At 56.7% G+C, this 57,671-nt stretch carries 48 protein-coding genes, 5 tRNA genes, 2 pseudogenes and 1 riboswitch (1 of these 56 running past the window's edge); of the genes and pseudogenes, 36 read left to right on the top strand and 19 right to left on the bottom strand.

Translation table 11 applies throughout. The features are described from left to right. Positions 1–897: the 3' portion of a LysR family transcriptional regulator gene (locus AK821_RS00285; RefSeq protein ID WP_082355397.1), read on the top strand. Its footprint begins 45 nt before the window's first position; 897 of the gene's 942 nt are visible here — the last part of the coding sequence; the start codon falls outside the window, past its left edge; the stop codon is at positions 895–897. On the opposite strand, the gene AK821_RS00280 is transcribed toward AK821_RS00285, so the two are convergent. From AK821_RS00280 to AK821_RS00265, 5 genes and pseudogenes are all read right to left on the bottom strand, one after another. Next, positions 898–1,431 (bottom strand): DUF1003 domain-containing protein, encoded by a 534-nt coding sequence (locus AK821_RS00280; RefSeq protein ID WP_064387605.1) that lies wholly within the window; start codon positions 1,429–1,431, stop codon positions 898–900. A 187-nt stretch (positions 1,432–1,618) separates the two neighbouring features. Continuing rightward, positions 1,619–2,056: pseudogene (locus AK821_RS31225) on the bottom strand (methyl-accepting chemotaxis protein); the annotation flags it as partial. Between the two features lie 108 nt (positions 2,057–2,164). Further along, positions 2,165–2,848: pseudogene (locus AK821_RS31220) on the bottom strand (PAS domain-containing protein); the annotation flags it as partial. A 280-nt stretch (positions 2,849–3,128) separates the two neighbouring features. Beyond that, the gene (locus tag AK821_RS00270) at positions 3,129–4,196 is read right to left on the bottom strand and encodes a diguanylate cyclase (RefSeq protein WP_064387621.1); all 1,068 of its coding nucleotides are present in this window, start codon (positions 4,194–4,196) and stop codon (positions 3,129–3,131) included. A gap of 156 nt (positions 4,197–4,352) precedes the next feature. Then, on the bottom strand, positions 4,353–4,961 hold the full coding sequence (locus AK821_RS00265) for a TetR/AcrR family transcriptional regulator (RefSeq protein ID WP_064387603.1): 609 nt from the start codon (positions 4,959–4,961) through the stop codon (positions 4,353–4,355). Positions 4,962–5,177: 216 nt separating this feature from the next. Here AK821_RS00265 and AK821_RS00260 point away from each other — a divergent pair, with 216 nt between their 5' ends. Then, positions 5,178–6,233 (top strand): MBL fold metallo-hydrolase, encoded by a 1,056-nt coding sequence (locus AK821_RS00260; RefSeq protein WP_064387602.1) that lies wholly within the window; start codon positions 5,178–5,180, stop codon positions 6,231–6,233. Between the two features lie 21 nt (positions 6,234–6,254). Here AK821_RS00260 and AK821_RS00255 read toward each other — a convergent pair whose 3' ends face one another. The 3 genes from AK821_RS00255 to AK821_RS00245 all read right to left on the bottom strand — a co-directional run bounded on the left by AK821_RS00255 (position 6,255) and on the right by AK821_RS00245 (position 7,725). Then, positions 6,255–6,536, bottom strand: coding sequence for a helix-turn-helix domain-containing protein (locus AK821_RS00255; RefSeq protein WP_064387601.1), 282 nt, complete (start codon positions 6,534–6,536; stop codon positions 6,255–6,257). Between the two features lie 10 nt (positions 6,537–6,546). Further along, positions 6,547–6,864 (bottom strand): hypothetical protein, encoded by a 318-nt coding sequence (locus AK821_RS00250; protein ID WP_064387600.1) that lies wholly within the window; start codon positions 6,862–6,864, stop codon positions 6,547–6,549. 93 nt (positions 6,865–6,957) lie between these two features. After that, positions 6,958–7,725 (bottom strand): AraC family transcriptional regulator, encoded by a 768-nt coding sequence (locus AK821_RS00245; RefSeq protein WP_064387599.1) that lies wholly within the window; start codon positions 7,723–7,725, stop codon positions 6,958–6,960. Between the two features lie 112 nt (positions 7,726–7,837). Between AK821_RS00245 and AK821_RS00240 the strand changes: the two genes are divergently transcribed. The 3 genes from AK821_RS00240 to AK821_RS00230 all read left to right on the top strand — a co-directional run bounded on the left by AK821_RS00240 (position 7,838) and on the right by AK821_RS00230 (position 10,726). After that, the gene (locus tag AK821_RS00240; protein WP_064387598.1) at positions 7,838–8,653 is read left to right on the top strand and encodes a sulfite exporter TauE/SafE family protein; all 816 of its coding nucleotides are present in this window, start codon (positions 7,838–7,840) and stop codon (positions 8,651–8,653) included. Positions 8,654–8,730: 77 nt separating this feature from the next. Continuing rightward, positions 8,731–9,450 carry a DUF6933 domain-containing protein gene (locus AK821_RS00235; RefSeq protein ID WP_064387597.1) on the top strand — a complete coding sequence of 240 codons (720 nt, stop codon included), beginning with the start codon at positions 8,731–8,733 and terminating at the stop codon, positions 9,448–9,450. A gap of 85 nt (positions 9,451–9,535) precedes the next feature. Beyond that, the gene (locus AK821_RS00230; RefSeq protein WP_064387596.1) at positions 9,536–10,726 is read left to right on the top strand and encodes a hypothetical protein; all 1,191 of its coding nucleotides are present in this window, start codon (positions 9,536–9,538) and stop codon (positions 10,724–10,726) included. 3 nt (positions 10,727–10,729) lie between these two features. Here AK821_RS00230 and AK821_RS00225 read toward each other — a convergent pair whose 3' ends face one another. After that, positions 10,730–11,716, bottom strand: coding sequence for a hypothetical protein (locus AK821_RS00225; RefSeq protein WP_064387595.1), 987 nt, complete (start codon positions 11,714–11,716; stop codon positions 10,730–10,732). A 274-nt stretch (positions 11,717–11,990) separates the two neighbouring features. Then, on the bottom strand, positions 11,991–12,500 hold the full coding sequence (locus AK821_RS00220; protein ID WP_064387594.1) for a BRO-N domain-containing protein: 510 nt from the start codon (positions 12,498–12,500) through the stop codon (positions 11,991–11,993). Between the two features lie 573 nt (positions 12,501–13,073). On the opposite strand from AK821_RS00220, the gene dcm reads away from it, so the two are divergent. From dcm to AK821_RS00190, 6 genes are all read left to right on the top strand, one after another. Then, positions 13,074–14,510, top strand: coding sequence for a DNA (cytosine-5-)-methyltransferase (dcm, locus tag AK821_RS00215; RefSeq protein ID WP_064387593.1), 1,437 nt, complete (start codon positions 13,074–13,076; stop codon positions 14,508–14,510). Positions 14,511–14,702: 192 nt separating this feature from the next. Next, positions 14,703–15,137: a very short patch repair endonuclease gene (locus AK821_RS00210; RefSeq protein WP_442965565.1), complete on the top strand. Its 435-nt coding sequence runs from the start codon at positions 14,703–14,705 to the stop codon at positions 15,135–15,137. A gap of 265 nt (positions 15,138–15,402) precedes the next feature. Then, positions 15,403–17,334 carry a DEAD/DEAH box helicase gene (locus AK821_RS00205; protein ID WP_236708288.1) on the top strand — a complete coding sequence of 644 codons (1,932 nt, stop codon included), beginning with the start codon at positions 15,403–15,405 and terminating at the stop codon, positions 17,332–17,334. A gap of 3 nt (positions 17,335–17,337) precedes the next feature. Continuing rightward, positions 17,338–17,751: an EcoRII N-terminal effector-binding domain-containing protein gene (locus AK821_RS00200; RefSeq protein ID WP_064387591.1), complete on the top strand. Its 414-nt coding sequence runs from the start codon at positions 17,338–17,340 to the stop codon at positions 17,749–17,751. A 12-nt stretch (positions 17,752–17,763) separates the two neighbouring features. Beyond that, positions 17,764–19,380, top strand: coding sequence for an ATP-binding protein (locus tag AK821_RS00195; protein ID WP_064387619.1), 1,617 nt, complete (start codon positions 17,764–17,766; stop codon positions 19,378–19,380). Continuing rightward, positions 19,370–20,230, top strand: coding sequence for an HNH endonuclease (locus tag AK821_RS00190; protein ID WP_064387590.1), 861 nt, complete (start codon positions 19,370–19,372; stop codon positions 20,228–20,230). Before AK821_RS00195 ends, AK821_RS00190 begins: the two co-directional genes overlap by 11 nt. Positions 20,231–20,249: 19 nt before the next feature. Here the strand turns inward: AK821_RS00190 and AK821_RS00185 are convergent, their stop codons facing one another. From AK821_RS00185 to AK821_RS00175, 3 genes are all read right to left on the bottom strand, one after another. After that, positions 20,250–21,458 (bottom strand): type II restriction endonuclease, encoded by a 1,209-nt coding sequence (locus AK821_RS00185; RefSeq protein WP_064387589.1) that lies wholly within the window; start codon positions 21,456–21,458, stop codon positions 20,250–20,252. 199 nt (positions 21,459–21,657) lie between these two features. After that, on the bottom strand, positions 21,658–22,908 hold the full coding sequence (locus AK821_RS00180; RefSeq protein ID WP_064387588.1) for a ribonucleotide-diphosphate reductase subunit beta: 1,251 nt from the start codon (positions 22,906–22,908) through the stop codon (positions 21,658–21,660). A 565-nt stretch (positions 22,909–23,473) separates the two neighbouring features. Further along, entirely contained in the window at positions 23,474–23,734 is a 261-nt protein-coding gene (locus AK821_RS00175) for a DUF2790 domain-containing protein (protein ID WP_008084846.1), read from the bottom strand. Positions 23,735–24,209: 475 nt separating this feature from the next. Between AK821_RS00175 and acs the strand changes: the two genes are divergently transcribed. The 7 genes from acs (at position 24,210) to argR (ending at position 32,300) form a co-directional block, all read left to right on the top strand. Then, entirely contained in the window at positions 24,210–26,165 is a 1,956-nt protein-coding gene (acs, locus tag AK821_RS00170) for an acetate--CoA ligase (RefSeq protein WP_034153332.1), read from the top strand. Between the two features lie 727 nt (positions 26,166–26,892). Continuing rightward, complete coding sequence (locus AK821_RS00165; RefSeq protein ID WP_038366516.1) at positions 26,893–27,666, top strand: ABC transporter substrate-binding protein; 774 nt, start codon at positions 26,893–26,895, stop codon at positions 27,664–27,666. Between the two features lie 91 nt (positions 27,667–27,757). Next, positions 27,758–28,447 (top strand): ABC transporter permease, encoded by a 690-nt coding sequence (locus tag AK821_RS00160; protein WP_016773583.1) that lies wholly within the window; start codon positions 27,758–27,760, stop codon positions 28,445–28,447. After that, a complete protein-coding gene (locus AK821_RS00155) occupies positions 28,444–29,142 on the top strand; it encodes an ABC transporter permease (protein ID WP_064387587.1) in 699 nt (232 codons plus the stop codon). Before AK821_RS00160 ends, AK821_RS00155 begins: the two co-directional genes overlap by 4 nt. Before the next feature lies 1 nt (position 29,143). Further along, the gene (locus AK821_RS00150; RefSeq protein WP_064387586.1) at positions 29,144–30,256 is read left to right on the top strand and encodes a M14 family metallopeptidase; all 1,113 of its coding nucleotides are present in this window, start codon (positions 29,144–29,146) and stop codon (positions 30,254–30,256) included. A 27-nt stretch (positions 30,257–30,283) separates the two neighbouring features. Then, entirely contained in the window at positions 30,284–31,048 is a 765-nt protein-coding gene (locus AK821_RS00145) for an ABC transporter ATP-binding protein (RefSeq protein ID WP_003227281.1), read from the top strand. Between the two features lie 271 nt (positions 31,049–31,319). Further along, entirely contained in the window at positions 31,320–32,300 is a 981-nt protein-coding gene (gene argR, locus AK821_RS00140) for a transcriptional regulator ArgR (protein ID WP_064387585.1), read from the top strand. A gap of 26 nt (positions 32,301–32,326) precedes the next feature. On the opposite strand, the gene AK821_RS00135 is transcribed toward argR, so the two are convergent. Beyond that, positions 32,327–37,543: a dermonecrotic toxin domain-containing protein gene (locus tag AK821_RS00135; protein ID WP_236708287.1), complete on the bottom strand. Its 5,217-nt coding sequence runs from the start codon at positions 37,541–37,543 to the stop codon at positions 32,327–32,329. A gap of 137 nt (positions 37,544–37,680) precedes the next feature. On the opposite strand from AK821_RS00135, the gene AK821_RS00130 reads away from it, so the two are divergent. From AK821_RS00130 to astE, 7 genes are all read left to right on the top strand, one after another. Next, positions 37,681–38,901, top strand: a complete 1,221-nt coding sequence (locus tag AK821_RS00130; RefSeq protein ID WP_064387583.1) for an aspartate aminotransferase family protein — start codon at positions 37,681–37,683, stop codon at positions 38,899–38,901. Between the two features lie 213 nt (positions 38,902–39,114). Beyond that, positions 39,115–40,134, top strand: a complete 1,020-nt coding sequence (gene aruF / locus AK821_RS00125; RefSeq protein ID WP_016983955.1) for an arginine/ornithine succinyltransferase subunit alpha — start codon at positions 39,115–39,117, stop codon at positions 40,132–40,134. Between the two features lie 51 nt (positions 40,135–40,185). After that, positions 40,186–41,211 carry an arginine N-succinyltransferase gene (gene astA / locus AK821_RS00120; RefSeq protein WP_064387582.1) on the top strand — a complete coding sequence of 342 codons (1,026 nt, stop codon included), beginning with the start codon at positions 40,186–40,188 and terminating at the stop codon, positions 41,209–41,211. Next, on the top strand, positions 41,208–42,677 hold the full coding sequence (gene astD, locus AK821_RS00115; RefSeq protein WP_177330931.1) for a succinylglutamate-semialdehyde dehydrogenase: 1,470 nt from the start codon (positions 41,208–41,210) through the stop codon (positions 42,675–42,677). The genes astA and astD overlap by 4 nt, the downstream gene beginning before the upstream one ends. Positions 42,678–42,840: 163 nt before the next feature. Beyond that, complete coding sequence (gene astB / locus AK821_RS00110; protein ID WP_064387580.1) at positions 42,841–44,187, top strand: N-succinylarginine dihydrolase; 1,347 nt, start codon at positions 42,841–42,843, stop codon at positions 44,185–44,187. A gap of 57 nt (positions 44,188–44,244) precedes the next feature. Next, positions 44,245–44,535, top strand: coding sequence for a hypothetical protein (locus AK821_RS00105; RefSeq protein ID WP_016983958.1), 291 nt, complete (start codon positions 44,245–44,247; stop codon positions 44,533–44,535). A gap of 12 nt (positions 44,536–44,547) precedes the next feature. Then, a complete protein-coding gene (astE, locus tag AK821_RS00100) occupies positions 44,548–45,558 on the top strand; it encodes a succinylglutamate desuccinylase (RefSeq protein ID WP_064387579.1) in 1,011 nt (336 codons plus the stop codon). Positions 45,559–45,679: 121 nt separating this feature from the next. On the opposite strand, the gene AK821_RS00095 is transcribed toward astE, so the two are convergent. Continuing rightward, the gene (locus tag AK821_RS00095; protein WP_007919335.1) at positions 45,680–46,189 is read right to left on the bottom strand and encodes a 6,7-dimethyl-8-ribityllumazine synthase; all 510 of its coding nucleotides are present in this window, start codon (positions 46,187–46,189) and stop codon (positions 45,680–45,682) included. A 101-nt stretch (positions 46,190–46,290) separates the two neighbouring features. Beyond that, positions 46,291–46,462, bottom strand: a riboswitch (FMN riboswitch). A 198-nt stretch (positions 46,463–46,660) separates the two neighbouring features. On the opposite strand from AK821_RS00095, the gene ltaE reads away from it, so the two are divergent. From ltaE to AK821_RS00055, 8 genes are all read left to right on the top strand, one after another. Further along, positions 46,661–47,665, top strand: coding sequence for a low-specificity L-threonine aldolase (ltaE, locus tag AK821_RS00090; RefSeq protein ID WP_064387578.1), 1,005 nt, complete (start codon positions 46,661–46,663; stop codon positions 47,663–47,665). 146 nt (positions 47,666–47,811) lie between these two features. Next, positions 47,812–50,430: an alanine--tRNA ligase gene (gene alaS / locus AK821_RS00085; protein ID WP_064387577.1), complete on the top strand. Its 2,619-nt coding sequence runs from the start codon at positions 47,812–47,814 to the stop codon at positions 50,428–50,430. Positions 50,431–50,520: 90 nt separating this feature from the next. Continuing rightward, complete coding sequence (locus AK821_RS00080) at positions 50,521–51,762, top strand: aspartate kinase (protein WP_008086083.1); 1,242 nt, start codon at positions 50,521–50,523, stop codon at positions 51,760–51,762. Positions 51,763–51,949: 187 nt separating this feature from the next. Beyond that, positions 51,950–52,138: a carbon storage regulator CsrA gene (gene csrA / locus AK821_RS00075; RefSeq protein ID WP_002554426.1), complete on the top strand. Its 189-nt coding sequence runs from the start codon at positions 51,950–51,952 to the stop codon at positions 52,136–52,138. A gap of 62 nt (positions 52,139–52,200) precedes the next feature. Beyond that, positions 52,201–52,291 (top strand) — tRNA-Ser (locus tag AK821_RS00070). Positions 52,292–52,398: 107 nt separating this feature from the next. Continuing rightward, a tRNA-Arg gene (locus AK821_RS00065) sits at positions 52,399–52,475 on the top strand. Between the two features lie 71 nt (positions 52,476–52,546). Continuing rightward, positions 52,547–52,623: transfer RNA gene (locus AK821_RS00060), tRNA-Arg, on the top strand. Positions 52,624–52,695: 72 nt separating this feature from the next. Continuing rightward, a tRNA-Arg gene (locus AK821_RS00055) sits at positions 52,696–52,772 on the top strand. Positions 52,773–52,791: 19 nt separating this feature from the next. Here AK821_RS00055 and AK821_RS00050 read toward each other — a convergent pair. Beyond that, the gene (locus AK821_RS00050; RefSeq protein WP_064387576.1) at positions 52,792–53,310 is read right to left on the bottom strand and encodes a hypothetical protein; all 519 of its coding nucleotides are present in this window, start codon (positions 53,308–53,310) and stop codon (positions 52,792–52,794) included. A 321-nt stretch (positions 53,311–53,631) separates the two neighbouring features. Here AK821_RS00050 and mgtE point away from each other — a divergent pair, with 321 nt between their 5' ends. Next, the gene (gene mgtE, locus AK821_RS00045) at positions 53,632–55,074 is read left to right on the top strand and encodes a magnesium transporter (RefSeq protein ID WP_034153320.1); all 1,443 of its coding nucleotides are present in this window, start codon (positions 53,632–53,634) and stop codon (positions 55,072–55,074) included. 114 nt (positions 55,075–55,188) lie between these two features. On the opposite strand, the gene AK821_RS00040 is transcribed toward mgtE, so the two are convergent. Next, the gene (locus AK821_RS00040) at positions 55,189–55,515 is read right to left on the bottom strand and encodes an Arc family DNA-binding protein (protein ID WP_003178899.1); all 327 of its coding nucleotides are present in this window, start codon (positions 55,513–55,515) and stop codon (positions 55,189–55,191) included. 388 nt (positions 55,516–55,903) lie between these two features. Between AK821_RS00040 and phnN the strand changes: the two genes are divergently transcribed. Beyond that, positions 55,904–56,473 carry a phosphonate metabolism protein/1,5-bisphosphokinase (PRPP-forming) PhnN gene (phnN, locus tag AK821_RS00035; RefSeq protein WP_064387575.1) on the top strand — a complete coding sequence of 190 codons (570 nt, stop codon included), beginning with the start codon at positions 55,904–55,906 and terminating at the stop codon, positions 56,471–56,473. On the opposite strand, the gene AK821_RS00030 is transcribed toward phnN, so the two are convergent. Both AK821_RS00030 and AK821_RS00025 read right to left on the bottom strand, forming a co-directional pair. Next, positions 56,448–56,627: a PA3371 family protein gene (locus AK821_RS00030; protein WP_064387574.1), complete on the bottom strand. Its 180-nt coding sequence runs from the start codon at positions 56,625–56,627 to the stop codon at positions 56,448–56,450. The two genes, phnN and AK821_RS00030, sit on opposite strands and share 26 nt — an antisense overlap. A gap of 20 nt (positions 56,628–56,647) precedes the next feature. Further along, entirely contained in the window at positions 56,648–56,884 is a 237-nt protein-coding gene (locus AK821_RS00025; protein ID WP_064387573.1) for a hypothetical protein, read from the bottom strand. A 295-nt stretch (positions 56,885–57,179) separates the two neighbouring features. Here AK821_RS00025 and AK821_RS00020 point away from each other — a divergent pair. After that, positions 57,180–57,256: transfer RNA gene (locus AK821_RS00020), tRNA-Arg, on the top strand. Positions 57,257–57,671: the final 415 nt, after the last annotated feature.

Raw genomic sequence — 57,671 nt, 5'->3', positions numbered from 1 at the left:
ATATGGGCGTTTCCCCAAGTGATCAATGCAGCCGCGCACTATCAACTCGACTACCCCGACCTGGCCCTGATTCTTGCCTTGGTGCGTGGCGGCTCTCTGGCTCGGGCTTCGCAGTTGTTGAAAGTCGATGTGTCGACGGTGTTTCGTGCCGTGCGCCGTCTCGAAGCTGCACTCGGCCAGCAACTGTTCGAAAAAAGCCGCGCCGGGTATCTGCCGACAACCCTCGCGCAGACGCTGGCCGAGCAAGCCGAACGCGCTGAACAGGCATTGGAGGCGGCGCGGATCGGCGTGGAGCAGGGCGGTGAAGTGGTCAGCGGCACGGTGCGTCTGACCTGTACCGATTCGGTGTTGCAGAGTTTGCTGCTGCCGGCGCTGGCGCAGTTCATGCCCCAATACCCAGCGCTGACTATCGAACTGAGCACCTCCAACGATTTCGCCAACCTCAGTCGCCGCGATGCTGACATCGCCCTGCGCCTGACGCGTACACCGCCCGAGCATCTGGTCGGACGGCAACTCGCGAAGATTTCCTACCGGGTCTGCGCCAGTTCGCGTTATCTGCAGAACGTCGATGCGGCGGATCTGGCCGCGCCGACCTGGATCGCCCCGGACGACTTTCTCCCCGACCACCCAACCATCGCCTGGCGTCGGCAACACCTGCCCGGTGTGACTCCGGGCTATCGCTGCAACAGCATGCTGTCGGTCACCGAACTGGTTCGCGCAGGCCTCGGCGTGGCGGCGTTACCGGACTTTCTGATCACCGACGGTTTGCAGGCATTAAGCGAACCGCTGCACGGTTACGACACCGCGCTGTGGCTGCTGACGCGCCCGGATTGCCGGGCGTTGCGCTCGGTGGTGACACTGTTCGATGAGTTGGGGCGGGCGCTGCGTTTATCGTGATCAGCGCTGCGGGTTCTGGCGCATGTGATCGTGCAGCTCGCTGGTCAGGCTGGCGATACGTTCAGTGAGGTTTTTGGTCATCTCGGTGAGGCGGGTGTTCTGCTCCAGCAGTTCAAGCAGTTGCGCGGTGTTCTTCGCCGCTTGGGCCAGACGCTCGGTATTGGCCTGTGCCAACGCTTCACGGTGTTGCGCGTCGGCATCGGCTTGCGCCTTGTCGCGGGCGGCCTGACGGGTTTGTGCGAGCAAAATCAGCGGCGCGGCGTAGGCCGATTGCAGGCTGAAGGCGAGGTTCAACAGGATGAACGGGTAGACGTCGAAGGTGGTTACGCCAAACACGTTCAGACTGACCCACAACAACACGATCAACGTCTGCGCGCCGAGAAACATTGGCGTGCCGAAGAACCGCGCAAACGCCTCGGCGCGCAGGGCGAAGGTGTCGTTGCCGAAGGTGGTGTTGAGGTGGGCGTGGGGGCGGTGGAAGCGCAGGTGATCGACGGGAGCGGATTCCGGTGTTGCGGGTTTTTCAGTGGTCATGGTGCACTCGGCAGGGCGTGGGGCGTGTGGTCACTATAGCCCTGCGTTATGGCGACCGGCCCCTTCGCGAGCAAGCTCGCTCCCACAGGTATTCGGGGTGTTCACAAACATTGTGATCAACCTAACCCCTGTGGGAGCGAGCCTGCTCGCGAAGGCGACGACGCGGTCTAACTGCTTTGCACAAGGCTTAACCCGGCGCCCGCTCATTGGCAAACATACTCACCGCATCCACCGCCTCACTGGCGCCATCGCGAATCTGCAGAATCACCGTCCCCGCCTGATTCGCCAATTCGACGCCTTCAGCCGCGCGACCCCGGGTGCCCTCCATGCTCTTGATGGCCTGGCGGGTCTCGTTCTGGATCAGGCTGATCATGCTGGAAATTTCCGCCGTCGAGCCGCTGGTACGCCCCGCGAGCAATCGCACCTCGTCGGCGACCACGGCAAATCCGCGACCTTGTTCACCGGCGCGCGCGGCTTCAATCGCAGCGTTAAGCGCCAGCAGATTGGTCTGGTCGGCAATCGCGCGGATGGTGTTGACGATGGCGGTGATCTGCTCGGAGCGCTCACCCAGTTGCGCAATCAACGTCGACGATTCGGCAATGTCCTCGGCGATTTCGCGCATTTCGCTGGCGGCTTGCTGGATCACCTGCGTACCTTGCTCGGCGACTTTTCGCGTGGCCACCGAGATGTGATAAGCGGCGCTGGCACTGCGTGCGTCCTGCTCGTGTTGCTCGACGCGGGCGGTCACGTCGGAGGCGAATTTCACCACTTTGCACAAGCGTCCGGCAGCGTCGTATACCGGGTTGTAGTTGGCTTCGAGCCACACCGTTTGCCCGCGTTTATCCACGCGTTCGAACTGACCCTGGAAAAGCTCTCCCTGGTTCAAGCGCCGCCAGAAATCCTCATAAGCACTGCTGTTGACCAGTGCCGGGGTGCAGAACAAACGGTGATGTTTGCCTTTCAGCTCGGCGAGGGTGTAACCCATGCGCGTCAGAAAATTCTGATTGGCCGTGAGAATACTGCCGTCGAGGTTGAATTCGATGACCGCCATTGCCCGGTCAATCGCCTGCAACTTGGCGTTGGCCTCACTTTCCTGCTGCACCTTGGCGGTCACGTCCATGGCGTACTTGACCACTTTCACCACACGGCCCGAGGCATCCTTGATCGGGTTGTAACTGGCTTCCAGCCAGATCGGCTGACCCTTGCCGTCGACCCGTTCAAACGTACCGGACTGAAACTGGCCGTTTTTCAGGCGAGACCACAAATCAGTGTACTGAGCACTACGGCCGAACTCTGGTGTGCAAAAGCGCCGATGCGGTTGGCCGATCGCTTGTTCGGCGGTGTAACCCATGGTCTTGAGAAAGTTTTCATTGGCGCGCAGCACCACGCCATCGAGGTCGAACTCGATCACCGCCATCGAGCGATTGATCGCATCGAGCAGGCCCGCTTGTTCGGTGAGGGTGCGCTGAAGATCGTCGATGACGGACTTATGGCGATTGAAGAACATGTTCGCAGTACTCAGGAAGTGGGGAGGATCGAGGTTTCAGTCCCTATTTCCGCGCCGGCAGCCCGAATGCGCGGACGGCATTCGGAAATGACTGCTCAATGCCAGTATTCCTTAGCTGGCAGATGGCTACTTATACAAAACTTCATAAAGTTGTACAAGAAAGTAATTATTTGTAATTTTGTATAACTTTTTAAGCGCCGGCGTTGTCCGTCTCGGTACGGCTCAAGGCTACGTTGATAGTGTTGCGGCCCTTATGTTTGGCGGTGTACAGCGCTTTGTCGGCATCGTCCAGCCAGTCGAGGGCATCCTTGTACAAGAGCTGATACCGCGCCAGACCGATACTCAGACCCACTCGCAAGTCTGGCACCTGCGGATGACGATATTGCTGCAATGCCTGGCGCAATTGCTCCATCAGCGCTTCAGCCTTGTTCAGCGGCAGTGTCGGCAGGATCACACAGAACTCGTCACCGCCGTAGCGCCCGGCCAACTGGTGCTGATCGAGCAGGCGTTTGAGGTCATGACTCAATTGCCACAGCACTGCATCGCCGACGATGTGCCCGAAGCTGTCGTTGATTGCCTTGAAGTGATCAATGTCGATCAACGCCAGGGTGGCTTGGCTGTTGTGTTGGCGGCACTGCTGAAATTTCAGGTGCAGCAGGTCTTTCCAGGCGCCGTGGTTGAGCAGGCCGGTGAGGCTGTCGGTACGGCTGAGGGCGCTCAGTGCGCGTTTGTGTTGGGAGAGTTTGATCGCCAGGCGATAACAGACCATGCCCAGCGCCAGCGGATACAAGGTGAGCATCGGCAGGCAGGCCCAGACTTGCTCCTGTGTCATCGTCAGGCTGAATTGGACACCAAAGATCATCCAGCCCAGCAATACGCCGGCGAGTTGGGCGAGGGCGCCGAACACGAACAACCGATAGCCACCGGCGGCGACATTGTTCATGGTCATCATCGACAGGATGGTCACGGTGGTCAGCGGACTGAACTGAAAACATGCCGCCCAGAATCCACCGCACAGCGAGTCATACACCAGGTTGCGGCGTTCAGCCTGATACGGGAACGCCGAGCGAGTAGAAATCTGATAAGCCAGATGTGGCCAGGCGAACCCGTTGAACAACAACAGCGCCCAAACCCAGCCGGGCATGTTCAGCGGATACAACGCAGCCCCGACGCTGAAAAAACCGATCCCCAGACCGATAGCCCGGGGAAGGTAAATGCGCCGGGCGAATGACAAGCCTTTGCCGCGTTGGTTTTCCATGATGCCCTGCGTGAAATTCATCCTGAAATACTTTGCAGTATTTTTTCAGGCAGACCGTCCGTCGGTCGATTGTCGGACATTGTCATTTATTCCAACGCGAATAATCAGTGTCCTTCCGAGCCATTTAATCGAGGAGGGGTGCAGGAGAAGGGCGAGTTAGAGCTGATAACGCGCCAAAAACATCTCCAGCGCCGATTCGGCGACGGTGTGCTGCATGTCGTCATCGAGCGCGGCGCGGCCCATCGACATTTGCGGCCAGAAGCCAAAAGTCTTCAGCAGCCCTTGCAACTGGTGCGCGGCAAACTCCGGATCGACCGGTTTCAAGCGGCCATCGGCCTGTGCGGCACGAATCCATACGGTCAGACCTTCCTCGCGCTCGCCCATGCGCTCGACCATGTTCTGCGCGCGCTCCGGCGAATGGATGGTGGCGGCAATCGCCACTCGTGCCAGGGTTAGAAAGTTCTCGTCGGCCATCAGTTGCACTTTGGCCTGGAGCATTTGCCGTAACTGCTCGCTCAGTGGCTGATCGCGGTTATAGAGGACCGTTTGCTCGGCGCTGATCCGTGTCCATAACTGGTTGAGAATTTCGGCGAACAGCTCTTCTTTGCTGGGGAAATGGTTATACACCGTGCGCTTGGATACACCGGCGGTAGCGGCAATTTTGTCCATGCTGGTGATCTCGAATCCGTGGGCACGGAATTCGGCAATCGCCGCCTGGATAATGGCTTCGCGTTTACGGTCGGTGAGGCGCTGTGGAGCTGTCATAAGTACGCTTCGGCAGAGAAAAGATGAAATTACACTTGGCAGTTTACTTGTCATCCGCTTTGATGCAACCTAGAAACTACACCGGTCAGTGTAATGTTGCGTTAATCCTCGCAATCTAAAAACCAGACAGTTCGGCCTATGCGTGCAGCTTTGGCCATTTATCGTCCCATCGTGGAAAAACCGTGAATTGCGCGGTTTTTCTGGAGTCATTCAGTCATGGCCAATCCAGTTTCGATCCCGGATAACACATCCACGCCTGAAGCCTCGCGGCAGAATCAGGGGCTGTTTCGCAACCACGCACCTGTGCAACGCGAAGGCCTGCGCAAGATGCTGCGGATCATGTGGAACATGATTTTCCACAAACCGCGCAACACCCGGCCCGCCGCGCCTATTCCGGTGCAGGCATTGACCCGGGAAGAACTGCTGGCAGCGCCCAATCACAGCGTCTATCGACTCGGTCACTCGACCTTGTTGCTGAAACTGCGCGACAAATTCTTCATCACCGACCCGGTCTTCGCCGAGCGCGCCTCGCCAGTGCAATGGGCCGGGCCGAAACGTTTCCACCAGCCACCGATCAGCATCGATCAGTTGCCGCCGATCGAAGCGGTGATTCTGTCGCACAACCACTACGACCACCTCGATTACGCGGCGGTGCTCAAACTCGCGGCCAAGACCACTTACTTCCTGACCCCGCTGGGCGTTGGCGACACCCTGGTCAAATGGGGCATCGATGCCAGCAAGGTCCGCCAGTACGATTGGTGGCAGGGCGCCGAGATTGCCGGCATCCGTTTCGTCGCCACACCGTCTCAGCACTTTTCCGGCCGTGGCCTGTTCGATGGCAACAGCTCCCTGTGGGCGTCCTGGGTGATGATCGACGGCGACACCCGAATCTTCTTCAGCGGCGACAGCGGTTATTTCGACGGCTTCAAACGCATCGGCGAACAGTACGGCCCGTTCGACCTGACCCTGATGGAAACCGGCGCCTACAACGTCGAATGGCCGCACGTACACATGCAGCCCGAAGAAACCCTGCAAGCGCACATCGACCTCAAAGGCCGCTGGCTCTTCCCGATCCACAACGGCACCTTCGACCTGGCGATGCACGCGTGGCACGAACCATTTGACCGGATTCTGGCACTGGCGTGGGAACGCAGTATTTCCATTACCACGCCGCAAATGGGTGAGGCGTTTAACATCGCTCAACCGCAACGCGGGGAGGCGTGGTGGTTGGCGGTTGAAGGGGAGAGTGAGGGTGTGGTGCAGAACGCCTGATCAGATGAAGACGGTTCGCGCCTAAGGGGGCGAACCGGTTGCTCCAGAAACAAGCCCTGAAATCTTACGGCTGTAATCAGCCATAGTAGTAACCGACACTTCTCGAAATTTTCCACGAAGTAATTGCTGCAGGTTCTCCAGAGGTATTCCCAGTCTTTGTGCGGCTTCAGATTCGCTTATGTCGGTGGACTCGATGAGCGAGATCAATTTGGTCGCGTACTCGGACTTGAGCAGCATCTCGCCTGCATGCTCAAGCTCTAAATCTTGATAAACATTGCCTGTGCTTTCTTCGATCTCGCTCATGTTTTTATCCTTACTCAGCCATCGCAAAATCCCCACGCCCCATCGCTTCCGACGACACGCCCTGAACACTCGCACTACGCCCCGGCGCAAACCCGGGAAAGAACACCAGCCCCTGCGCCTCGAACCGGTAAGCGAGGGCCAGTCGCGCTGCATCCGCGACATCCTGCTGTGCTTCAAACCGATGAATGTCTTCAACCGAAACCTCAGCCTCCCGCGATAGCTGTTCCACGCTCCAGCCCAGCATCGCTCGGGCCTGGACGCAGTGCGTCGGGGTGAACTGGAAAAGGGCAATGCGTTCGAGGATGTGGTTCATCGCAAGAGAGGCCATGGTGTACTCCGGGCTCAAGAGTGCTGATTGAAAATGTACTGTGTTTTTGTACAGTTGTTTTCGACCGGGATCAAACGCAATTTTCGATTTGCCCTAGTTCGACGCCTGCAACCAGACGGACGGTGCCTGCCCGAGGATCCGCCGGAACATCGTCGAGAACGCCGCCGGGCTTTCATAACCGAAGTCCAGCGCGATGCGTGTCACGGCTTGACCCGAGGCCAAGCGTGGCAGCGCCAGAACCACGCAAGCCTGCTGACGCCATTGGCTGAAACTCAACCCGGTTTGTTGGCGAAACAGTCTGTTGAAGGTGCGCAAGCTTATGTGTAATTGGTCAGCCCACTGCTGTGGCGCTTGGTGGGCGTACGGCTGATGCAGAAAGTTCTGACACAGAGACAGGAGCTTTCCGTCGGTTGGTAGCGGGATGTGCAACGGCAGCGGCGCACTGCGCGTCAGTTCATGCAGCAACAGATCGATCAACACGCCGTCGCGTCCGCCCAAGTCATAGGTCAGCGGTAACTCCACCGCCTCCATCAGCAAATGCCGCATCAGCGGCGACACACTGATCACCTGGCAGCGCTCCCCCAAATCCACTGCACCGGGTTCGATGTACAAGCTGCGCGTGCTGACCCCAAGCATCAACACCTCGTGCGCCACCCCCGGCGGAATCCATACCGCGCGCTGCGGCGGCACCACCCAATTGCCGTCATGGGTGCTGACCTGCATCACCCCGGTCGCGCCGTACAACAACTGCGCCCGCCGATGCGTGTGAAAAGGCAGCAAGTGACCGTGGGAATAATCCGTACCGATCGCTACCACCGCACGCGGGGTGTCATCCAGCAGATTGATCGAAACATTGCGCATCAGGCGTTTCCCAGTGGTTGGCGTAAACGCAAACATTATTGGCTGACTTGCTGAAGCAGGCCAAGCGCTGCCGCTCTATCGTCGAGCGCTCTCCCTACACGGACATCTCGATATGTTCTATTTACTGCTGACCCTCTTCGGTTGCCTGACCGGCATTACCGCCGTGCTGTTCGGCTTCGGCGGCGGTTTTGTCGTCGTGCCGCTGCTGTATCGCCTGCTGACCGCCAGCCACGGCGCCGATGACCCGATCGGCCAATCGGCAATGCACATCGCCGTCGCCACTTCGACCTGCGTGATGATCGTCAACGCCCTGATCGCCACCGACAAACGCCGCCGCGCCGGCAACCTGATCCGTCATTACCTATGGCCGTTGGGTGGGTTTATCGGCTTGGGTGCAATCGCGGGTGCAATGGCGGCGGTGTGGGTCAGCGGCGACGTGATTCGCTACGCATTCATCGGCTACCTCGGCGTGACCATCGTCGACTGCCTGCTGCGACGCGGCTTTCTCACGCAAAACTCAGACGTCATCCCACGCCGACTTGGCGCTACGGAAATTTCCGCAGGCGGTGTAGGCATCGGCGCCATCGCGACGTTTCTCGGTGTAGGAGGCAGCGTCATGACCGTGCCGCTGTTGCGCCGTTGTGGCTTGAGCATGTCGCAAGCGACGTCCATGGCCAATCCGTTGAGTGTGCCGGTGGCAGTGGCTGGGACGCTGACGTACATGGCGCTGGCCGGGTTCAGTCAGGCTGACTTGGGCGCGTGGTTTGTCGGGTATGTGGATCTGCTGGCGTTTGCGGTGCTGACGGTTGGCTCGCTCATCGGGATTCGATTGGCCGCGCCATGGATTGGACGAATCCCGGATCGGGTGCATGCCTGGGTCTATATCGGGTTGCTGATTACTGTGCTGCTGTGCATTTCGCTCAAATGAACCATTGCCAGGCTACAGCGGAAGAAATCAAAATCGGTAACTGAGCGCCGTCCTCCAGCAACTACCAGAGAACCCGGATGTTGATCTTCAATTGCACCGAAGCCGCCAGCAAATTCTTCAGCCGTGTTCACAAGGGCAAAAAGATCACGCCGGTGGATGCTAAACCGCCGTCCGCAATCATTGAAGATGATGAGCTGAGCGGCGCTGACGAGCAGTGGCTGGTGCACGCGATAACGGTACAACGCAAGCACGTGCTGCTGGCCATTCACATAAAAACCCGCTATTGCCTGATTTTCGCTGATGCGAAAAAGGCTGACACAGAAGACTTTGTTGATCGATTCGTGGATCGTTGGGTCAAGGGGATAGTGATCAACGCCCATCATCATGGCCTCGGGCAGTGGCTTAACCCTGAGTTGATGTTGGCGCGGCTGAAACAAACTTGTGAGCATCAACGGTTCTATCGACGTAGCCATCGCAGCGCGCAAAAACACATTGATGAGATTGCATGGAATTTCCAGGACAAGGTCGCCCATACGGGGACTTTGCCACCGGATGAAGTTACTGCGATGGTATTCGACGAGCAAATGAATGACACGCCCAGGAACAGCAAGGGCGCCAAGTCTTACTACTTTCCGGATGAGGAAATGGCGCTTCACTGGCTGCGTCATTACTGCTTTCTTGATGACGTCCAGCTTCATGCTGCCAAGGAACGTCGCCAACAAATGGCTCGGGAAATTGCGGCGCTGGAGCACGAAGCCTGGCTTAAAAAGTACGAGCAAGAAAACTCGAATAGTTAAGCGGCGCCGGCCATAATCCGCAGCGTATTTTTAGCGCCGGCGCCTATGTGCCGACGCGTTCTCCGACTCCTTCAAGGATTGATTCATGCTCAAGGGACTGATGCGCCTGGCGCCATATGCCGCGGCGCTGTTCACACTGATTTCCACTGCCCATGCCGAAGATGGCCGTCGCGTATTTACCGGCACATTGGGCAAGACGGCGATTGTTGTTGAACTCGACACCACACAGCAGGACGAAGTCACCGGCCGCTATTTCTACGAGAAATATCACCGTGACCTAGCCCTCAGCGGCTCGCTACAAGACAGCACGTTGAACCTCGTCGAAGGCAATAACCGCTACGGTGACGACAAGCCGCTGCCAACCTTGAAGCTGGAAGAAACCGGCAGCGGCTGGCAGGGCGAATGGCAAAGTCCGCAGGGCAAGAAGTTGCCAGTGAAACTCACCGAGGCCAGACTTCCCGCGCCCACCTCAGCAACTTTACCTTTCATTGCCGCACTGCCATACGGCGAGCCTTACGAGTATTTGCGCCTGCAGGGACTCAAGCTCAAACCGGCGAAGAAAGAAAACTTCATGGGCTACGACCTGCAATGGTGGACGGAGCCTGAGACAAAGATTTCGCTGTTCAGCGTGGAGTCTGGATTATCGAAAGATGATCAGCAACGGGTTAACCAGCAGTTACTCGGACGCCTCTGGAATGAAGTCATCAGTTACCACAGCTGCCAGTTGCAGGGCGGCGAAAACGTCGAATTCATGCAGCAGGCAGAGCCGAAAATGATCTCGCCTGCCGTGGTCAGCCTGAACATCTCGACCAGTTATTACTGTGGCGGCGCGCATCCTGATTTTCGCGATTCACCCCTCAACATTGATGTAAAAACCGGCCACCCATTGTCACTCGAAGATGTCTTTTGGGTAGGTAAGGGCACGCCGATTTTGCATGCTGAGCGCGACAGCCTGGGCGACAAACCTCTTAGCAAGGCCGAAAGTGACGCGCGTTATCAGTATGAAAGCAAAGAGTTGGTACCTTGGGTGATCAAGCAATTCGCCTCCCTGTACCCCACAGAAATGAAAACACCGACGGGAGATGACGACTGCAACTTCCAGGATGAGAGCATCTGGGGCACTTCACCTTGGTACTTCACCGAGAAGGGCTTGTACCTCGGCGCCTACTTCGCTCGCGTACAACGCTCCTGCGATAGACCCGACTGGTCGATCCTGCCGTACTCACTCGTCAAACAACACCCCGGCGCCGTCAAACTGCAACTGCCCCAAAGCTAATCATTACTCCAAACCCGGCGCTTCACGAATAATGAAGTGATCCAGGTTCTCGATATTGGCATTAAAAACCTCGAAAGGCTTTTCGGGGTTTTTCTTGCCGGGCACCTGCTTCAACTCCGGCGTCACCCCATAGAAGAAACAGAACAACGCCTTGTCGCTATCGACCGCGTGCTTGATCTCCTCCAGAAACGCCTTGCGCTTGCGGTAGTTGTCAATCAGCTTCTTGTTGAGATAAACACTGACCGGATACGGCTTTTTCTTGCTGTCCTCGGGCTTCTTGAACCAGACCTTGTCCTCGAAATCGATACGAAAACTGGCACTGTGGAAGTCCTCGATCTTCTTGATCCGCCCCCAGTAAATCAGCCCCTTGTTGTCCGTCAGATACTCAATCTTCTTGAAGAACGAACTGTACGGCGCCGAATGCTCGCCGACCTTCAACGGCATTCGCTTGAGCAACTCCTTGTCCGCGAAGTTGGAAACAAAACACTCCACCGGATGCGCAAACACACTGGTCTTGTCCGGCGCCGACTCACGACCCGCCGACTCTTTACCACTCTCCGCCGCCGCCCGCACCGGATCATCGCGCAACACATCCGCCGCCCCCGTTGGCGCGACAGGCTTGCGCAAATACTCACGCCGGGTCAGTAACAACTCCGATGGGAAGTGTTCCTCACGCCCGTCATCCACCGCGCCATCCGCCGTCTCAACGCCAGATGCCGAAGCCTTCAAACTCACATACGGACAACCCGCCACATGCTGTGTAGTGGGCAGATTCTTGAAGTGCGGCGTGCGCACGTAATTCACATTCTTGGCGTTGAACGTACCCAACTCATTGGAAGCCTCGAACGCCGAACGACAGGCATCGTTGGGGCACTGGAAGCGTTCCTTCGCAGAGTCAAACGCCACCGTCTCATCGAAATTGAGATCGCGAACATCATAGATCGACAACTTGTCGTCGAGGCTGAGGCAGTAGGCGAGATCGAATTTCATGGTGGGGCTCGGGTCCTTGAGTGGGGGAGGGGTATTAATAGCGGGAGGTGGCGCGGGTTGCACTGATTGTTTTCAGGATGATGCAAAACCTGTGGGAGCAAGACTGCTGGGGATTCTCGGCATCAATCAGTTTTCAATACTCACACCGCCATTGCAGGTCACGCTTCACCATGTAGAGAGGGAGCTTGCACCCGTTGGGTTGCGAAGCAGCCCCAAGCATTATGAGGCACAAAAAATCCGCTGCTTGAACCTCAAGCAGCGGATCTTGAAACCCTCAGCAACCACGCAACAATCGCGAAGCCCTACGCCACCAGGATTCCTGCCGATTGAACGGATCCTCCGCCAACAAACAAGGCATATCCCGCAATCGAATCCACGGCTCGTCCTGCCAGTGCAACGTACTAAGCGACATTTGCGGCCAGCTCAGAACACTCAACGTCGGACGCTCAACCGAGCGCGCCGGGCGAGCATCACGCAGGGCGGGCACAACCTGATGAGTCAGCCACTCGCGAAGCTGCCGATGCTCAGGACAGTAGTGATAAATCAGCAGCGCATACACGCCGGACTCACTCACCATCATGTGGTCCTCCGCTTCGCCATAGGTCTCCACGCGCATCATCTGCTGCTGATCAGCGTCGAGTTTACGCAATTGGCGCTCATCAAGATGTTTGCCCATCAACCGGCCCAGCTCATGGACACAGAACCACGCTTGGTTCTCAACCAGAAGGGCGTGCAAATGGGTTTTGTTGCGGACGAAACGAGTAGGAAGAAGTGGTTCAGACATGGCATGCCTCCTGACCAAGAGGCACGGGATTCGAACGGCGGGTACAACGATTCACCTTCATCATGAAGGTTTGATATCCAGGCATTTCCATTTACCTCTGGCTGCTTTCTTAGGGCATTCGTTAGGGTGTCGGGAGCTAAGAAACCCACCAGAGACGGGCCGGACATATTCCCCTTTCGGGTCTTGTATTCGCCCACTCCCGACATAACGGGATTTTTCGCAGACGTAGAGAAACCGCAGACGAAAAAAAGCCGCATGACTGTCGGGTGCGGAGGACCGCTCTGGTTTGTAGAGTTTCTTAGGCTCGGAGCTGAGGGTAGGGGCATCAGGGATGGTCGTCAACCAGCGACTTTTCCTACTGGCCCTGAGGTGAAAGGAAACCTGGACAAAGATGCGGAGTAAATTATGCTGTGTTTATATCCAGTGCTTGATCGCCATCGAATCCCGCAGCTCCCACATCCGTGTAGCCATGACTCATCTCACGGAATCCAGGAAATTTCATTTACTTTGAAGTTTTGCGGGCTAGAATGGTGACCATTCGTCACAGCTTTGACCCAGAGGAATTTCGGGCTCATGAATCTTTTTGAAACACCGTCTTTTGAATCCTTGAGCGAAACAACCTCGGGTTCGTACGAGCCTGATACTCATCCCGTGACTGACCTGGCGCTGCTGCACAAGCTCTTGGAGATCTACGACCAAGGGCAACTGGCCGAAATTCTCAACGACGTAAGCCCGAGCCACTGGTGCCGCGAAACCATCAATCGCTGGATCAAGGGAAAGGCCTCGCCGAAGCTCTCCCATATTGAGTTCACTCGTCTCAAGGATCTGCTACCCAAGCGCTTGAACCACAAACCTTCATTCACCTTTATTGATCTCTTTGCCGGCATTGGCGGCATCAGGAAAGGGTTTGAAGCCATCGGTGGCGAGTGCTTGTTCACATCCGAATGGAACAAGTACGCCGTTAAAACGTACAAGGCGAACCACTACTGCGATCCTGCTCGTCATCGCTTCAATCTCGATATCCGCTCGGTCACGCTTTCTGACAAACCCGAAATCAGTGACGGGGAAGCCTACAAGAATATTGATCGTGAAATTCCTGATCACGATGTTCTGTTGGCAGGCTTTCCATGCCAGCCGTTTTCGCTTGCAGGTGTTTCCAAGAAGAACTCCCTAGGGCGTAAGCACGGTTTCGAGTGCGAGACCCAAGGCACTCTGTTTTTCGATGTGGCGCGGATTATCGCCGCAAAACGCCCGGCAGCTTTTTTGCTTGAAAACGTGAAAAACCTGAAAAGTCATGACAAGGGCAATACGTTCCGGATCATCTGCGAAGCGTTGGATGAACTGGGCTACGAGGTTGCAGATGTAAATGCGCCAAAGGGGTCAGATCCCAAGGTCATTGATGCCAAACACTTTGTGCCGCAGCATCGTGAGCGAATCGTGCTGGTCGGCTTTCGTCGTGATCTCAATGTTCACCAAGGGTTCACTCTGCGCGACATTAGCAAGTACATACCGAAGCAGCGACCTAGCTTCGGTGATCTGCTTGATAAGGAAGTGGACGAAAAGTACATCCTTACTCCGAAGCTTTGGGACTACCTCTACCGATACGCTGCCAAGCATCGTGAGAAGGGCAACGGTTTTGGTTTTGGCCTGACTCGTCCAAACGATGTTGCTCGTACACTCTCGGCGAGATACCACAAGGACGGCTCGGAAATATTGGTTGACCGCGGTTTTGTGGAAAGCCTGGATTTCAACAGTGAACTTAATCAGATCAATCGGCCGCGTAGGCTTACTCCCCATGAATGCTCACGTCTTATGGGTTTTGACAAGCCGGGTGAGAGCAATTTCGTGATACCTGTATCTGATACTCAAGCTTATCGGCAGTTTGGAAACTCAGTTGCGGTGCCGGTTTTCGAGGCCGTGGCGCGGTTGATGAGAGACAGAATTTTGGCAGCAAAAGAAAAAACAAATGATACGGAACGTCCGCAACTGGAGTTCTCTCTTCCTGAGTAGATGGATGGAAGAGTTCAACGGTAGGATTCAGCGCGTGTTCATTCGAGGATCTACGATTAGACCCTCTGATAAGTTGCAGTTAACGATTTCATCCTTTGCGCATTTCTTTGGGTGATCGCGGGGGCGAGCTAACCCGCATAGAGGGGTGGTCTTTTGGTTGACGTCGTGGATGTCGCAACACGATCTAGGATGATGTCTGGCATTCAGGGGCGAAATACCAAGCCGGAAATTACCATCCGCCAAGCGCTGCATGCGCGCGGCTTCCGTTTCCGTTTACATGTTGCCTCGCTTCCGGGTAAACCCGATCTGGTATTGAAAAAGTATAAGGCGGTAGTCTTTGTGCACGGCTGCTTCTGGCATGGTCATACTTGCCGATATTTTAAAATTCCAAAAACGAGAGCTGATTTCTGGTTGGATAAAATCAGGAAAAATCAGGTGAGAGATCAGTTACAAATAAACTCTTTGATGGAGCAAGGCTGGAGAGTACTTATCGTTTGGGAGTGCGCGGTGAGGTCAATAAAGAGAGAGAAGTCGCCGATTTTGTTTGATCTTATTATTGCTTGGCTAGTTGACGGTAATGAGCTTTCAGAGATTGACGAAAACGTATGTTTGGTAACGCATTTGTGATTTTTGAAGGTTTCCCCCCCTTTTGTATCTGTCAAAAGCAGGGAGCACTCCTGACCTAGCGAGGCTGCGCTTTCGGCGCCGCAGCTAAATCAGCGGCGTGATCGGTCGTTTTTCGACAGCTAGATCTCCAGAAGTGAACACATCGATCGCAATGAACTGTGTGGCGGAAGGGACTGCGCAAATTGGGATGGCGCCAAGCCATTAGTAGAGATGATTCGAAAAAACTCAACCTGCATGCTATAGATATTCAAAGTCGAATATCAAAATGTTGGCGAGCACCCACGATATGGATGACACGGAGGTTATGGCTCTGGTTACTTGGGAAATTCTAGGTGCGGAGCTTTGGTTGGTCGATCCCTCCGGGAGAAAGCGTGTTCCATCGGCGGGGGAGATTTATAGTGCATTAGTCGAACACCTGCCCGCTGAGGCTTGGATTGCCACTAGTGTCGATGGCCTTGGGGTATCGCGTTATCCGCTGACACCGTCCTTGGTGATCCAGGGAAACAAGGATGGAGTTCCGTACTATTCAATTTCTGCGTCCAGTCGGGGGGCGACCCTAGAGCTTGTACCGAAAGATTTGGAGCGTGGTCATACCATTGTTGATGGCATCTGGTATCCGATTGAACCGGTAACCAGCACTGAAGTTTTAGAGTTGCTGCGCAGCACAGGTATTACTGTTGGTGCGGCACATTCGCTCAAAGCATTCCTCGCTGTCCGCAAGGTGGCAGCAGATGGTGGTCCTGTTGAGGACCACATGGCGGAACGGCCAATTTCACCCCTTGTCTTTTCTCCGATATCGGACGATCTCCCGGTTGGTGTGAAAGCGAAACTCTATGACTATCAGCTGGCAGGCTGGCGGTGGCTAAAGTTCCTCTTGGCGGAGGGTTTAGGTGGGCTGCTGGCTGATGAAATGGGGCTAGGAAAAACGCTGCAAATTATCAGTGCCCTGAGTGATTCAGGAGGAGCGCCGCTCCGGCCTGCGTTGATCATTGCTCCCGGTTCGATTCTTGAAAACTGGCGACGCGAGATTGACAAGTTTGCTCCACATCTAAAAGTGCTCAAGCATCATGGCCCGCAACGTACGGGTCGTCCCGCTGAGTTGCAGCGCTATGACGTAGTAATCACGTCGTATGACAACACGATTGGTGATAATAGTCTTTTCAATATGATCCGCTGGCGGGTCGTTATCCTTGATGAGGCTCAGTTTATCCGGAACCCGAATGCTCAACGCACGCTTGCGGTGAAGCGTCTTAAGCGGGATGCAGGATTGGCGGTGACCGGTACCCCTGTTGAGAATAGGTTGCTCGATATCTGGTCTATCATGGATTTCGTACTTCCGGGACAGCTCGGAGATGTGAAAACTTTTGAGGCGCAGTTTACGGACAATGTTGACAGTGCGGCGCAGCTAGAACCGTTAGTGTCACCGTTAATGTTGCGGCGTCGCGTTGCAGATGTAGCCCAAGACCTACCACCACGTATCGATATTCCTCAAGTCCTGGAACTGGATACACATGAAGCGGTTGCATATGACGCAGAACGTGAACGCATTAATGTCGAATATGGTACTGCTGCAACGCTGGTCGCATTGACTTCACTTAGGCGTTTTTGCGCACATCCAAGCCTGATGGATGTTACCAACAGCTTGGACGATCCAATGTCTTTCTCTAAATTTCGTCGATTAGATGAACTTGTGGAAGAAATCTTCGAGAAGGGCGAAAAAGTCATCATCTTTACATCTTTCACAGCAATGGCGGACTTAATTGCGCGGCATATCGAAACGCGGTATGGAACCTTAGCCGGAGTCATTGATGGACGCCTTGCGATCAATGATCGTCAACCCTTAATCGACAAATTTAGTTTAGTCATTGGAGGGGCCGCCCTTGTGCTTAATCCGAAAGCAGGAGGGGCAGGCCTCAACATCACGGCCGCGAATCACGTCATTCATTACAATCCAGAGTGGAATCCAGCCATGGAGGATCAGGCTTCGGCTCGCGCATATCGGCGCGGACAAAAATTGCCAGTCACTGTGCATCGTTTGCTGATGGCGGATACCGTCGAGGACGTCGTGGATGATCGTCTGAGGAGAAAAAGGGAAATTTCAGGCGCCGCGGTTATTGGCGTTGAGGGCAAGGAGGATGACTACGGCGATATCGTGGCTGCCCTAAGTCGCTCGCCATCAAATCGGAAAGGACGCTAGTTTATGGAAGAGAAACGGATTGTGAAGGTGCTGAGCGCTAACGACACCGGAGAGACCGGAGGCCATCAAGCTGGAATTCTTGTTCCCAAGGAGCCCTTTCTGCTTTCATTTTTCCCAGTACTCAATAACGCCGAGTATAACCCGCGCGTCCATATTAATTTTCTTGATTCCAGTGGCGAATATTGGGAGTTTGCCTTTATTTACTACAATAACTCCAACTTTGATGGTACTCGTAATGAGTACAGACTTACTAGAATGACGAAATACATACGGGAGGCAGGCCTCGTCGCCGGTGACGAGCTAATTTTGTCGTACGAAAGTGATCGTTATCGAGTTTCTTATAATCGCAAGCACAAGGCGAAGGGTACGGGCAAAGTCTTGCTGCTCGGCACCGGCTGGCGCGTAGTCCAGCTCTGAGGAAGGGAAATGATGAGCAATATTGAAGAAATCGAACTGCCACCTGATCCAGAGCGAGTCATAGTTGGCCTTCGGGACACAGGTTATGAATTAAACACTGCGGTTGCCGATATTGTGGACAATTCGATCGCAGCTAATGCGTCGGTGGTTCAGCTTTGGCTAGCGGCCGATATGAAGGGAAATATCCGCTTGCTGATTGTGGATAATGGTGACGGAATGGACCGCCAAGGCTTGCTGAATGCCATGCAGTATGGCTCGAAGGCCCGGCCCAGCAGAGCTAGTCTCGGCAAGTATGGCCTTGGACTCAAGACCGCATCGACAGCTTTCTGCAAGCGTCTATCTGTCATCTCGCGGCCAGACGGGACGACTCCAGCTATGATGGCAACGTGGGATTTATATCATGTTGCCAAGGTCAATAAGTGGTCGCTGCTTCTCAGCGATACTTGCGACCAAGAGGCGCTGGAAATGTTGAATTCTATAGCTCCAGATCATGCTGGGACTGTGGTCCTTTGGGAGAACGTGGATCGCCTGATAAAAGATTACGCAGACCCTTCAGGAAAACACGCCCGCAAAGCACTACAGTCGAAGGAAGATTCTTTACGGCAGCATTTGGCGATGGTTTATCAGCGATTCTTGGACGTCAACGACGATCGCGCTCCGAGTGTCGTCATAGAACTTAACGGTAAGCCGATCCCACATTGGGACCCATTTCAACGAAGTCTCTCTGAGCTGCTTGCCGAAGAATCGATAGAAACGGTATTACCGGACGGGAACATTGCCTCCTTCACCGTTCGTGCTTTCATTCTGCCGCGCCGAGAGGAGTTTCCGAATGACAAGCTCGCAACAGCTGCACAGCTATCTAACGATCGACAGGGCATCTATATCTATCGTGAAAACCGACTTATTCATGATGCTGACTGGTTGGGGCTTTACCAGAAGGAGCCGCACTCGACTTTACTACGCGTCGAGTTCTCATTCGATCATCGACTGGATGATGCCTTCCACCTCGATATCAAGAAATCGCAGATTATCTTGAATGAGGACCTCGCAGTTTGGCTACAAACGCAATTCCTTCCCGCGCCTCGTCGGGAAGCAAATCGTCGCTCCCGTGAGGGCCAGCAGAAAACGATCTCAAAAAAGGGAGAAGGTGCGCACGACACCTCCAACAACAATATTCGGAACCGAGAGGCCGCAGCAGGCGGTCCGCAGGTCAAAGTTGCCGACCTCACTACCGGCGAAGCTGTAATAGAAAATAGGTATGGCACAACTCGGCTGAAACTTGTGATCACTTCTGCCAAACGACCTGGCGAAGTCTTCGTACAACCGGTGGATGGAATCAACAATGGTCTTCTGTTCCAGCCTGCACTAATCGATCAGCATAAGGCCGTACAAATCAACACGAGTCATCCTTATTATCATAAGGTCTATGTTCCAAACCTAAATCGCAGCGTTACGATGCAGGGGCTCGACTCTTTAATGTGGGCGCTAGCTGTAGCGGAGCTGTCTACATTGCAGGACAGTACGGCAACGATGCTTAAGGATATGCGCTATGAAGTTTCGCGTATTCTGGAGAAGTTAGTAGAGACACTACCTGAACCTGATATGGAGAAGGGTGATAATGACGCTTGATTCGCGCTCGCTCGCGGAGCGGGTATCAGCAGAAATAGGACTTTCGCTCACTGGTACGGAAGGACAAGACGGTGATGGCTGTCGCTGGTTTGAATTACTGCCGGCAGGGCATCCTGTTAGTCAGACATTTACAATTCGAACTATCGTAGGTTGGCGCCGAGTAGATGTGTATTTTCGGCCTGGTAACTTCGCTGTAGACCTTATAAATGCAATGAGTTCTGCTGATGAAAGTTGCCGTCACACCTTTCTAGCCATACTTGCTACCTGCTGTGATGCAGGGGCGGAAGTTCTCCTTACGATAAATGGTACTGCTCGTGATCCTGAGGACGAAACGATATGGGAATATCAGTGGAGAAGCCTTGGGTTGGTGATCGGTAAAGGGATGCTGGCCATCAATGGGGGGGATGCCGAAACTGACATGCGCAAGATTGAGCATTGGACGTCCCGCTTGGCTGCCGCAATTGTTGCCCTTCTTCCTTTAGAGCCTGAAGAGGCTGCGGACAAATCGCTGGAAGTAATTGGGCTGCCAGAAGGGGCGAAGACGCAAATTGAGGTCAATCGCTATGAGCGCGACCGTCGCAATCGCGCGGCTGCGATTGCCATTCATGGGTATGCCTGCAAAGTGTGTTATCTCGAGATGGGCGCACGTTACGGGCCCACCGCGGCAGGTTTAATTGAGGTCCATCATGTTACACCGGTATCAAAAATCGGTCCCCGGTACATTGTTAACCCCAAGACCGACCTCATACCACTTTGCCCGAATTGTCATTCGGCTGTGCACCGACGTTCCCCGCCATTTACTGTCGTTGAACTCCAAGAAATACTGGAGCAACGTAATAAAGGCAATTGAACTATGGATGTCTAGCGAGTTAATTTTTGCTTGCTCGGACAAAAGAAATATAGCTGCCGATATCCATCAGCCATTCCTGCTGATTTGCTGTGTATGTGGGCATCACTTTTTTGGGAACCACAAGTTGGAGATTGTAGTTCTCCATTTCATTGGTTTGATGCGTGCTGATTGCCGGTTCTAGGGTGAGTAGATGTTTGCGCTTGACTCGAACGGCCTCTGCTAATACCTGCCGCCAGCGATCTTTACAGCTGGATTTCGATGCTAGCATTATTAATTTCGCCTCAGGATAAAAGCTATCGTGATATTGGGCTTTGCCCGGGAAAAGGAAGTCGGCTTTGGAGCGGTTTTCTGTAACTACTTGCCTCTCAAATGTAAGTTGGTGAGCTTCAAAAACTGCCGCTAGGTGGTGCTCGAGTGCATAACCTACCCTGGACTTTCGACGGTTCTGCACACTTAGCGAGAAGTCAATGAAGTGGTCAACACTCTCGAAGCCAGCATCTAGCTGTTTCTGGACAATCTCCCGCTCAAGTGTACGAAACAGGACTTCTTCATGCTCCATCCAAGCGATTAGAGCACCATCTGGGTCAATAAAAGGATCAATTTTTGGCTTGCAAGTCCTTCGCGCAAAGCTGCTAAATATTGCAGTTTTTGGAAAAACCAACCCAAATTTCTTGATGAGTTTGTTCAGCCAAGTCTCGTCATCGAGGCGGACTTCAAGACCTAGCGATTCAAGAATCATCGCCTCGGCCATAGATACAGCTCTATCGATATCCACTTGCTGGACTCTGAGTTCATCGTCGCTTGGCATGGCATCAATATCGAACAACCAGCGTAACTGGCGTTCAGCAGTAGAGCCTTTTGGAGCAATAATTACCCATACCGTATTGCTCGGCTGCTTAGCGAAAATGCAGAAATCACCTTCTAACATTCGTGAAGTGACGGCATTGTTAGGATAGTAGAGGCGATATTCTTCCCCTTTTCGTTTTGTTTTGCGGCGGGGGTCGTACCAGCTTAGCCGACCTGAGGCACGAAGAGGCTCACTAGAATCATCATCGAGGTAGAGAAACTCGCCATCGAAGCGAGCGATGGTCATATCCGGATTGCCCAAAATATTAATGAGCTGGTTGGAACCGATTTCGTGTTGATTCGAGGTGCCAGATGCACTGGTATCTACCCCAGACAGGTACTTGTAGGCTACGCCGGTAAAATGTTGCCGGAGGCTTTCCATGCTTGTGTCTCACCGCCCAAAGCCGGCGAGGATAGCCAATCTACGATCTGTTCTACAACAGGCGTATAGCCTACCTTTCAGCTTGGCCTAGATATATCTCTGGCAACTTTTCAATCTTGTATAAAAAAGCCTCGGCCGTAGCCAAGGCTTTCAGTTTTCGATTCAGCTCGCGGCTGTCAAATCGTGGCTTGTTTTGGAATCAATCCCAGCTCAACGCCCCACCAGTCTGATATTCAATAACCCGAGTCTCAAAGAAATTCTTCTCTTTCTTCAAGTCCATAATCTCGCTCATCCAAGGGAACGGGTTAGTCGTCCCTGGATACTCTTCTTTCAAACCAATCTGCGACAAACGACGGTTAGCGATGAACTTCAGGTAGTCCTCCATCATCGCCGCGTTCATGCCCAGTACGCCGCGAGGCATGGTGTCACGCGCGTATTCGATCTCCAGCTGCGTACCCTGCAGGATCATCTGGGTCGCTTCTTCCTTCATTTCGGCATCCCACAGGTGTGGGTTTTCGATTTTGATCTGGTTGATCACGTCGATGCCGAAGTTCAGGTGCATGGATTCGTCGCGCAGGATGTATTGGAACTGCTCGGCGACGCCGGTCATTTTGTTGCGGCGGCCCATGGAGAGGATTTGGGTGAAGCCGCAGTAGAAGAAGATGCCTTCCAGAACGCAGTAGTAGGCGATCAGGTTGCGCAGCAGTTCTTTGTCGGTGTCCGGGGTACCGGTTTCGAACTTCGGATCGGAGATCGAACGGGTGTACTTCAGGCCCCAGGCTGCCTTTTTGGCGACCGATGGGATCTCGTGGTACATGTTGAAGATCTCGCCTTCATCCATGGCCAGCGATTCGATGCAGTACTGGTAGGCGTGGGTGTGGATCGCTTCTTCGAAAGCCTGGCGCAGGATGTACTGGCGGCATTCCGGGTTGGTGATCAGGCGGTACACGGCCAGGACCAGGTTGTTGGCAACCAGGGAGTCGGCGGTGGAGAAGAAGCCGAGGTTGCGCATGACGATGCGGCGCTCGTCATCGGTCAGGCCTTCCGGGTTTCTCCAGAGGGCGATGTCGGCGGTCATGTTGACTTCTTGCGGCATCCAGTGGTTTGCGCAACCGTCCAGATATTTCTGCCAGGCCCAGTCGTACTTGAATGGCACGAGTTGGTTGAGGTCGGCGCGGCAGTTGATCATGCGCTTTTCGTCAACGGCGACACGGGCGGAGGCGCCTTCGAGTTCGGCGAGGCCTTCGGCGACGTCGAGGGAGTTCAGTGCAGCCTTGGCGCGGGCGACAGCGGCGGAGTCGTCGGCGGTCACGGCGCGGGCTTCCAGCGCTGCGGCGCCGCCGGCGTTGTCGAGGCGGTCCATGTTGGCTTCAGTAGCGTGGCCGGCGTTGGCGCCTTTCACGGTTGCTACTTCACTGTCTTCTTTGTCGAATTCGTCCCAGCTCAGCATGACGTGTCGTCTCCTGCGTGAGGGCCTGTCGCCCCGTGTGAAACCTGATTGGTTGGTTTTTCACACGGTCGTACAGACCGCGTTGGATCTAAAGGAATCGTTCTTTGCAGCAGCTAAACGCAGGCATCAAACAGAATTTTGTACGGGTTTCCGAGAGCCTCTGACGGGCGCAATCAGTGTTGGACACTGCTGCGGGGCTTCAGAATGGCTTTTGATCCCTGTAAGGGAATATTGCTGACCCGATTAGGGCGGCATTATAGGGAAAAAATTGTGCTCGTGGGGGAGGGCGAAAGCGCGCAGGGCGGTCGAGCGGGAGGGCGATTTGAGTCGGAGCGAGGGTTTACAGGGCTTTCGCCGATGTTGGCGTCTGAGAATTTTTTTTGATTAATTTTTTCGTCAGGCTTTGGTTGCTCAAGAAATGAGCAAAAAACTGCGTTTTTCACTATATCTTGTGTTTTACAACCCTTTTGACCGACTCCAGACACAACTGAGCCCGACCGAAGCCGGGCTGGAATCGACCCTCAATGAAGCGCTGAGAGATCCAATTCGGTGCAGTCTGCAATCATCAATTGGTGCAGCCGTTGCCCATGACGCTGTAGCGCAGGATGTGGCGCTGGCCTTTGGAGTCGTCGTACTCCATTTTTGCCGGTACTACTTCGCAGACGTTCGGAATTTCACTCATCGATACAACGTTGGCGATGTCCAGATGGGTGGAGTAAGTGTATTCCTCGATCACCGGTTGTTGCTGTGCGACATCAGTCGGGACCTCATCTGCCATGGCGGTTGCGCACAGACTGCTGAGGGCCAGAACCAATAAAGCTTTCATTTCAAATTTACCTTTTTGAGGTCGAGTGGGGTCACGCAACCTTTATGGGGTTGCGTGTGTAACTTCATCGTTTGCGGTTGTTACTTGAGAGCTGGATTAACGGCCTTCGTGGGGGCTGTAACGTTGTTAATCGCGTTTGCCTTGTTGGCGAGGTGAATTTTAGGGAGAAGGGGCGGGGGTAAACAGAGCGGGTTTTGATAAACACCTTTGGCAGATTTGGTAACAATCGCTTGAGATGGGGTGGTGACTGGATTGCTGGGCGGGTGATTTGCCTGGGGGACCGAGGTGTCTGATTCGCTTGCAGGCAAGCTCCCACAGGGGATTGGGGATGTTTGGAGGATCGGTGTAAGGGCCGCGTTACGGGTATCTGGATGTTTTGTAGGGGCTTGTTACTACCATCGTCGAATGGTTCTATGGCCCCCGCCCCGTTACAACGGGGTCATACAAAAACAACTATTACACCGAGGTAGGAAAGATGAGTGCGGCTTCTCTGTATCCCGTTCGTCCCGAGGTTCTGGCTAACACGCTGACTGACGAGGCGACCTACAAAGCCATGTACCAGCAGTCGGTCGTCAACCCTGACGGCTTCTGGCGCGAGCAAGCCCAGCGTCTTGACTGGATCAAACCTTTCACCACGGTCAAACAGACCTCGTTCGACGATCACCATGTCGACATCAAGTGGTTTGCCGACGGCACCCTGAACGTTTCCTACAACTGCCTCGACCGTCATCTGGCCGAGCGCGGCGATCAAGTCGCGATCATCTGGGAAGGCGACGACCCTTCCGAAAGCCGCAACATCACCTACCGCGAACTGCACGAACAAGTGTGCAAACTCGCCAACGCCCTGCGTGGTCAGGACGTACACCGCGGCGACGTGGTGACCATTTATATGCCGATGATTCCCGAAGCCGTGGTCGCCATGCTGGCCTGCACCCGGATCGGCGCGATTCACTCGGTGGTGTTCGGCGGTTTCTCGCCGGAAGCCCTGGCCGGTCGCATCATCGACTGCAAATCGAAAGTGGTGATCACCGCTGACGAAGGCATTCGCGCCGGCAAGAAAATTTCCCTCAAGGCCAACGTCGACGACGCGCTGACCAACCCGGAAACCAGCAGCATTCAGAAAGTCATCGTCTGCAAGCGCACCGGTGGCGACATCAAGTGGAACCAGCATCGCGACATCTGGTACGAAGACCTGATGAAAGTGGCGGGCACCGTCTGCGCGCCGAAAGAGATGGGCGCGGAAGAAGCGCTGTTCATCCTTTATACCTCCGGCTCGACCGGCAAGCCGAAGGGCGTGCAACACACCACCGGCGGTTATCTGCTGTACGCGGCGATGACCCACGAGCGCGTGTTCGACTACCGTCCGGGCGAAGTCTACTGGTGCACCGCCGACGTCGGCTGGGTCACCGGCCACAGCTACATCGTCTATGGCCCGCTGGCCAATGGCGCGACCACGCTGCTGTTCGAAGGCGTGCCGAACTACCCGGACATCACCCGGGTGGCGAAGATCGTCGACAAGCACAAGGTCAACATCCTCTACACCGCACCGACCGCGATCCGCGCGATGATGGCGTCGGGTCAGGCTGCGGTTGAAGGCGCGGATGGCAGCAGTCTGCGTCTGCTCGGTTCCGTGGGTGAGCCAATCAACCCGGAAGCGTGGGATTGGTACTACAAGAATGTCGGCAAGTCGCGTTGCCCGATCGTTGATACCTGGTGGCAGACCGAAACCGGCGGCAACATGATGAGTCCGTTGCCGGGTGCGCACGCGCTGAAGCCGGGTTCGGCGGCACGTCCGTTCTTTGGTGTGGTGCCGGCGCTGGTCGACAACCTCGGTAACATCATCGAGGGCGAAGCTGAAGGCAATCTGGTGATTCTTGATTCGTGGCCAGGTCAGGCGCGTACGCTGTATGGCGATCATGATCGTTTCGTTGATACCTACTTCAAGACCTTCCGTGGCATGTACTTCACCGGTGACGGCGCGCGTCGTGATGCCGATGGTTATTACTGGATCACCGGGCGTGTCGATGACGTGCTCAACGTGTCCGGCCACCGTATGGGCACGGCCGAGATCGAGAGCGCGATGGTTGCGCATCCGAAAGTTGCCGAGGCTGCTGTAGTCGGTGTGCCGCATGACATCAAGGGGCAGGGCATTTATGTCTATGTCACGTTGAAGAATGGTGAGGAGCCGACCGAGCAACTGCGTCTGGAGCTGAAGAACTGGGTGCGCAAGGAGATCGGGCCGATTGCGTCGCCGGACGTGATCCAGTGGGCACCGGGGCTGCCGAAGACGCGTTCGGGCAAGATCATGCGCCGCATTCTGCGCAAGATTGCCACGGCGGAATATGACGGGTTGGGGGATATCTCGACCCTGGCAGATCCGGGTGTGGTGCAGCATTTGATTGATACGCACAAGACCATGAATGTTGCTTAAGTAGCAGGTCTGAGAAGAAGAAAGCCCCGTCCGGTTTTGCCGGGCGGGGCTTTTTTGTGTCTGGGGGTTTTGTGGTGGTTGGGCTGGCCTCTTCGCGAGCAGGCTCGCTCCCACAGTTTGACCGAGTACCTTCAGGCAAAATGCAGATCCCTGTGGGAGCGAGCCTGCTCGCGAAGGCAATTTGTCAGGCGCTGGTGTAGTCCGCTGTCGGAACGCAGACCCGACCAACCAATAATTATCGATCTCCCCCGTAAGACCTTTCCCGCTGTTACCCGCCGCGTTCCACGTAACCGAATGTGTAACCGCCCGCCCCGCGACGGGGCGTAGGGAAACGCATCGCCCCGTTTTAGAGCCTCAAAAGCCCCGCTGAAAAATAAGACCCAACGCTGCGCTTGCCGGATTAGAAGGGTTTGCGAATAATAGGCCCGCAATTTGCAGCATAGATCGGTTCACTGTCTTTCGCTCTTGCATGAAATTGCAGAGCTGTCAATGTGCCAAAGTCGCTTTCTCTGTGCATCTGTAATTAGTTGTCGCATTGAAGAAATATCGGCTTCGGGCCTGTCGTTAGAATGCCGATCACTCGCTCATCGTGGCTGACGTTGAAACCTGCGACGGTTTCAATGGGAAATTTCCCACCGATGCAGCAACCGATTTCCCGATTCACCCATTCGCATATTGGGCTGTCGCTCACTCTGCCGTTTTTGCCCTTTACCGATGGAGTCCCAAGATGAAGAAACTTGTGCTGCTTGGCGCCCTGGCACTGTCCGTGCTGTCGATGAACGCCTTCGCTGACGAAAAACCTCTGAAGATCGGTATCGAAGCGGCTTACCCTCCGTTCGCTTCGAAAGCGCCGGATGGCAGCATCGTCGGTTTCGACTACGACATCGGCAACGCTCTGTGTGAGCAGATGCAGGTCAAATGTGTGTGGGTCGAGCAAGAGTTCGACGGTCTGATCCCGGCACTGAAAGTGCGCAAGATCGACGCGATCCTGTCGTCCATGTCGATCACTGAAGATCGCAAGAAGTCGGTCGACTTCACCAACAAGTACTACAACACCCCGGCACGTCTGGTCATGAAGGCCGGTACTCAGGTCAGCGAAGGTCTGGCTGAGCTGAAGGGCAAGAACATCGGCGTACAACGTGGTTCGATCCACGAGCGTTTCGCCCGCGAAGTCCTCGCGCCACTGGGTGCCGAGATCAAGCCGTACGGCTCGCAGAACGAAATCTACCTCGACGTGGCTGCCGGTCGCCTCGACGGTACCGTGGCTGACGCTACCCTGTTGCAAGACGGTTTCCTCAACACCGACGCCGGCAAAGGCTTCGCGTTTGCAGGTCCAGCGTTCACCGACGTCAAATACTTCGGCGATGGCGTAGGCATTGCAGTGCGCAAGGGCGACGCCCTGAAAGACAAGATCAACGCTGCCATCGCGGCCATTCGCGAAAACGGCAAATACAAGGCAATCCAGGACAAGTACTTCGCCTTCGATATCTACGGCAAGTAACACGTCTCTGCGACAAGTCCGAAATGGCGCAAGCAACAGGATCTCTGCGGTTTGCGCCATTTTTTCATCCCAACTTTCGAGGACCTGAATCATGTTGAAAGGCTACGGGGCTGTCATCCTCGATGGCGCATGGCTGACGCTTCAGCTCGCCTTGTCGTCCATGGCTCTGGCCATCGTTCTCGGGCTGATCGGTGTCGCGTTGCGCCTGTCGCCGGTGCGCTGGCTGGCCTGGCTGGGCGATCTGTATTCCACGGTGATCCGCGGGATTCCCGATCTGGTGCTGATCCTGCTGATCTTCTACGGCGGTCAGGACTTGCTCAACCGCGTGGCGCCGATGCTCGGCTATGACGATTACATCGACCTGAATCCATTGGCCGCCGGTATCGGCACCCTCGGTTTCATCTTCGGTGCGTACCTGTCGGAAACCTTCCGTGGCGCGTTCATGGCGATCCCAAAAGGTCAGGCCGAAGCGGGCATGGCGTATGGCATGAGCAGCTTTCAGGTGTTCTTCCGGGTGATGGTGCCGCAGATGATTCGCCTGGCGATTCCGGGCTTCACCAACAACTGGCTGGTATTGACCAAGGCCACCGCGCTGATTTCCGTAGTCGGTCTGCAAGACATGATGTTCAAGGCCAAGCAGGCGGCAGATGCCACCCGCGAGCCTTTCACCTTCTTCCTCGCTGTGGCGGCAATGTACCTGGTGATCACCAGTGTCTCGTTGCTGGCATTGCGTCACCTTGAGAAGCGCTACTCGGTAGGCGTAAGGGCGGCTGATCTATGATCTTCGACTACAACGTCATTTGGGAGGCCATGCCGCTGTACCTCGGCGGCCTGCTGACCACCCTCAAACTGCTCGCGCTGTCGCTGTTTTTCGGTCTGCTCGCGGCCCTGCCGCTGGGGCTGATGCGCGTCTCGAAGAACCGGGTCGTCAACGGTGCCGCGTGGCTTTACACCTACGTGATCCGTGGCACGCCGATGCTGGTGCAACTGTTCCTGATCTACTACGGTCTGGCGCAGTTCGAAGCGGTACGCGAAAGTATCTTCTGGCCGTGGCTGTCCAGCGCAACGTTCTGTGCGTGCCTGGCCTTTGCGGTCAACACCAGCGCCTACACCGCTGAAATCATCGCCGGCAGCCTCAAGGCCACGCCGAATGGTGAGATCGAAGCGGCCAAGGCCATGGGCATGTCGCGCTTCAAACTGTACAAGCGCATCCTGCTGCCGTCGGCCCTGCGCCGGGCGCTGCCGCAGTACAGCAACGAAGTGATCATGATGCTGCAGACCACCAGTCTGGCTTCCATCGTGACCTTGATCGACATCACTGGCGCGGCGCGCACGGTCAACGCGCAGTTCTATCTGCCGTTCGAGGCGTACATCACCGCTGGCGTGTTCTACCTGTGCCTGACGTTCATTCTGGTCAAGCTGTTCAAACTGGCCGAGCGTCGCTGGTTGAGCTACCTGGCCCCGCGGAAGCACTGATATGGAACGCATCGACCACGTATTGCCGTGGAGCCATCTGGGCAGCGAGCGCAAGATTTCGGTGTTCCGCTTCGGCCATGGCGAGCGCAAGGCCTACATTCAGGCCAGCCTCCACGCTGACGAATTGCCGGGCATGCGCACCGCCTGGGAGCTGAAAAAGCGCCTCGGTGAACTCGAAGCCAAAGGCCTGCTCAACGGTGTCATCGAACTGGTGCCGGTCGCCAACCCGTTGGGGCTTGGGCAGTTGCTGCAAGGCAATCACCAGGGCCGTTTCGAGGCCGGTAGCGGCAAGAATTTCAATCGTGATTTCGTTGAGCTGAGCGCGCCGGTTGCGGCAGCATTGGCTGATAGCCTTGGTGATGATCCGCACGCCAATGTGCGCCTGATCCGTCAGGCCATGGCCGACCATCTCGCCGCATTGCCCGAGGCGAGCAGCCAGTTGCAAGGCATGCAGCGCGTGTTGCTCAGCCATGCCTGCACCGCCGATGTGGTGTTGGATTTGCACTGTGATGCTGAAGCCGCGCTGCACATGTACGCGTTGCCGCAGCATTGGCCGCAGTGGCGTTCGCTGGCGGCGCATCTGAATGTGAAGGTCGGATTGCTGGCGGAAGATTCCGGCGGCAGCTCGTTCGATGAAGCCTGTTCGCTGCCGTGGTTGCGACTATCGCGACAGTTACCCGATGCGCAGATTCCGTTGGCGTGTCTGGCGACGACAATCGAATTGGGCGGTCAGGCCGATACCGGTCGCGCTGAAGCTGAAGCGTATGCTGAAGGCATTCTCGCGTTCCTCGCCGAGCAAGGCCTGATCACTGGCGAGTGGCCGAACCCGGCGCACGAAGCCTGTGAAGGCATGCCGTTCGAAGGCACTGAATTGCTGCTCGCACCGCACCCTGGCGTGGTGAGTTTTCTGCGCAAGCCCGGCGAATGGGTCGAGGCGGGCGACGAGATTTTTGAAGTGATTGATCCTGTGTCCGATCGGGTCAGCACGGTGTGTGCTGGTACCTCCGGGGTGCTGTTTGCCATTGAACGGCTGCGTTATGCCCAACCCGGTTTCTGGCTGGCCAAGGTGGCGGGGCGCGAAGCGCTGCGTCACGGGCGCTTGCTCAACGACTGACTGACTGTTTTTGTGAGAACCGACCGCATGTACAAACTTGAAGTCCAAGACCTGCATAAACGCTATGGCAGTCACGAAGTGCTCAAGGGCGTGTCCCTGAAAGCGGCAGCCGGCGATGTGATCAGCATCATCGGCTCCAGTGGCTCCGGCAAAAGTACTTTCCTGCGCTGCATCAACCTGCTCGAGCAGCCGCACGCGGGCAAGATTCTGCTCAACAACGAAGAGCTGAAACTGGTGGCGAACAAGGACGGCGCGCTGAAAGCCGCTGATCCGAAGCAGCTGCAACGTATGCGTTCGCGCCTGTCGATGGTGTTCCAGCATTTCAACCTGTGGTCGCACATGACTGCGCTGGAAAACATCATGGAAGCGCCGGTGCATGTGCTTGGCGTGTCCAAGGCCGAAGCCCGCGAGAAAGCCGAGCACTACCTGAACAAGGTCGGCGTGGCCCATCGTAAAGATGCGTTCCCGGGGCACATGTCCGGTGGTGAACAGCAGCGTGTGGCGATCGCCCGTGCGCTGGCGATGGAACCTGAGGTGATGCTGTTCGACGAACCGACTTCGGCCCTCGACCCCGAGCTGGTGGGCGACGTGCTGAAAGTCATGCAAGCGCTGGCTCAGGAAGGTCGCACCATGGTCGTGGTGACGCACGAAATGGGCTTTGCCCGTGAAGTGTCGAATCAACTGGTGTTCCTGCACAAAGGTGTGGTTGAAGAAAGCGGCAACCCGCGCGAAGTGCTGGTCAATCCGCAATCAGAACGTTTGCAGCAATTCCTCTCGGGCAGTCTCAAGTAATTCAGGGCTGCCGGTATGCACCGGAATAGTGCATGCTTCGCAACCTGAAGGCTGGCTCCATTCCACTGTAGGAGCTGCCGAAGGCTGCGATCTTTTGATCTGTTTTTGAGGATCAAAAGATCGCAGCCTCGTTTTACTCGTCAGCTCCTACATTGGGATAAGTATTCCAGTCCCGATGGTGGATCTGCGTCAGGCTCAAGATTTGTGTTCATTTTCGGGCTAGCATTGGCCCTTGCCTTCATCACTGTTCTTCGCTTCGGATTGCCCGCCCATGACTGCCCATCGAATTGGTTTCCTGATTTGGCCCAGCACTAAAGCGTTGACGCTGGCGCTGGCGGAGGAGGCCTTGCGTGTTGCTCAGCGTGTGCATCCGGACGTGGTCTACGAATTGTCCTTCCTGCAGGCCGAGCCGCCGGCCGAAGGTGCCTGGCAATTGCCCGGTGAAGCGTGGACCGGCAAGCTCGAAAATTTCCAGAAACTGTTCCTGCTCGCTGACGAGCCGCCGACCACGCTGGCGCCGGCACTCAGCAGCGCACTCAAGCAACTGGTGCGTGCCGGTTGCGTGATCGGCGGTCTGTCCGCTGGTGTGTACCCGTTGGCCCAACTCGGCTTGCTCGACGGCTATCGCGCTGCCGTGCACTGGCGCTGGCAGGACGATTTCGCCGAGCGTTTCCCCAAAGTCATCGCCACCAGTCATCTGTTCGACTGGGATCGCGATCGCCTGACCGCGTGCGGCGGCATGTCCGTCCTCGATCTGTTGCTGGCGGTGCTGGCCCGCGATCACGGTGCGGAACTGGCCGGCGCAGTGTCGGAAGAACTGGTGGTCGAGCGCATCCGCGAAGGTGGCGAGCGCCAGCGTATCCCGTTGCAGAATCGTCTCGGCTCTAGCCATCCGAAGCTCACCCAGGCGGTATTGCTGATGGAAGCCAACATCGAAGAACCGCTGACCACCGACGAAATCGCCCAGCACGTGTGCGTGTCCCGTCGTCAGTTGGAGCGGATCTTCAAGCAATACCTCAACCGTGTGCCGAGCCAGTACTATCTGGAATTGCGCCTGAACAAGGCCCGGCAGATGTTGATGCAAACCAGCAAGTCGATCATCCAGATCGGCCTCTCGTGTGGCTTCTCTTCGGGGCCGCACTTCTCCAGCGCCTATCGCAACTTCTTCGGCGCCACGCCGCGGGAAGATCGCAACCAGCGGCGCAGCAGCAGCCCGTTCGAATTGTCGTCGGTACCGCCAGAGCGCGGTTGAAAGGCCTTGCTCGGCGAGCAGGTTGATCACTCGTCGGTCTCGGAATCTTCCGACGTCGACACTTCGAGTTCTGCCCGGTTGATGACCACCTCCACCCCAAAGTCCACACGATAGTTCCGGAAGTAAGCGAGCAGGCGCTGCACGCTCGCTTCGGAGAATGGGTTGTTGCGCAGATTGATCTTCTCGCCGCGTTCCGCTGGCAGTTCGAGGATGTCACTGGGGACGTCAGTGATTGCGTTGTCGTTCAGTGCCGCCAGGTCCAATTGCTCAAGCTGCAGCAGGCCCGATGGCAGCGTGGTGATCCCGGTGTTGTCGAGCAGCAGTCGGGTCATTTCCGTCATCTGACTGACGTCCGGTGCTTCGCCCAAGGGGTTGTCGCTCAGGTCGAGATGTTCCAGCCGATGCATCTGCGCAAGCTCGACAACGGCCTGTGGCGTGAGCGTGATGTGGCACTCCGAGAGCGACAGATGAGTCAGATCGGCCATTCGAAATACCGCGTCGGGGATCTGCTCGAGTTGGTATTGGCGAAGTGTCAGGCCTTTTAGTTTGGGAAACGTCTGTAGAAATCTCTCGATGCCGGATGTCCGTCCCGGTCTGCTTGTCATGTAGAGATGTGATACATGGCTGAAGTCGGCGTCGAGTTCGGGCAGTTCGCCGTTGATGGTGGAGGTCAGGTTCAAGTCGTGGGTCGGTTCGTTGTCCTGATCGAAGTCATCTTCATCCATCTCCCGTCGCCAGCTCTGCTCCAGAATGCTTTTGAATTCATGCCGCGCTGCGTGCTCGCTCAGTACTTCGTCCAGGGTGAAGGGTTCACCGCTGATCGGATGGAGCGCAGGCAGATCGGTTACCCAGGTTGCCAGCCCGGAACTCAAGCTGCTGAATTCGTGCTCTAGGCGCGCGACTTCGCTTCGTCCTTCGGCCAACGTCCCGGGCAACAGGTAAAAAAACTCGCTGGCCTGCTCCTGATCCAGGTGCGTGTACAAAGCTTGCACGCGTTGCAGGTCGGCCGGTTCAGCCAAAACGCCCAAGTCCTGCCGTGTTTCGTTGAAGCGACGTTTGATTCGTTCGCGGTCGGTCACACTGATCGGATTGCCGCCAAGATCGAAGCCGTCCGACGTACTGTCGGGCAGTTCGAAGAGCGCTGCGGGCAGCGCGTGAATCTGGTTGTCATTGAGCAAGGCGGTTTGCAATTTTGGGCGGCTCAGCAGGCCGCTGGGCAGTTCGGAAATGCCGGTTTCCGAGACGTCGATGTAATTCAGTCCGGGCATCCGTTCTACATTGGGTGTGAGTCCGAGCGGGTTCTGGAACAGGTCGATAGTTGTCAACTTCGTCAGTTTGCTCAGGCTTTCCAGGCTTTGCGGTGTAAGAGTTATGCCGCAATCGGAGAGTATGAGTTCTTGCAGCTGAGGCGACTGATTGATTGCCTCCGGCAGGTTGCCGAGGCGAAAGCCGCGCAGGGCGAGTCGATGCAAATCCGAAAAGGAGCGAAGGAACTGATGCAAGCCTTGAGTGCTCTCGGCGCCCTCCATGGTCAGGTGGTCGACATGGCTGAAGTTGACTTCGAGCGCCGGCAGTTCGCCGATGATCGGTTGAGCCAGGCGCAAATCGATCATGTGCTCGGAGTCCATCGGCAGCGAAACTTGCTGTTTCCAGCAATCCAGTAGGTCGACCCGCATCTGCCGGCGCCGAATTCGCTGAATGGCATATTGCTCGGTAGTGAGTGGGGCGCCGGTTTCGGGGTGGACAACAGGGATCGCATTCACCCAGGGATTCAGAACTTCGTCGAGCCGACCTCGTTCGATAAACAATCGGTTCAATTCCCCGCGTGGCCCGCTTGGATGACGTTGCAAGCGCTCGACAAAAGCCTCCAGTTCTTCGGGCAACAGATGCGGCAGCAGCCGGTGAGCATGGGATTGCAAAGTCGGAGTGTTGGTGGGCATGCGTCGGAAACCGGTAGTGCCGCCGAGCAGACGCATGACGCTTGGGTCGTAGGCGGGTTTGCGGTTCGGGTTTTGCGAGAGCAGGGTCAGCAGCTCGTCTCGGTTCAGGGAGTGTTGGCGAATCAGCAGATTGAGTTTTTCACTTTCGCCGATGCCAACGTTCAGTGCCAGCCGCTCGGCATCAGGCAAGGCTTGCAGCAGATTGAAAAGCAGGGGGCCAGGAGCACTAAGCTGTTCACCAGCATCGTCAAAGGGTTGGTATTGTCCCTGTTCGGTCAGCACCAACACTTTGCGAGTGGTGGCGTCCAGCGGGCCAATGCTGTCGATCAGGGGGCCGGAGTGTGCGTAGTGTCTGACTTCCAGGCGCAATGATTGCGACCAGCCTGGCAGCCTCGGCAGCGAGTGCATTATCAGTCGATCAGTATCCAGATTGTCCTGCGTGGCTTTTAGCTCCAGCCCCTCCAAAGCACGCGTCGCACGCACCTGCAGGCCGATCTCGCGGGTAAGCTCGGCGAGCCGGCGGGGCAGTACTGTGTGCTGGAGCTGTTCGCGTTCGAAATCGCTAGTCGTTTCAAGAATGGATTGCGCGAGGGTCTTTGGCAGCCCCGGTTCGGCATCCATCAGCACCTGAACCAAGGGGGCGGCGTTGCGTTGCAGGCTGCGATATTTATCCTCGAACAGGCTTTGCCTTTTGCGGTGCGCCAGTTCAGCAATCCGTCGGCGCAAAGTCCGGGTGCGGCTCTCAAGCGTCGGCGGCGAGGTATGGGGTTTTTCGCCCAGTAACGTTTTTGCATCGACTTCCGACAAGCGCAGCAGACAGGTCTTGAGCAGATTACCGGCGTCGAGTCTTGAGGCATCAATCTGTAGAAGCGGGACGTCCACCGTGGGTGTTTGCCAAAGTACCTTTCCTTTGCGACCAACCAGGCGCACACCTTTGTCGGCAGGCCAGTCGCCGCTCTCATGTAGCAGTTTCAGTTGGATGACCGGATCGGCCTGGAGGTAATCTTCGGCGCGTTCGCTACCGATCTGCTCGATGAATGTCTGAATGTCAGCGTCCAGATGCCAGCGCAGCAAGGTGTCGGCCAGCAGAGGCGGCATCTGCCCAAGTTCGACGTGCATTTTGCGCAAGGCATTTTCCTCGCAGCCACTGATGTCCAGCAGGCGCTCCTGCAGACTGAGCGGCAGTTGGCGCATGTGCGGATCGCTACGGCTCAACAGCGTCTTGCGTTCCCAGTCCAGCGGCTGATCGAGTTCGGTTTGCCAGACTCCGGCCTGGTTGTGCTTGAGTTCGGGTTTATAGGCTTCGGGGCGAACGGGGTGGTCGATGCGGTATTGCGCTGACGGGCTGTCCCGGCTGACCGCGTAAAGTTTGTCTTCCAGAGCCAGCAGGGTTTTACCTTGATGAGCATGCAAGCCCAGCGCATCGGGTTTTGCATCTTTGGGCAGGGAGGTGGTCTGCTCGTAAAGGTGCAGGTCGGGTTGCCAGTACCGTGAGGTGCCATTCGGCAGTTTTGCCGGGGTGAGCCGGTCAATGAACGCAATCACTGATTCCGGCAGTAGCGCGCGAAACTGGCTTGCCGCGATGACCCCGCCTGCTGCGAAAGCACCGACCTGGACGACGGATTCCACAGCGTCCATGAAGTGTTCGAATGCCTCGCGGGACGCGCCTTGCGCCCAATCGACGATGCCTTCAAAGGTTTCGTCGAGCAGTTGATAGGCGGTATACGCCAACATCAGCTCGCCGAGAAATGGCACGAATGGCAACGCGATGAAGGCGACAATGTTGAGCAGGGACGCAGCCACTTCGCTGAACGAATCCCAGAGCGCCCAGCGAGCCTGACAGTCGACCGCTGCCGTGGAGACGCAGACAACCCGTGCATCGTTGAGAATTTTGTCGAGTTTTCGTTGGTAGAGATAAACCCACAAGTCGCCTTTGATCGTTGTTGCGGCCATTTGCAGAGGCGCGCGTTCGACTGGATTCTCGCGCCAGGTGGGGCGCGGATCACCGTTGGAAACCGGTTGCCAGGTGATCGGCAGAAGGCGATTGTTCAACTGGCCGAAGAAATGCCCACGATCCTCATGATTGATGAACCGACTGAAAAAAGATTGATAGTCCTGATCTCGCAGGCGTTGTGTCAGGTGCCGGGCAAACTCGCCGGTGCTGGGGTATTCCCTGATCGGATGCTCCGGGTCATCCGGAATGTAGACCACCACTCTTGATGTCGTGTCCGCACTCTCGAGGTTGGGAGCGAACAGCACGATACCGGTCAGTCGGGCGTTCATGATTGTCAGCGCATGACATTGCCAGGACTGGCGATTCAGGCGCAGATACTTCAAGCCATCGAGCAAGCCGAGAATCAGCCGGTGGATATCTCCGCTCAGCAGTTTTTGCATGTAGGCCATTTGCAGCGCCGTTATCAGGGCCGCTTTGTCACTGGCTTTGACATTGGTTTGCAGGATCGCTGCGACTACGGGATTGCTGATGCCGAGGTTGTCTTCCAGATAACTTTTGTAGCGCTGACCAATGTCCAGATCACGGCACAGTTTCGTAAAGGCCGGGATAGGCATTTTTTCGCGAATCTTTGGCAGCGCGCTGAACTGTCCCTCGGGTGTAGGGCGGCTGATATAGGCGGAGGTGGTTTCGAAGGCGTCGTCCTTGGTTTCGCGGCTTTCAAAGTTATGCAGTGCGGCGTCCACCAAGGCGACCGTCCAGGTGCGCGCGGCGCCCGACTTGAGCCCAGGCAACGGCGCATGCGCAGGGATGTAAAGGCGCATGAAGATTTGCCTGACATCGAGGTTCAGCCCGAAATGTTTTTCTATCTCGACACCCAGCAATAGTTCGGCGAAGGACCGGGCATCCAGCAGGCGTGCGAGGTTTTGCTCGACGCGGTTTTGCGCAGCCCACTGCAATGCATTGAGCGCGCGCAATTTCTCGTGCTCTTTGCGTGGTGCTTGCAGGAGCGGGGCGGAAAGCTGTGGCGTGGTTTTTTTCAGCGCGTCGCGCCTGTGGGTCGGCGCCTGGCTGAGCCACGGCGCAATGGCATCGAGCAGAGGTTGATAGTGCCTGTCGGGCTTGGGCAGCAACGCTAAGTCGGATGGCGATGCGTGGAGGGCTGGATTTTCATCAGTCATAAGAGCGGCCGTTTGCCTTGGAAAGTTCCATAGCAAACCCTGGGAAACGCATCGATGTGCGGTACATATATACCGCACAACGAAAAACACTCTTGAGTAAGATCTCCAGCAGTCCTGCGCAAACGGCGGCGTGCAGTTTAAACTGCGCCTTTGCGACGCTATATGTCGCATTGCCGTAAACCCGGGAAAATCCGGGGTTTGCGCTATAAGAAGTTGTCGCTTGGCGGCAAGGCCGGGCTGAAAACTGTCCTTACAATCCTCACCAAGCTCGCCAGTTTCAGGCGAGTGCTTCTCATCAGGAGACTCCGATGTCCGTTGAGCACGCTGCGGTACAACGCGCCGATTTCGACCAGGTAATGGTTCCCAACTACGCGCCTGCCGCTTTCATTCCGGTGCGTGGCGCCGGTTCCCGCGTCTGGGATCAGGCCGGCCGCGAGCTGATCGACTTCGCCGGCGGGATTGCCGTTAACGTATTGGGCCACGCGCATCCGGCGCTGGTCGGTGCACTGACCGAGCAAGCGAACAAGTTGTGGCACGTATCCAACGTGTTCACCAACGAGCCGGCCCTGCGTCTGGCGCACAAGCTGATCGACGCCACGTTCGCCGAGCGCGTGTTCTTCTGCAACTCCGGCGCTGAAGCCAACGAGGCCGCGTTCAAGCTGGCCCGTCGCGTTGCGTTCGATCGTTTCGGCACTGAGAAGTACGAAATCATCGCCGCGCTGAACAGCTTCCACGGCCGTACCCTGTTCACCGTCAACGTCGGTGGCCAGTCGAAGTATTCCGACGGTTTCGGCCCGAAAATCACCGGCATCACCCACGTGCCTTACAACGACCTGGCAGCGCTGAAAGCCGCCGTTTCCGAGAAGACCTGCGCGGTCGTGCTGGAACCGATCCAGGGCGAAGGCGGCGTACTGCCGGCCGAGCTGGCTTACCTGCAAGGTGCCCGCGAACTCTGCGACGCGAACAACGCGCTGCTGGTGTTCGACGAAGTGCAGACCGGCATGGGCCGCAGCGGCAAGCTGTTTGCCTATCAGCATTACGGCGTGACCCCGGACATCCTCACCAGCGCCAAGAGCCTGGGCGGCGGTTTCCCGATCGCGGCGATGCTGACCACCGAAGCGCTGGCCAAACATCTGGTCGTCGGTACCCACGGCACCACTTACGGCGGCAACCCGCTGGCGTGCGCGGTCGCTGAAGCGGTGATCGACGTAATCAACACGCCAGAAGTGCTGAACGGTGTGAACGCCAAGCACGACAAGTTCAAGGCGCGCCTTGAGCAGATCGGCGAGAAGTACGGCCTGTTCACTCAGGTGCGTGGCCTCGGTCTGCTGATCGGTTGCGTGCTGAACGATGCCTGGAAAGGCAAAGCCAAAGACATCTTCAACGCCGCTGAAAAAGAAGGCTTGATGATTCTGCAAGCCGGTCCGGACGTGATCCGTTTCGCCCCGAGCCTGGTGGTGGAAGACGCCGATATCGATGCTGGCCTGGATCGTTTCGAGCGCGCTGCCGCAGCACTGACGCAAGCCTGATGGACCCTTCGGCGCCTGGAGTTTTTCAGGCGTCGATCAAAATTTTATGCCGGACCAGATCAACTGTAGGAGTGAGCCTGCTCGCGATTGCGGTATGTCAGTCGACTCATTGGTTTCTGACAGACCGCAATCGCGAGCAGGCTCACTCCTACATTGATCTCCATGTAGGCCCGGTTATTTTTTCTGTAAGTTCTGAGATTAAGGAGTGACACCATGCTGGTGATGCGCCCCGCGCAAATGGCTGATCTGGGCGAGGTACAGCGTCTGGCTGCGGACAGCCCGATTGGTGTCACTTCCTTGCCGGATGACGTGGAACGTCTGAGCGACAAGATCGCCGCGAGCGAAGCCTCGTTTGCTGCCGAAGTGAGCTTCAACGGCGAAGAGAGTTATTTCTTCGTCCTCGAAGATTCCGCGACTGGCAAGCTGGTCGGCTGCTCGGCGATTGTTGCTTCGGCCGGTTACTCGGAGCCGTTCTACAGCTTCCGCAACGAGACCTTCGTGCACGCCTCGCGCGAGCTGAAGATCCACAACAAGATCCACGTGCTCTCGCAGTGCCACGACCTGACCGGCAACAGCTTGCTCACCAGTTTCTACGTGCAGCGCGAGCTGGTCGGTTCGCCGTGGTCGGAACTCAACTCCCGTGGCCGACTGCTGTTCGTCGCCAGTCACCCGGAGCGTTTCGCCGACTCGGTAGTGACCGAGATTGTCGGTTACAGCGATGAAAACGGCGACTCGCCATTCTGGGATGCTATCGGGCGCAACTTCTTTGACCTCAACTACGCCGAAGCCGAGCGCCTGTGCGGGCTGAAAAGCCGTACGTTCCTCGCCGAGCTGATGCCGCATTACCCGATCTACGTACCGCTGCTGCCGGATTCCGCCCAAGAGGCGATGGGCCAGGTGCACCCGCGTGCGCAGATCACCTTCGACATCCTGATGCGCGAAGGCTTCGAGACTGATCACTACATCGACATTTTCGACGGTGGCCCGACCCTGCATGCGCGCGTTTCGGGGATCCGTTCGATCGCCCAGAGCCGCGTGGTGCCGGTGAAGATCGGCGAGCCGGTGAAAGGTGCCGGGCGCCAGTATCTGGTGGCCAACGCGCAGTTGCAGGATTACCGCGCGGTGTTGCTGGAGCTGGATTACGCGCCGGGCAAACCGGTGACTCTGGATCTGGAAGCAGCCGAAGCCCTGGGCGTCGGTGAAGGTGCCAGCGTGCGCCTGGTGGCGGTTTAACGCCTTAGCGAGTTTCACGGGTGGCGAAGGCGGCCCGTTTGAGGAGATAGCATGATTGTTCGTCCCGTACGCAGCAGCGATTTAGCCGCTCTGATCGACCTGGCCCGCAGCACCGGTACCGGCCTGACCACCTTGCCGGCCAATGAAGAACGTCTGGCCCATCGGGTCGGCTGGGCCGAGAAGACCTTTCGCGGCGAAGCCGGTCGCGGTGATGCGGACTACCTGTTCGTGCTCGAGGACGACGACGGTCGCGTGGTGGGGATTTCCGCCATTGCCGGCGCTGTCGGCATGCGTGAGCCTTGGTACAACTTCCGTGTCGGCCTGACCGTCAGCGCTTCGCAAGAGCTGAACATCTATCGCGAGATTCCGACGCTGTTTCTGGCCAACGACCTGACTGGTAATTCCGAGCTGTGCTCGCTGTTCCTGCACGCCGATTACCGCAGCGGTCTCAACGGTCGCATGCTGTCGAAGGCGCGGATGCTGTTCATTGCTGAATTCCCGGAGCTGTTCGGCAACAAGATCATTGCCGAAATGCGCGGTGTCTCCGATGACGCCGGCCGTTCACCGTTCTGGGAAAGCCTCGGTCGGCACTTCTTCAAGATGGAGTTCAGCCAGGCTGATTACCTGACGGGTGTCGGCAACAAGGCTTTCATCGCTGAGCTGATGCCGAAATTCCCGTTGTACACCTGCTTCCTCTCGCCGGATGCGCGCACTGTGATCGGTCAGGTTCACCCCGATACCGAGCCGGCATTGTCGATGCTCAAGGGCGAAGGCTTCAGCTATCAGGGTTACGTCGACATTTTCGACGCAGGGCCTGCCATCGAATGCGAAACCGGCAAGATCCGCGCGGTGCGTGACAGTGAGGCGCTGGTGTTGGCCGTGGGCACGCCGGGCGATGACGCCACGCCGTTCATCATTCATAACCGCAAGCGCGAAGACTGCCGCATCACCGCTGCGCCGGCGCGTCTCGCTGCCGGCACGCTGGTGGTTGATCCGCAGACCGCCAAACGTCTTCAACTCAACGCGGGCGATCAAGTACGCGCCGTGGCGTTGTCCGCTGCACGGGAGTCGAAATAATGAATTCGCTATACATCGCAGGTGAGTGGCTGGCCGGTCAGGGCGAAGCTTTCCAATCGCTGAACCCGGTGACCCAGCAAGTGCTGTGGACGGGGGAGGGCGCCACGGCTGCTCAGGTTGAATCGGCTGTGCAGGCTGCGCGTCAGGCGTTCCCAGGCTGGGCACGTCGTACGCTGGACGAGCGCATCAGCGTGCTTGAGGCTTTCGCCGCGTCGCTGAAAAACCACGCTGACGAACTGGCTCGCACCATTGGTGAAGAGACCGGCAAACCGCTGTGGGAAGCCGCGACCGAAGTGACCAGCATGGTCAACAAGATCGCGATCTCGGTGCAAAGCTACCGCGAGCGTACCGGCGAGAAGAGCGGCCCGTTGGGCGACGCCACCGCTGTGTTGCGCCACAAACCGCACGGCGTGGTCGCGGTGTTCGGCCCTTACAACTTCCCCGGCCACTTGCCGAACGGTCACATCGTGCCGGCATTGCTGGCGGGTAACAGCGTGCTGTTCAAGCCAAGCGAACTGACCCCGAAAGTCGCCGAGCTGACGGTCAAGTGCTGGGTCGAAGCCGGTCTGCCGGCAGGTGTTCTGAACCTGCTGCAAGGCGCTCGCGAAACTGGCATCGCGCTGGCGGCGAACCCGGGTATCGACGGTCTGTTTTTCACCGGTTCGAGCCGCACCGGCAATCACCTGCACCAACAATTCGCTGGTCGTCCCGACAAAATCCTCGCGCTGGAAATGGGTGGTAACAACCCGCTGGTGGTTGATCAGGTCGCGGATCTGGATGCGGCGGTTTACACGATTATTCAGTCGGCGTTCATTTCTGCCGGTCAGCGTTGCACCTGCGCGCGTCGTCTGCTGGTGCCGCAAGGCGCGTGGGGTGACAGCCTGCTCAAGCGTCTGGTTGAAGTGAGTTCGACCATTGAGGTCGGCGCATTCGATCAACAACCTGTGCCGTTCATGGGTTCGGTAATTTCCCTTGGCGCCGCGAAAGCGCTGATGGACGCTCAAGAACATCTGTTGGCCAACGGCGCGGTGTCGCTGCTGGAAATGACTCAGCCGCAGGCACAAGCCGCATTGCTGACCCCGGGCATTATTGATGTGACCGAGGTTGCCGAGCGTCCGGACGAAGAATTGTTCGGCCCGTTGCTGCAAGTGATCCGCTACGTTGATTTTGAAGCAGCGATCGCTGAAGCGAATGACACTGCTTATGGTCTGGCCGCAGGTTTGTTGTCGGACTCCGAAGCGCGTTATCAGCAGTTCTGGCTGGAAAGCCGTGCCGGCATCGTCAACTGGAATAAACAACTGACCGGTGCTGCGAGCAGCGCGCCGTTTGGTGGTGTTGGTGCCTCGGGCAACCATCGCGCCAGTGCCTATTACGCAGCGGATTACTGCGCGTACCCGGTGGCGTCGCTGGAAACCCCGAGCCTGACTCTGCCAGCAGCCCTGACACCCGGCGTGAAGATGGTGTAACGGCCATCGCGAGCAGGCTCACTCCTACAGGATTTGGGTCGTACACAACATGTGTGTTCACCGCTCAACCTGTAGGAGTGAGCCTGCTCGCGATAGCCGCGACGCGGTCTGACTGAATTGTTACCTGAAGCCTATAACAACAGATTCTCGTGGAGCCTCGCTGATGAAATCCTATGAAGTCAATTTTGACGGTCTAGTGGGGCCGACCCATAACTACGGTGGTCTGTCCTACGGCAACGTTGCCTCCCAGAGCAACAGTCAGCAATCTTCGAATCCGAAGGAAGCGGCGCTACAAGGTCTGGCGAAGATGAAGGCGCTGATGGAAATGGGCTTTCAGCAAGGCGTGCTGGCGCCGCAGGAACGTCCGGATGTGGGCGCTCTGCGCCGTCTGGGTTTCAGCGGCACCGACGCACAAGTGATCGAGCGCGCTGCCAAGGAAGCCATGCCGCTACTGGTCGCCAGTTGCTCAGCGTCGAGCATGTGGGTGGCCAACGCCGCCACGGTCAGCCCGAGTGCCGACACTGCTGACGGCCGCGTGCATTTCACCGCCGCCAACCTCAATTGCAAATATCACCGCAGCATCGAGCACCCGACCACCAGTCGCGTGCTCGGCGCGATGTTCGCCAATCAGCAGCACTTCGCCCATCACGCCGCGTTGCCGGCAGTGGCGCAATTCGGCGACGAAGGTGCGGCCAATCACACACGTTTCTGTCGTGAGTATGGCGAGGCGGGCGTCGAGTTCTTCGTGTTCGGTCGCAGTGCCTTCGACAACCGTTTCCCGGCGCCGCAAAAGTACCCGGCGCGCCAGACCCTCGAAGCGTCGCAAGCCGTTGCCCGTCTGCACGGCCTGCGTGACGAAGGTGTGGTCTACGCCCAGCAAAACCCGAACGTGATCGATCAGGGCGTGTTCCACAACGACGTGATCGCCGTGGGCAATGGCGAGGTGCTGTTCTATCACGAGGACGCCTTCCTCGACACCGACTCGATACTGGCCGAGCTGCAAAGCAAACTCGCCAAAGCCGGCGGCAACTTCCAGTCGGTGTGTGTGCCGCGTTCGGCGGTCACCGTCGATGACGCGGTGCGCTCGTACCTGTTCAACAGTCAGTTGCTGTCGCGCCCTGACGGTTCGATGTTGCTGATCGTGCCGCAAGAGTGCCAGGCCAACGAACGTGTCTGGACTTATCTGCAAGAGCTGACCAGTTCCGGAGGCCTGATCCGCGAAGTGAAGGTTTTCGACCTCAAGCAAAGCATGCAGAACGGCGGTGGCCCGGCGTGCCTGCGTCTTCGCGTCGCGCTTAACGAAACCGAACTGGCGGCGGTCAACCCAGGGGTTATCATGACGGCACCGTTGTACGGTTCGTTGACCGCATGGGTTGAAAAGCACTACCGCGACCGCCTGAGCGAAACCGATCTGGCGGACCCGCAATTGCTGCTTGAATGCCGGACGGCACTGGATGAACTGACGCAAATCCTTAAACTGGGCGCGGTTTATCCATTCCAGATCAATTGATGGCCGGCGCGTCGCCCGAACGCGGCGCGCGGCTTGTCTCACCAAGAGAGTAAAAACATGAGCGATTCCCTGCAGCTGATCCTTGAAGACACCGACGGCACGCAACTGCAAACCTCGTGCACCCGCGTCGCGGTCATGTGGCAAGGCAAAGAGCTGTGGATCCAGCAGGACGGCCGTGGCCAGTTGCTGATCGGCGTGGACGTTGAAGAAGGTGACGCCGAGTACGCCAACCTGCTGCTGCGCCCATTGGCGACTAATCTGGTAAGTCTGCAACTGGAAATGGAACCGGCTGACGTCGGCGACGATGAAGACCACGTGCACGGCCCGGATTGCAACCACGACCACTAAGGAAACCGCTCTATGCTCGCCCTCGGCAAACTGCTTGAACTGACCCTCGCCGGCCGCGAACCGGCGGAGAAGACTCAACTGACTGTCGAAGGCGTGCGTATGCGCTGGTTGAGCGAAGGTGCGCTGGAAGTCCGGCCACCGCAAGCGCGCGACAATGGCCTGGACCTGCTGCTTTCAGCGGGGATTCACGGCAACGAAACAGCGCCGATCGAGTTGCTCGATCGGCTGCTGCATGACATCGCTCGTGGCGATCTGAAGCCACGCGCACGCATTCTGTTCCTGTTCGGTAACCCGGAAGCGATTCGCAAAGGCGAGCGTTTTATCGAGCAGGACGTCAATCGGCTGTTCAACGGCCGTCATGAACAAAGCAGTGGCTCGGAAGCGTTGCGAGCCTGTGAGCTGGAACGGCTGGCGGCGAGTTTTTTCAGCCTGCCGGATCGCCAGCGCCTGCACTACGACCTGCATACCGCCATTCGCGGTTCGAAGATCGAGCAGTTTGCCCTGTACCCGTGGAAGGACGGTCGTCAGCATTCGCGCCTTGAGCTGGCACGTCTGCGTGCGGCAGGGATGGAAGCCGTACTGCTGCAGAACAAGCCGTCAATCGTATTCAGCTCCTACACCTACGACAAGCTCGGTGCCGAGGCTTTCACGCTGGAACTGGGCAAGGCGCGGCCATTCGGACAGAACGACGGAGTCAATGTCTCGCTGCTGGAAACCCGTCTGAAGCAGATCATCGAAGGCACTGAGCCGGAAATGGCTGAAGCGCAACTGGACGGTTTGCAGCTATTTAGTGTCGCGCGGGAAATCATCAAGCACAGCGATGCGTTCCGCTTGAACCTGCCGCAGGACATCGAGAACTTTTCAGAGTTGGAGGTGGGTTACGTCCTGGCTGAAGACTTGGCCAATACCCGCTGGATCATCGAAGAGCAGGGCGCACGGATCATCTTCCCTAATCCCAAGGTCAAGAACGGCTTGCGCGCGGGCATCCTGATCGTCCCGACCACCGACGAAAACCTCGCCTGACCCTACGCAAAACCCCTGTAGGAGTGAGCCTGCTCGCGATTGCAATGTATCAGTCACTACAGTGGTCGACTGACACTCCGCTATCGCGAGCAGGCTCACTCCTACAGTTTTGGTTCCGTGTTTACACGGCTACCGCATGCGGCTCGGTGCGGCGCAGTGCGCGAACCTTGCGCAGCGTATCCGCGCAAGTGCGCGCCGCTTCCTGGCCTTTATGCACAAAGTGCTCAAAGAAAAACTTCTGATGTTCGTCGCCAGCATGGAAGTGATGCGGCGTCAGCGACACCGAGAACACCGGCACTTCAGTTTCCAGCTGCACCTGCATCAGGCCACTGACCACCGATTGGGCGACGAACTCGTGACGGTAGATGCCGCCATCCACCACCAGGGCCGCGGCGACGATGCCGGCATAACGACCGGTCTTGGCCAGCAACTTGGCGTGCAGGGGCATTTCAAAGGCGCCGCCGACTTCGAAGATGTCGATGTCCGATTCCTGATAACCCAGGGCAATCATTTCGGCGACGAAGCCTTTACGGCTCTGGTCGACGATTTCCTTGTGCCAGCAGGCCTGGATGAACGCGACGCGCTCGCCATGAGGGTGTTTGCTTTTGCTGTCGATAGCGGTGGGTTGCATGTTCTGACTCCTGTTTGTGTGAAAAACAGGGCGTTATGAATCGAAAGGGATTCAAGGGTGCGCACACGCACAACATCGCGCGGACGGCCCTTTGGCGTTAATCCCGTTCTCTCTTCATCCGGACTATGACCGTCGGCCCCGGAATCACACCGGGTCTGCTGACCTTGCCGTCGATCACAATCGAAGTCGTGTTCGCCGCCAAGCGCTCGCGGGCTATGCGCATTGCGCGCAATTACCGCCGGTGGGGAATTGCACCCCGCCCTGAGAACGTTTTTGCCGCCCTTTCTCGGGCGGCGCAGCGTTTTTATCACAGATTGTGTGTCTGTGCATTGCGCCTTTCTGATGATTGTCATCGAATTTTTTGCAGGCTCGAAACGACTTTTCCTTGCGCAAGGCTTGATTAATCCATGCGATGACCGCAGTAATCCCACTTCGTAAAGGGATTTCCCCTGCTGACTTGAGGCCAGGTTCATGAGCGTTATCGATCTTCGCAGCGACACCGTCACCCAACCGACCCCCGCCATGCTCGACGCGATGACTGCGGCGGACACCGGTGATGACGTGTACGGCGAAGATCCGACGGTCAATCGTCTGGAAGAAGAACTGGCCAAACGTTTGGGCTTCGCCGCAGCGCTGTTCGTGCCGACTGGCACCATGAGCAACCTGCTGGGCTTGATGGCGCACTGCGAGCGTGGTGATGAATACATCGTCGGCCAGCAGGCGCACACTTACAAATACGAGGGTGGTGGCGCTGCGGTGCTTGGCTCGATCCAGCCGCAACCGCTGGAAGTGCTGGCCGACGGTTCGCTGGACCTGGATCAGGTCGCGGCAGCGATCAAACCGGATGACTTCCACTTCGCCCGCACTCGATTGCTGGCGCTGGAAAACACCATGCAAGGCAAAGTGCTGCCGCTGGAATATCTCGCCCGGGCGCGCCAATTTACCCAAGAGCACAGCCTGCAGTTACATCTGGATGGCGCGCGTCTTTACAACGCGGCGGTCAAACTCGGGGTTGATGCGCGGGAAATCACGAAACATTTCGATTCGGTGTCGGTGTGTCTGTCCAAAGGTCTGGGGGCGCCGGTGGGTTCGGTGTTGTGCGGCTCCGAGCAACTGATCGGCAAGGCCCGCCGTTTACGCAAAATGGTCGGCGGCGGCATGCGTCAGGCCGGGTTGCTGGCTGCGGCGGGGCTGTACGCCCTGGATCACAACGTTGAACGTCTGGCCGACGACCATGCCAACGCGCAGTTTTTGGCCGACGGTCTGCGTGAAGCAGGTTTCATCGTCGAACCCGTGCAAACCAACATGGTTTATGTGCAAATGGGCGACAAAGCCGAAGCGATCAAGGCGTTTGCTGCCAATCGCGGGATCAAGTTGAGCGCCGCCGCACGCCTGCGCATGGTCACGCACATGGACGTCAATCGCTCGCAAATCGAGCAAGTGATCGCGACATTCGTCGAGTTTTCGCGCAAGTGACAGCGTTAGCCGTCCAATTGACCGTTTCTATCGTATAAACACGCTGTACCCCGCGCGCAGGGCCGATATAATGCGGCCCTTTGCCGTCGCTTCGTCTGTTGACGTTTCGAACAGGCCTTTGGCCGCAGCCTCCGTGGAAGAACCTAATGAAAAGCGCAGAAATCCGTGAAGCCTTCCTTCGCTTCTTCGAAGAGCAAGGCCACACCCGTGTAGCCTCCAGCTCTTTGATTCCGGGCAACGACCCAACCCTGCTGTTCACTAACGCGGGGATGAACCAGTTCAAGGACTGCTTCCTGGGCCAGGAAAAACGTGCGTACACCCGTGCGACCAGCAGCCAGAAATGCGTGCGTGCCGGTGGCAAGAACAGCGACCTGGAAAACGTCGGTTATACCGCTCGTCACCACACGTTCTTCGAAATGCTCGGTAACTTCAGCTTCGGTGACTATTTCAAGAAGGACGCGATTACCTACGCGTGGACCTTCCTGACCGGCGTTCTGCAACTGCCGAAGGAAAAACTCTGGGTCACCGTCTACGCCTCCGACGACGAAGCGTATGACATCTGGACCAAAGAAATCGGTGTGCCGGTCGAGCGCATGATCCGCATCGGCGACAACAAAGGCGCGCCGTACGCCTCCGACAACTTCTGGACCATGGGCGATACCGGCCCGTGCGGCCCGTGCACCGAGATTTTCTACGATCACGGCGACCACATCTGGGGCGGCCCACCGGGTTCGCCGGAAGAAGACGGCGACCGTTACATCGAGATCTGGAACAACGTGTTCATGCAGTTCAACCGCACCGCCGACGGCGTGTTGCATCCGTTGCCAGCGCCGTCGGTCGACACCGGCATGGGGCTGGAGCGGATCAGTGCGGTGATGCAGCACGTCAATTCCAACTATGACATTGACCTGTTCAAGAACCTGCTGAAAGCTTCGGCTGAAGCCATCGGTTGCGAAAACGGCGACCAGTCGTCGCTCAAGGTCGTTTCCGACCACATCCGTTCGTGCGGTTTCCTGATCGCTGACGGCGTGCTGCCGTCCAACGAAGGTCGCGGTTACGTGCTGCGCCGGATCATCCGTCGCGCCTGCCGTCACGGTAACAAGCTCGGCGCCACCGGCAGCTTCTTCTACAAGATCGTCGCTGCGCTGGTTGCCGAGATGGGCGAAGCCTTCCCGGAACTGAAGAAGCAGCAGAGCAACATCGAGCGCGTGCTCAAGGCCGAAGAAGAGCAGTTCTCCAAGACCCTGGAGCACGGCCTGAAGATTCTCGAGCAGGATCTGCTGGAACTCAAAGGCACTGTGGTGCCGGGCGACGTGGTGTTCAAACTCTACGACACCTACGGTTTCCCGATGGACCTGACCGCCGACATCGCCCGCGAGCGCAGCCTGACTGTCGATGAAGCCGGTTTCGAGCGTGAGATGGAAGCCCAGCGAGTTCGCGCGCGTTCGGCCAGCTCGTTCGGTCTGGACTACAACACCCTGGTCAAGGTTGATGTGGCCACCGAGTTCACCGGTTACACCGACACCAGCGGTTCTGCAAAAATCGTCGCTATCTATAAAGATGGCCAATCGGTCGACGTCTTGAATGAAGGCGAAGAGGCGGTGATCGTGCTGAACCAGACGCCGTTCTACGCGGAATCCGGCGGCCAGATCGGCGACTGCGGTTATCTGCAGGCCGGCAGCAGCCGTTTCGACGTGCGTGACACCACCAAGACCGGCGGTGCGTTCCTGCACCACGGCGTCTTGGATTCGGGCAGCCTGACCATTGGTGCGCCGGTGGAAACTCACGTCGATGCCGAAGTGCGTCACGCGACTTCACTGAATCACTCGGCCACGCACTTGCTGCACGCTGCTCTGCGCCAGGTACTGGGCGAGCACGTTCAACAGAAAGGTTCGTTGGTGGATAGCCAGCGTCTGCGCTTCGACTTCAGCCACTTTGAAGCGATCAAGCCTGAGCAGATCAAAGCGCTGGAAGACATCGTCAACGCCGAGATACGCAAGAATTCTGCCGTTGAAACCGAAGAAACCGACATCGAAACCGCCAAGAACAAAGGCGCGATGGCGCTGTTCGGCGAGAAGTACGGCGACAGCGTGCGCGTGCTGAGCATGGGCGGCGATTTCTCCGTCGAGCTGTGCGGCGGTATCCACGCCAGCCGTACCGGCGACATCGGCCTGCTGAAAATCATCAGCGAAGGCGGTGTGGCTTCGGGCGTGCGTCGCATCGAAGCAGTCACCGGTGCTGCGGCACTGGCCTACTTGAATGCTGCAGAAGAACAACTCAAGGAAGCGGCCAGCCTGGTCAAGGGCAGCCGCGACAACCTGATCGACAAGCTGTCGGCTGTGCTCGAGCGCAATCGCCAACTGGAGAAGCAGCTCGAGCAGTTGCAAGCCAAAGCGGCGAGCGCGGCGGGCGACGATCTGTCGTCCTCGGCTCTGGACGTCAAAGGCGTGAAGGTTTTGGCCGCACGTCTGGATGGTCAGGACGCCAAGGCGCTGCTGGCGCTGGTCGATCAGCTGAAAAACAAACTCGGCCGCGCAGTGATCCTGCTCGGCAGTGTCCATGAGGAAAAGGTCGTTCTGGTTGCAGGCGTAACCAAAGACCTGACTGGCCAACTCAAAGCCGGTGATTTGATGAAGCAGGCTGCTGCGGCAGTGGGCGGGAAGGGCGGTGGTCGTCCGGACATGGCGCAGGGCGGCGGTGTCGACGCCGGCGCGCTGGATGGCGCATTGGCGCTGACCGTTCCATTCGTCGAGCAGGGTTTATAAGACGGCCCGTCGGGCCCGCAGTCTAGTGGCGGGCCCGGCGGCTGTTCGAGTGATTATTGGGCGCCCTTCATGGGCAGAGGCGGCTTTGAAATGGCTTTGATCGTACAGAAATTTGGAGGCACCTCGGTCGGTACTGTCGAGAGAATCGAGCAGGTCGCCGACAAGGTTAAGAAATTCCGCGATGCCGGCGATGACCTGGTGGTTGTATTGTCTGCAATGAGCGGCGAAACCAACCGTCTGATCGATCTGGCCAAGCAAATCAGTGGCGATGGCCAACCGGTTCCGCGTGAACTGGATGTGATCGTCTCCACCGGTGAGCAGGTGACAATTGCCCTGTTGGCCATGGCGCTGATCAAGCGCGGTGTGCCGGCGGTGTCGTACACCGGTAATCAGGTGCGGATCCTGACGGACAGTGCGCACAATAAAGCGCGTATCTTGCAGATTGATGACCAGAAGATTCGTGGTGATCTGAAGGCAGGTCGCGTGGTGGTTGTCGCCGGTTTCCAGGGCGTCGACGAGCACGGCAACATTACCACCCTCGGTCGTGGCGGTTCCGACACCACCGGCGTGGCACTGGCTGCTGCGTTAAAGGCTGACGAGTGCCAGATCTACACCGACGTTGACGGTGTTTACACCACTGACCCGCGCGTTGTGCCGGTCGCTCAGCGTCTGGACAAGATCACCTTCGAAGAGATGCTGGAAATGGCCAGCCTCGGTTCCAAGGTGTTGCAGATCCGTGCGGTGGAATTCGCCGGCAAGTACAACGTTCCGCTGCGCGTACTGCACAGCTTCAAGGAGGGTCCGGGCACCCTCATTACTATTGATGAAGAGGAAACCATGGAGCAGCCGATCATTTCCGGCATCGCTTTCAACCGCGATGAAGCCAAGCTGACCATCCGTGGCGTGCCAGACACCCCGGGCGTGGCGTTCAAAATTCTCGGCCCGATCAGTGCCGCGAACATCGAAGTCGACATGATCGTGCAGAACGTCGCGCACGATAACACCACCGACTTCACCTTCACCGTGCACCGTAACGACTACCAGGCTGCACAGACCGTGCTGGAAAACACCGCTCGCGAGATCGGTGCCCGTGAAGTGGTTGGCGACACCAAGATTGCCAAGGTCTCGATCGTCGGCGTCGGCATGCGTTCCCACGCAGGCGTGGCCAGCCGCATGTTCGAATCCCTGGCAAAAGAAAGCATCAACATCCAGATGATCTCGACGTCGGAAATCAAGGTTTCCGTGGTGATTGAAGAGAAGTACCTGGAACTGGCTGTGCGCGCCCTGCACACGGCTTTCGAACTGGATGCTCCTGCCCGTCAAGGCGAGTAATTCCGCTTCTTGAGGGGCGCGGTCTGACCGCGCCCTTTATTTTTTGAATGGCGCGAGCCCTGAACTGTTCTTTTGCTCGCGCTGGTCAATACTCAGGCATGTAGGGCTACGATCGCTCCGGTTGTAGGTCGGGTGCCTTTTTTTTGCAGACTGTTGTCCCTGAACTGAATTGCGTAAGGAGAAAGGTATGCTGATTCTGACCCGTCGGTGCGCAGAAAGCCTGATTATCGGTGACGGCGAAATCACCGTGACCGTGCTTGGCGTTAAAGGAAATCAGGTGCGTATCGGCGTCAATGCCCCGAAAGAGGTTGCCGTGCACCGTGAGGAAATTTACCTGCGTATAAAGAAAGAGAAGGACGAAGAACCAAGCCATTAATTTTTATCGATTTTTATGTTTGCAAACGGGGAAAAGGTTGGTTAAGATACGCCCCGTGTTGCGGAGAGCTGGCCGAGTGGCCGAAGGCGCTCCCCTGCTAAGGGAGTACACCTCACAAGGGTGTCGGGGGTTCGAATCCCCCGTTCTCCGCCATTATTTGCTTAGTACGTCGTAATCTGGCTTTTTCTGTAAGTTGTTGAAATTAATAGAAAAAGTGGTTGGAATAGAGATTAGACGGGCTATAATGCGGCGCAACAAATGCACTCGTAGCTCAGCTGGATAGAGTACTCGGCTACGAACCGAGCGGTCACAGGTTCGAATCCTGTCGAGTGCACCATTTAAGAGTTAGTTGCAGCAATGTAAATGACTCGGCTTCAACCAGATGTGATCTGGTCTAAAAACACAAATGCACTCGTAGCTCAGCTGGATAGAGTACTCGGCTACGAACCGAGCGGTCACAGGTTCGAATCCTGTCGAGTGCACCATTTAAGAGTTAATTGCAGTAATGCAAATAACTTGGCTTTACCCAGTTGTGGTCTGGGCTAAAAACACAAAATGCACTCGTAGCTCAGCTGGATAGAGTACTCGGCTACGAACCGAGCGGTCACAGGTTCGAATCCTGTCGAGTGCACCATATACCGAAAAGCCCGCGTTTAACGCGGGCTTTTTGCTGTCCGGGATTTGGCTTTTTCCTTCACGCATCCCCTCTCATCAAAATCTATTTGAGCACTACGGCCTCGCTTGAGGTCGTATCGATAGCTCGTCGTCGATGTTCGAATATTCACCTTGTCCGGTTTGCCTAGCGCGCTTTCGACGTCTTTCTGGCTCATGCCGGCAATGATGCGTCGATTGATGATTGCTTCGCGACGTTGTCTGGCGTTAATCAGATCTCCGCATTTGTCTTGAGTGTGGCCAACGATGCCCGGTCCTCGGCCTGCGGCTGTCATGCCGGAGGTTTGTTCATGGTTGTGCTCTGGCATCACGGCCACAACTGATCCGGGCGAGTAGGGGTGGACTTCCTGTGCGGAGCGCCGTTCGCCTTGTGCACAGCTCATCGAGGTGAAGGTGATGCTGCCATCGGCGGCTTCGCAGCGATGGAGGGTGAGGGCGGCCCCGGTCGGCGGCAGGCAGAGCAGGCTGGTGAGTACAAGGTGGGATGGTTTCAATGGCATTCGATGTCCTCCATGACGATCTGCGCTCAAGGGTAGTCGCTACATTTTCGAGTGCTGGTGTGTTTTCTTTTCAGGATGAGTCGTCGCATGTGCAGGGATCAGGACAGTGCTCAGGTTTGTTTCGCAAGCACTTGTTTCGGCCGAGATTTTTTAACGTTTAAAACCGTCAGGCGGTGTATCATTGCGCCCGTCAGCCCCGCCGGGGCTTATGGAAAACCTCCATGGACTTACCCAGTAGTTACTCAGTAAACAGTTTCACCAATCATGAATTGACTGATTGATCCTTCCGGCGTGCCCCGCTGCTGGGAGTGGAGTTCGCCTATGTCTGAAATCGAAGTAAAGAAAACACAGGAAAGCCTGCAGGATCGCCTGGCTCAAGTCGTCGAGCTGCTGCAGCGTCAACGGGTCGTCGAAGACCTGACTCATCGCCAGGAAGGCGCGCATCACGACCGGGTTGAAAACCTGGTTCACCGGCAGAACCTTGTCGAGCTGCAACGCAAGCTCGATGATCTGCACTCCGCTGACGTCGCCTACATCCTTGAAGCCTTGCCGCTGGATGATCGTCTTACGCTCTGGCAATTGGTCAAGGCCGATCGCGACGGCGACATTCTTCTTGAGGTATCCGACTCCGTTCGTGAAACGCTGATCGCCGACATGGATGATCACGAGCTCCTGGCTGCGGCCAAGGACATGGACGCCGACGAACTTGCTGACCTTGCTTCCGAGCTGCCGCGAGACGTCGTCCATGAGCTGATGGAGAGTCTGGATAACCAGCAGCGCGAGCGCGTGCGTTCGGCTCTGTCCTATGACGAGGAGCAGGTTGGCGCACTGATGGACTTCGAGATGGTCACCATCCGCGAAGATGTCAGTCTCGAAGTGGTACTGCGTTACTTGCGTCGCCTCAAGGAGCTTCCGGGCCATACTGACAAACTGTTCGTGGTGGATTACGACGGTGTGCTCAAAGGTGTGCTGCCGATCAAGCGTCTGCTGGTTAATGATCCGGACAAGCAGGTTGCCGAAGTAATGGCGAGCGACCCGGTGAGTTTCCACCCGGACGAAGATGCTTATGACGCCGCTCAGGCGTTCGAACGTTATGACTTGATCTCGGCCCCGGTGGTCGACAAGAACGGCAAGTTGATTGGCCGTTTGACCATCGACGAAATGGTCGACCTGATTCGTGAAGAGAGTGAGAGCGAAGTTCTCAACATGGCCGGTCTGCGTGAAGAGGAAGACATCTTCGCCTCGGTCTGGAAGTCTTTACGCAACCGTTGGGCATGGCTGGCGGTCAACCTGATCACTGCGTTCGTCGCCTCTCGAGTGATCGGTCTGTTCGAAGGCTCGATCGAGAAACTGGTAGCGCTCGCAGCACTGATGCCGATCGTGGCCGGTATTGGTGGTAACTCCGGTAACCAGACGATCACCATGATTGTTCGCGCCATGGCGCTCGACCAGGTCAGCACCGGCAATACTTCGCGCCTGATGCGCAAGGAGCTGGCGGTAGGCCTGATCAATGGCCTGGTCTGGGGTGGTGTAATTGGTGTGGTTGCTTATCTGCTCTACGGCAGTTGGTCGTTGGGCGTGGTAATGACAGCGGCTATGACGCTCAATTTGCTGCTGGCGGCGTTGATGGGAGTATTGATCCCGATGACCCTGGCGAAAATGGGGCGCGACCCGGCCATGGGGGCGAGTGTGATGATTACTGCGATGACCGACAGTGGCGGCTTCTTCATCTTCCTCGGGCTGGCGACGATCTTCCTGCTCTGATCCGCTGCATCGAAAAAGCCCGCCTATATGGCGGGCTTTTTCTTGTCTGTGAAAACTCAAAATCCGCGCAAAAAAAAGCCAGCGGTTAAGCTGGCTTGACGTGTTCGGTGTGGCTCAGGACGCGTCTGCTGCCATTTCGGCATCGTGTGCGATCAAGGATACCAAAGCGTTCTGTTGGCGGTGAGACAGTTGGCGGAATCGTTGCAACAGCTCGCGCTCATGCAGCGACAGCTCCGGGCTGTCCAGGCGCATGCTCAGCTCTTCGCCCAGTGCACCTTCCTGAATAAGACTCTGCTCAAGGCGCGCAATGATCTCGGAGTTCATGCTGCGATGATGATTGCGAGCCACCTCGGCAATGCGTTCACGCATTCCGTCTGGCAGACGTACGACGAACTTGTCAGCCGTACGGCTGGAATAAATTGCCTGTTTCAATGGGCGCATATATTTAACCGGTTAGTTCAGGGGAGCGGTTCTCGGGATTGGCCGCAGGATGTGTGGTAGGACAAGCATCCGCGCCAAATGGTTCAACCTGAATTGTTAAGAGGCCGGCATCATGCCTCAAAATTGCCAGATCATTGGCGTCAATTCTGTGACAAATATTGAGCCGGGTAAAGGCGTAATGCCAGCACCAATCATCAGAAATGCGGACTGGTTTGAAAACTTTGCCTTGGTCTGCATCGCTGTATGCCTCCTGGTGGCCATCAGTTGATGTCTGAAGACGTGAAGGCGTGCATGCTATATGGCTTTCTATCCTTGTTCCCTGTCTGTGAAGGATAGTGGCAAATTGCCGATTTACTAGTGGCTACGTTGTTGTGGAGGCGTTTTCAGGATGGGTGGCAAGCTTATTTATCTGATGGGTCCATCCGGATCAGGGAAAGACAGCCTGATTGAAGCCGCGCGCGAACGGCTGCGAGCAATGGGGTGCGAGGTAATGCGGCGAGTCATTACGCGATCAGCTGAATCGGTGGGTGAAGATGCGGTTGGTGTAACGCCGGAGGAGTTCGAGCGACGTGCGCACGAGGGGGGCTTTTCCCTGGCATGGCACGCGAACGGTCTTGCATATGGGATCCCGGCCGAAATGGATCGGATTTTGGCAGCGGGGCACCATGTGTTGGTTAACGGCTCGCGCGCTAATCTGCGGCAAGCGATGAGCCGTTACCCTGAGCTGGTGCCGGTACTGCTTACGGTAAGTGACGAGGTTTTACGTAAGCGGCTGCTAAGGCGTGGGAGAGAGTCGCTTGAGCAGGTTGAGGCCCGACTTGCCCGTAACTCTTTATTTAAAGACCGCAGGTCAAGTGACGGGCCGGTACATATGATCGATAACTCAGGTGAGCTGGCGGGGGCGGTGAACCAGTTGCTTGACCTTATCCGGCTCAGCGCAGGACTGGATCAAACTTGATCTTGCGTCCGGCAACCAACGCCAGGACAAACAGCATCGAAAATACTCCGCAGACAATCAGGGGCAGGGTGACTGTGGTTTCCTCGAAAAGCGAAAAATGCATAGCCCCACTCAAAAAGGCGAGGATCAGAAATCCTGCGGCTGATTTGGACATGCTGTACTCCTGAAGATAATTCAAAAAACCAGACGTTCTGTAGGTTGGATTGGCAAAGCCTGTTCGGAGGCGCTGACGATCCTTGGGACAAGGTTGCTGTTATCGCTCAGCACTGCCAGTTGGGGCTGCTTCTGCACTTGCAGGTAATGCGGCATGCGCTGGGCTATCGATTCCGGGGCGGTGCTAGCGGGGATAGAGTGAAAACTCAGCAAAACCGCTAGTGCTGTCGCATTTGCAAGCAAGAGGGTGGTGTTCATGGGGCCGCGCTCCGATTGTTCTTCTATAGAACAGGCAAAGCAGTCGTCATGCCAATAGTCTAATCGCTGGCAAGTCCTTTAAAAACAAGGATATGAGAGACTTGATAGAATTGCTTGGGTTGCAATCTGCAATGATGGCTTTTTGGCGGGAGTGCAAAATGCACGGTAAATCTTCCCGCGACATACCAGTGCGCATGCCTACACTTAATATGGCTACGGATGACATGACAAACCGGAACTTGGCCGTTAACATGCACGCCGTCCGTCGCGCTGCTTCTGCTTGCGACAATCGCGTGTCTCAGTAGCTCAATTGGATAGAGCATCCCCCTCCTAAGGGGAAGGTTGGCAGTTCGAACCTGCCCTGGGACACCATCTATTGTTTGAATCCCCTTCTATTAGTAGTGCCCGCCAGTATTTTGGTGCTCTTCTCGTGTTCTTGCTGCTTGATGTTCTTGGGCGCGGATGCGGTGATGGTGGGTTCCAGTGTCTGCCGGATGCTCCTCTTGGTTTCGGCTCGATTTCAGGCGTTCTGTCTATATGACGGCATGACGGCAGTTTTTCCGGCGTTTCGATAGAAAATTGAAATTAACGGTTGACGGCAGATTTGAGATGTCTATAATTCGCCCCACTTCCGGCGCAGTCGAAACGGAAAACTCCTTTAGATTCAATGAGTTATGTAGGTTTCGGCAGCAGGTTGCTTCAGTTCATCGAAGCCAGAAAGGAAGTTGAAAAAGAGGTGTTGACAGCAGCGTGTAACGCTGTAGAATTCGCCTCCCGCTGCAGAGAG

Origin of the sequence: Pseudomonas sp. RIT-PI-r, assembly GCF_001297015.1 — a bacterium.
Taxonomy (GTDB): Bacteria; Pseudomonadota; Gammaproteobacteria; order Pseudomonadales; family Pseudomonadaceae; genus Aquipseudomonas.
This window is presented reverse-complemented; position numbering and strand designations above follow the sequence as displayed.

Coding starts and splice junctions, on each gene's coding strand:
- AK821_RS00280 (WP_064387605.1), bottom strand. CDS start 1,431: ATGACCACTGAAAAACCCGCAACACCGGAATCCGCTCCCGTCGATCAC.
- AK821_RS00270 (WP_064387621.1), bottom strand. CDS start 4,196: ATGGAAAACCAACGCGGCAAAGGCTTGTCATTCGCCCGGCGCATTTAC.
- AK821_RS00265 (WP_064387603.1), bottom strand. CDS start 4,961: ATGACAGCTCCACAGCGCCTCACCGACCGTAAACGCGAAGCCATTATC.
- AK821_RS00260 (WP_064387602.1), top strand. CDS start 5,178: ATGGCCAATCCAGTTTCGATCCCGGATAACACATCCACGCCTGAAGCC.
- AK821_RS00255 (WP_064387601.1), bottom strand. CDS start 6,536: ATGAGCGAGATCGAAGAAAGCACAGGCAATGTTTATCAAGATTTAGAG.
- AK821_RS00250 (WP_064387600.1), bottom strand. CDS start 6,864: ATGGCCTCTCTTGCGATGAACCACATCCTCGAACGCATTGCCCTTTTC.
- AK821_RS00245 (WP_064387599.1), bottom strand. CDS start 7,725: ATGCGCAATGTTTCGATCAATCTGCTGGATGACACCCCGCGTGCGGTG.
- AK821_RS00240 (WP_064387598.1), top strand. CDS start 7,838: ATGTTCTATTTACTGCTGACCCTCTTCGGTTGCCTGACCGGCATTACC.
- AK821_RS00235 (WP_064387597.1), top strand. CDS start 8,731: ATGTTGATCTTCAATTGCACCGAAGCCGCCAGCAAATTCTTCAGCCGT.
- AK821_RS00230 (WP_064387596.1), top strand. CDS start 9,536: ATGCTCAAGGGACTGATGCGCCTGGCGCCATATGCCGCGGCGCTGTTC.
- AK821_RS00225 (WP_064387595.1), bottom strand. CDS start 11,716: ATGAAATTCGATCTCGCCTACTGCCTCAGCCTCGACGACAAGTTGTCG.
- AK821_RS00220 (WP_064387594.1), bottom strand. CDS start 12,500: ATGTCTGAACCACTTCTTCCTACTCGTTTCGTCCGCAACAAAACCCAT.
- dcm (WP_064387593.1), top strand. CDS start 13,074: ATGAATCTTTTTGAAACACCGTCTTTTGAATCCTTGAGCGAAACAACC.
- AK821_RS00210 (WP_442965565.1), top strand. CDS start 14,703: ATGTCTGGCATTCAGGGGCGAAATACCAAGCCGGAAATTACCATCCGC.
- AK821_RS00205 (WP_236708288.1), top strand. CDS start 15,403: ATGTTGGCGAGCACCCACGATATGGATGACACGGAGGTTATGGCTCTG.
- AK821_RS00200 (WP_064387591.1), top strand. CDS start 17,338: ATGGAAGAGAAACGGATTGTGAAGGTGCTGAGCGCTAACGACACCGGA.
- AK821_RS00195 (WP_064387619.1), top strand. CDS start 17,764: ATGAGCAATATTGAAGAAATCGAACTGCCACCTGATCCAGAGCGAGTC.
- AK821_RS00190 (WP_064387590.1), top strand. CDS start 19,370: ATGACGCTTGATTCGCGCTCGCTCGCGGAGCGGGTATCAGCAGAAATA.
- AK821_RS00185 (WP_064387589.1), bottom strand. CDS start 21,458: ATGGAAAGCCTCCGGCAACATTTTACCGGCGTAGCCTACAAGTACCTG.
- AK821_RS00180 (WP_064387588.1), bottom strand. CDS start 22,908: ATGCTGAGCTGGGACGAATTCGACAAAGAAGACAGTGAAGTAGCAACC.
- AK821_RS00175 (WP_008084846.1), bottom strand. CDS start 23,734: ATGAAAGCTTTATTGGTTCTGGCCCTCAGCAGTCTGTGCGCAACCGCC.
- acs (WP_034153332.1), top strand. CDS start 24,210: ATGAGTGCGGCTTCTCTGTATCCCGTTCGTCCCGAGGTTCTGGCTAAC.
- AK821_RS00165 (WP_038366516.1), top strand. CDS start 26,893: ATGAAGAAACTTGTGCTGCTTGGCGCCCTGGCACTGTCCGTGCTGTCG.
- AK821_RS00160 (WP_016773583.1), top strand. CDS start 27,758: ATGTTGAAAGGCTACGGGGCTGTCATCCTCGATGGCGCATGGCTGACG.
- AK821_RS00155 (WP_064387587.1), top strand. CDS start 28,444: ATGATCTTCGACTACAACGTCATTTGGGAGGCCATGCCGCTGTACCTC.
- AK821_RS00150 (WP_064387586.1), top strand. CDS start 29,144: ATGGAACGCATCGACCACGTATTGCCGTGGAGCCATCTGGGCAGCGAG.
- AK821_RS00145 (WP_003227281.1), top strand. CDS start 30,284: ATGTACAAACTTGAAGTCCAAGACCTGCATAAACGCTATGGCAGTCAC.
- argR (WP_064387585.1), top strand. CDS start 31,320: ATGACTGCCCATCGAATTGGTTTCCTGATTTGGCCCAGCACTAAAGCG.
- AK821_RS00135 (WP_236708287.1), bottom strand. CDS start 37,543: ATGCGACATATAGCGTCGCAAAGGCGCAGTTTAAACTGCACGCCGCCG.
- AK821_RS00130 (WP_064387583.1), top strand. CDS start 37,681: ATGTCCGTTGAGCACGCTGCGGTACAACGCGCCGATTTCGACCAGGTA.
- aruF (WP_016983955.1), top strand. CDS start 39,115: ATGCTGGTGATGCGCCCCGCGCAAATGGCTGATCTGGGCGAGGTACAG.
- astA (WP_064387582.1), top strand. CDS start 40,186: ATGATTGTTCGTCCCGTACGCAGCAGCGATTTAGCCGCTCTGATCGAC.
- astB (WP_064387580.1), top strand. CDS start 42,841: ATGAAATCCTATGAAGTCAATTTTGACGGTCTAGTGGGGCCGACCCAT.
- AK821_RS00105 (WP_016983958.1), top strand. CDS start 44,245: ATGAGCGATTCCCTGCAGCTGATCCTTGAAGACACCGACGGCACGCAA.
- astE (WP_064387579.1), top strand. CDS start 44,548: ATGCTCGCCCTCGGCAAACTGCTTGAACTGACCCTCGCCGGCCGCGAA.
- AK821_RS00095 (WP_007919335.1), bottom strand. CDS start 46,189: ATGCAACCCACCGCTATCGACAGCAAAAGCAAACACCCTCATGGCGAG.
- ltaE (WP_064387578.1), top strand. CDS start 46,661: ATGAGCGTTATCGATCTTCGCAGCGACACCGTCACCCAACCGACCCCC.
- alaS (WP_064387577.1), top strand. CDS start 47,812: ATGAAAAGCGCAGAAATCCGTGAAGCCTTCCTTCGCTTCTTCGAAGAG.
- AK821_RS00080 (WP_008086083.1), top strand. CDS start 50,521: ATGGCTTTGATCGTACAGAAATTTGGAGGCACCTCGGTCGGTACTGTC.
- csrA (WP_002554426.1), top strand. CDS start 51,950: ATGCTGATTCTGACCCGTCGGTGCGCAGAAAGCCTGATTATCGGTGAC.
- AK821_RS00050 (WP_064387576.1), bottom strand. CDS start 53,310: ATGCCATTGAAACCATCCCACCTTGTACTCACCAGCCTGCTCTGCCTG.
- mgtE (WP_034153320.1), top strand. CDS start 53,632: ATGTCTGAAATCGAAGTAAAGAAAACACAGGAAAGCCTGCAGGATCGC.
- AK821_RS00040 (WP_003178899.1), bottom strand. CDS start 55,515: ATGCGCCCATTGAAACAGGCAATTTATTCCAGCCGTACGGCTGACAAG.
- phnN (WP_064387575.1), top strand. CDS start 55,904: ATGGGTGGCAAGCTTATTTATCTGATGGGTCCATCCGGATCAGGGAAA.
- AK821_RS00030 (WP_064387574.1), bottom strand. CDS start 56,627: ATGTCCAAATCAGCCGCAGGATTTCTGATCCTCGCCTTTTTGAGTGGG.
- AK821_RS00025 (WP_064387573.1), bottom strand. CDS start 56,884: ATGAACACCACCCTCTTGCTTGCAAATGCGACAGCACTAGCGGTTTTG.